This window comes from Microbispora siamensis (assembly GCF_016863095.1).
GTDB classification, from domain to species: Bacteria; Actinomycetota; Actinomycetes; order Streptosporangiales; family Streptosporangiaceae; genus Microbispora; species Microbispora siamensis.
In genome coordinates this window covers 112,649-168,681 of record NZ_BOOF01000025.1, presented here as the reverse complement: position 1 = coordinate 168,681, position 56,033 = coordinate 112,649, and the positions used below count along the sequence as shown (strand labels likewise).

Genomic DNA, 56,033 nt, shown 5'->3' with positions numbered 1-56,033 from the left:
GTGCAGCCGCAGCAGCATGAGCAACGAGCCGATGACGAGCGCCGCACCGAACGCCGCCAGCGTGAGCGCGTCCATCCGTCTGCTGCGCACCGCGAGCGCGCCCGCCCGCCGTTCCGAGACCGTCACCCGGGCCAGGGATCCGGCGAGGAAGCCGCACCCCATGATCGCACCGCCCGCGGGCACCGGCACACCCAGGCCGATCGCGCACAGCCCGGCGGCCGCACCCGCCGCCACCAGCAGGTACGGCCCCCAGGCCGTGCTCTCGCTCGTTCTCACTTTTCTCCCATGCCTGCCACTGCGGTTCTCGGCGCGTTCCTCACTGTCACCGCTCGTCGATCGGCACCCACTTCTGGTCGCGCTCGCCGATGTACTCGCTGTCCGGCCGGATCAGCCGGTTGTCGGCGTGCTGCTCGATCACGTGGGCGGTCCATCCGGACATCCGGCTGACCGAGAACACGGGCGTGAACAGGTCCGTGGGGATGCCGAGGTAGTGGTAGACGGTCGCCGCGTAGAAGTCCACGTTCGGGTACAGGTGCTTGTCCGCGAAGACGACCTCCTCCATCTCCCGCGACATCCGGTAGTAGGTGTCGTCGCCCGAGGCCTCGGCCAGCTCCTGCGACATCCGCCGCAGGTGGGTCGCCCGGGGGTCCTCGGTCTTGTAGACGCGGTGCCCGAATCCCATGATCTTCTCGCCCGCCGCCAGCTTGTCCCGTACGGCCTGCGCGACGCCGCGCGGGTCCAGCGCTTCCAGCGTACGCATGACCTGCTCGTTCGCCCCACCGTGGAGGGGGCCCTTGAGCGTGCCGATGGCGGCGACGATCGCCGAGTGCATGTCGGACAGCGTCGCGGCGCACACGCGGGCGGCGAAGGTGGAGGCGTTCATCGTGTGGTCGGCGTGCAGCACCAGGCAGGTGTCGAAGATCTCGACCTCGCGCGGCTCGGGGCGGCGGCCGGTGATCTGCAGCAGGAAGTTCGCGGCGGTGCTCAGCTCGGGATCGGGCTCCGGGATGTCCGCTCCCGTCCTGGCCGCGTGGTAGCGGGCGACGAGGATGGGCTGCTGGGCCGTGAGCCTGGCGGCCTTGCGGCGGTTGGCGTCGGCGGCGTTGGAATCCTTGTCCGGGTCGTCGGCCCCCGCCAACGAGACCAGGGTGCGCAGCGCCTCCATGGGCGCCTGCCTTCCGGCGATCTCGGAGACGTTGCTCTCGACGAGCGCGCCCAGGGTGCGGCCCTCGGCCAGTTCCGCGCCGTAGTCCGCGAGCTGTCGGCGGGTTGGCAGCGTGCCGCGCTGGAGCAGGTGGGCCACCTCTTCGAAGGTGGCGTGGCCGGCCAGGTCGTGGATGTCGTATCCCCGATAGAAGAGACGGCCGGCCTTCCCGTCGATGTCGCTCAGCGCTGTGGACGCGGCGACGACATCGGCGAGGCCTTTGGTGGGCTTGTCCGCCATATGGGTTTCCTCCGCTTATCTCCGCCCGAAGTCTACCCGTGAGCAGGTAAACCGCCCCTCAAAGGTCCAGACCAATTCCAGGATTGATTCTGCTCCTGGCAAAGGCGATTCCCCCTCGCCACGGGTGGGTAAGCCGCAGCTATAGGGAAAGTAACGGCGGGCTACCTGGGGAGGAACTGCCGTGGAGGGGCCGTTCATACGGATCGAGGACAGCGGCGAGGTGGTGCCGCTGCGCCCCGACGTCACCACGATCGGCCGGGGCCGAGGCGTGGACGTCCGGCTGACGGATCCGAGCGTGTCACGGCTGCACGCCGAATTCGTCCGTCGCGGGCCCTACCTGTACGTCGTGGACCTGGGCCTGTCCCGCAACGGCACACGGGTGAACGGCAGGCCGATCGCCAGGAGGGTGCTGGACGACGGCGACGTCGTCTCCTTCGGGGCCGCCCGGGCCCGGGTCGGCGGGATCCCGCGGGAGGACCTCGCCCCCGAGGTCGAGTTGCGCCGCGCCGCCGCGCCGGAGCTCACCAGGCGGGAGGTCGACGTCCTCACCTCGCTGTGCCGTCCCGCGCTGTCCGACGAGGCGTTCGTGGCGCCCGCGACGGCCCGGGAGATCGCCGACGACCTCGTGGTGACCGAGGCGGCGGTCAAGCAGCATCTGCTGCGGCTTTACCAGAAATTCCGCATCCCGGAGGGCACCAACCGGCGCACCCGGCTCGCCAACGAGGTCGTCGCCCTCGGCCTGGTGCGGCCCACGCCGGTCGTGCCGCCGCAGCGGGCGACCGGACCGGCCGAGCCCGAACCGCAGCCGCAGCCACGCACCAGCGCGGGCCGCCGGGCGTCCTGACCCAGCGGCACACCCGCCGCCGGGGGCGGAAGCCGTCCCACCCCCGGCGGCCAGTGGAGCGTTCCGAACGGCCCATGGCCGGCGTACGGCTGCGGGCCCGCCCTCGTGCGCCCGGCTGTGTGGGCTCTCGTCCTTTCGTGCCGAACAAAATCCGCGAAGGCCCCGTCGAAAGAGATGACAACCGATCTCCATAGGGGGCACCGATGCGTAAGGTTCTGGTTTCTCTGGCGGCGGCCGCGGCGGTGACGGTCGTCGGGGCGGGTCAGGCGATGGCGGCGGCTCCGGCCACGCTCCCCAAGGGCTTCCTGCTGGACGAGGCCAAGGTGGACGGCCCGCACAGGCCGTGGGAGCACATGAAGCTCACCGACAGCCTGCGCAAGCCCCTTGAGGTGAACCCCTGCGACCGCAGGACCGCCCGCGACGGCCGCAGCGCGAGCCGTACGTTCACCTACGTGGCCGAGACCGTCTACCGGAGCGAGCAGGTCGTGCTCTACCCGTCGGAGCAGGCGGCGAAGGCGGCGATGAAGTCCGTACGCGCCGACCTGGCCGCGTGCGGCACGGGAGGCCGGGGCCCGAACCGTCACGTGTACAGGTGGAAGAGCGCCGATGCCGGTGACGAGGCCCTCCGGATCGGCGGCTTCTTCTTCGAGAACAGCTCCCGCTCCGTCATCGTCCGCAAGGGGAGCGCGGTGGCGGTCTACGTCAGGACCGGCCTGGTGACCAAGAGCCTTCCGGTCTCCCAGTTCCGCCCGCTGATCAAGGACGCCCGGACGATGGCCGCCAAGCTCTGCGACCTCCCCGGCGTCTGCGCGTAGGCCGGGAAGGCCGAGAGGCCGGGGAAGCCGGCGTTCACCCGCCGCTGACGAACTCCGTGGTGTAGGTGGCGCCGAGGTCGATCGTGTCCTTCCTGCCCTTCACGTTGGGCGAGAAGGAGCCGAGGACCTCCAGCACGTTCCTGGCGCCGTCGGCGGGCATGACCCCGTCCTTCGTGAAGATGGTCTTGGTGTCGCCGATGGCCTTGACGTACAGCTTCGGGTCGTCCCCGGCGTACTCGGCGGGCATCTTCGCCGCGATCTCCTCGGCCGAGTGCTCGTTGATGAACCGCAGCGTCTTGACGAAGGCGCCGGCCAGCTTCCGTACGACGGGCTTGTTCGCCTTGACCCAGGCGCAGTCCATGTAGAGCGAGCTGGCCGGGTAGAGGCCGCCCAGGGCGGCCTTCGTCCCCTCCTCCGTCCGCATGTCGACGATCACCTTGGCCTTGCCCGTGGTGGTCAGCCGGGCCGCCGTGGGGTCGGTGGTCATGCCGCCGTCGATGCCGCCGTTGTCCAGGGCGGAGATGAAGGTGGGGCCGGCTCCGGCCTTCACCCGGGTGAAGTCCTCGACCCGAACCCCGTTCCGTACGGCCAGGGCCTGGGTCAGGAAGTCCGTCGAGGAGCCCGGGCTGGTGATGCCCAGGCGCCTGCCCTTGAAGTCGGCGGGCGAGGTGATCTCACCGGCCTTGCCCGCGGCCACCAGTTCGACCTCGCCGGGCACATCGGCGAACTGGACCACGCTCTGGATGCACTTGCCCTTGGTCTGCAGGTCGATGGTGTGGTCGTAGAACCCGACGACGCCCTGCACGTCGCCCGCCACGAGCACGTTCTCGGCCTGGGCGCCGGACGGTTCCGACAGCAGTTGGACGTCGAGTCCCTCGGCCTTGAAGTATCCGAGCTGCTCGGTGAGCTTGGCGGGCAGATAGATGACCTTGTCGATGCCGCCGACCATGATCTTCACGGTCGGCGTTCCGCCCGGCTGCCCCGCGCCGGCGCGCGAGTCGCGGCAGCCGGTGAGACAGAGCGCCAGTGCGAGGCCGGTGGCGGTGACGGTGACGAGGCGGGGCAACGCGTTCATGGGGGGCTCCGATCAGATCTGCGCGTCGGCGGCGGCGGAGGACGACGGGGGGCGCCAGGCGAGCAGCCGGCGTTCGAGGAGGGTGAGCAGCCACTCGGCGAGCAGGGCGACGACCGTGATGATGATCATCCCGGCGTAGATGCCCGCGGCGTCGAACGTGCCCTGGGCGTGGTTGATCAGCAGGCCGAGGCCCTTGTCCGCGCCGGTGTACTCGCCGACGATCGCTCCGATCAGCGCGAAGCCGAAGGCGACGTGCAGGCTCGCGAGGATCCACGACGTGGCGCTCGGCAGCACGATCGAGGTGAGGATCTGCCGGGGCTTCGCGCCGAGGATGCGGGCGTTGTCGACCAGCGTCCTGTCCACCTCGCGGGCGCCCTGGAAGGCGTTGAAGAACACCGCGAAGAACACCAGCACGACGGCCGTGGCGACCTTGGACGACATGCCCAGGCCGAACCAGATCACGAACAGCGAGGCGAGGACGATGCGCGGGATCGCGTTCGCGGCCTTGATGAACGGGGCGCACACCTCGGCGATGAACCGGCCCCGGCCGAGGAGCACGCCCAGCACGATCCCGGCGAGCGATCCGGCCGCGAATCCGAGGACGGCCTCCTCCAGCGTGACCCCGATCTGCTCCCAGATCGAACCGAACGCCGTTCCCTTGGTGAACCAGTCGACGAGCCGGCCCCAGATCGCGCTGGGCCGGGAGTAGTAGAACGGGTCGAGCCAGCCGGCCGTGGCGGCCTCCCAGCTGCCCAGCCACAGCACCACGAGCAGGACCCGGGTGACCGTGATCTTCGGCGCCGGGAACCGGCGGCGGCGGGCGGGGGCGGACGCCTGCGCGTCCTCGACCGGGGGCGGGGCGGCGGCCACGGTCTCAGGCGGCACGGCGGGCTCCTCTCGCCCGGGTGATCTCGACCTCTTCGCGCAGCGAGTCCCAGACCCGCCGGTAGACGCCGAGGAAGGCGTCCTCCAGCCGGATCTCCTCCACCCGGCGCGGCCGGGCGAGGTCGACGCGGACGACGTCCTTGACCGTCGCGGGCGCCGCCGTCATGACGACCACGGTGTCGGCGAGGGCGATGGCCTCGGTCAGGTCGTGGGTGACGAAGACGACCGCCGCGCCGGTGCCGGACCACAGTTCGAGCAGCAGGTCCTGCATGTGCTCCCGGGTCTGCACGTCGAGCGCGCCGAACGGCTCGTCCATCAGCAGGATCGACGGCTCGTTGATCAGCGTCTGGGCGAGCGCGACCCGCTTGCGCATGCCCCCGGAGAGCTGGTGCGGGTAGTACCGCTCGAAGCCCGCGAGCCCGACCCGCGCGACCCAGTCCGCGGCCTGCTCACGCGCGGCCCGCTTGGGCGCGCCCCGGTACCGCGGGCCCGCGGCGACGTTGTCGAGGACCGTACGCCACGGGAGCACGGCGTCCTGCTGGAACATGTACCCGAGCCGGTCGGGTATGCCGGTCACCGGGCGACCGTGGACCAGGACCTCGCCCTCGCCGGCCTGGGCCAGCCCGGAGATCATCGACAGGCTGGTGGACTTGCCGCATCCCGTCGGCCCGACCACGCTGACGAACTCCCCTTGGCGTACGGTGAAGGACATGTCGCGGGTCGCGGTGTGGGCCGCGCCGTCGCGAGAACGGAAACGTTTCGTCACACCCCGCAACTCGATCGCGGGTGGTGATTCGGCCACGAGTTCACCCCTTCAGGAAAACCGTTGTGCGAAAGCTCTCCGGGACCGTAGGCCGGGGTGAAGAGGCCGACCAGGCTTGTGCCACTTGTTCGGGTAATGCGCATACTTCGCGTTCTGCGCTTTCTGCTCACCCTTGTGTGACGAGACCCGGCGGGTATCGTGCTGGGCATGCCCTGGGCCGACCCTCCTAGGCCGCGTCCGCACCCCCGTTTCGCGACCCAAGCGCTGCTCGTGCAGGTCGCGGTCCTCCTGCTGATCATCGGTCTCGGCTTCGCGCTGGTGGCGTACCTGCTGCACGCGGAGCTCGAGCGCCAGTACGAGCAGCGCGCGCTCGCCGTGGCGCGCGCCGTCGCCGCCGACGACGTCGTGATACGCGCGGTGGCCGCCCACTCCCCCGGCCCGCAGGTGCAGCGGCGGGCCGAGGAGGTACGCCGCCGCACCGGAGTGCTGTTCGTGGTGGTGGCCGACGACCAGGGCATCAGGTACTCCCACCCGGACCCCGCGAGGATCGGGCACCGGGTGAGCACCGAGCCGGAGGCGCTCGCCGGCCGGGACGTCGTCACCTTCGAGCGCGGCACGCTCGGCCTGTCGGCGCGTGGCAAGGTGCCCGTGCTGGACGGCGCCGGACGGGTGGCCGGCCAGGTCAGCGTGGGGATCGCGGCCGGCGAGGTGTCCAGGAGGGTCGGCGACCTGCTGCGGGGCGCGGCCGGGTTCACCGGTCTCGCGCTGCTGCTCGGCCTGGCCGCCTCCGCCGGCCTCGCGCGCCGCCTCAAGCGGCAGACGCTGGGGCTGGAGCCCTCCGATCTCGCCGACCTGCTGCGGGAGCGCGAAGCCGTACTGCACGGCATCGACGAGGGCGTGCTGGCGGTGGACGCGGCCGGGCGGATCACGATCTGCAACGACGCCGCTGCGCGGCTCCTCGGCGGCATGCCGGATCCGGGCACCGCGGTCGGCGACGCGGGCCTGCCGGCCGGCGTGCGCACGCTCCTGGCCGAGCGCCGCACGGTCCGCGGGGTGCTCCTCGCCACCGAGGACAGGATGCTGGTCGCCACGGCCGGGCCGGTGCGGCGCGGGCAGCACGACCTCGGCCACGTGGTCACGCTGCGGGACCGCACCGACCTGGACGAGATGACCCGCGAGCTCGACGTGGTGCGCGCGCTGTCGGACGCGCTGCGCGCGCAGGCCCACGAGTACACCAACCGGCTGCACACGTTGTCCGGCCTGCTCAGCCTGGGGCATCGCGACGAGGCCGCGGCCTACCTCCGCGAGCTCGCCGACGATCCCCTCGCGACGGAGTACGGCGACGGCGGGCGGCTGCGCGACCCGTACGTCCGCGGGCTGCTGGCCGCGAAGACGGCGGTGGCCTCCGAGTGCGCGGTCGACCTGCGGCTCAGCCAGGACTCGTTCCTGCCCGGTCCGCTCACCTGCCCGCTCGACATGGTCACGGTCCTGGGCAACCTGGTGGACAACGCGATCAGCGCGGCGCGCTCCGGCGCCCGCAGGCCCGCCTGGGTCGAGGTGTCGCTGCTGGCCGAAGCCGGCATCCTGCACCTCGTCGTCGTCGACAGCGGCGACGGCGTCCCGCCACAGGCCTGCGACCGGCTGTTCGACCAGGACTTCACCACCAGCGCCGACGACGCCCGCCCGCACGGCGTCGGACTCGCGCTCGCCCGGCGCGTCGCCCGCAGGCACGGCGGCGACCTCGCCCTGACCAGGCCCTCCGGCGCCGACTGCGGGGCGGTCTTCGTCGCGCGGATCCCCGGCGCGGTCGAGCCCGCGCGTCACCTGTCCGGAGCCCCGTCCACCGGGTGCGTGGGGGCGCCGTGATCCGGGTTCTCGTCGTCGACGACGACTTCCGCGTCGCCAACCTCCACGCGCGCTATGTCGGGCGGGTGCCGGGGTTCGAGGTGGCGGGCATCGCCCACACCGCCGCCGAGGCCGTCGCGCTCGCCGGGCGGCTGCGACCCCACCTCGTGCTGCTCGACCAGTACCTTCCGGACGCGCCAGGCACCTCGATCGTCCCGGACCTCGGCGGGCATGTGATCATGCTCACCGCCGCCGCCGAGGCGGGGGTCGTCCGCGAAGCGCTGGGCCGTGGGGTGGTCAACTACCTGGTGAAGCCCTTCACCGAGGGTGACCTCGCCGAGCGGCTCCGCGCGTACGAGCGGTTCCACCGGCGGCTGGGCGGCGCCGCGTCGCTGAGCCAGGCCGAGATCGACCGCGCGGTCCGGATGCTGCACGAGGGCGACCGGGTCGACGCCGCGGTCAGGAAGGGCCGGTCGAGCCACACCGCGCAGCTCGTCATCGACGCCCTGCGCGCCGCCGGAGGACCGGTGACCTCAGCGGACCTCGCCGCCCGGCTCGGGCTGTCCCGGGCCACCGCCCAGCGTTACCTGTCCGACCTCGCCGCCGACGGTCGGCTGACCGTCGGGCTCAGGTACGGAACCACCGGCCGGCCCGAACACCTTTACCGGCTTCCTGAGCCGCCGGCGCAGTAGCCTGCCCCAGTCCGACGGGCTGGGCAGCGTGAGGAACGCCTCCGCCTGGAGCGCGGAGACGCCGATGCGCGGCAGGTCGCGGGTGTTCGGGTAGACCAGGAACCGCGGCTCCCACAACGGCCTGAACTTGGCGTTGAAGCGGTACAACGACTCGATCTGGAACCAGCGGGACAGGAAGACGAGGATGCCGCGCCAGGCCCGCAGCACGGGCCCCGCGCCCAGCCGCTCCCCCCGCGCCAGCGCGGAGCGGAACATCGCGAAGTTCAGCGACACCCTGGTCACGCCGAAGTCCGGCGCCGCCTGCAGCGCCCGGACGATCAGCAGTTCGTTCAGCCCCGGATCGGCCTCCCGGTCCCGGCGCATGAGGTCGAGCGAGATGCCGTCGCGCCCCCAGGGCACGAAGTGCAGGACGGCCCGGATGTCCCCGCCCGACTGGTCGTCACCCTGCGGCGCCGCCGCCCGGTGCGCCGTCACCACGAGGCAGTCGGCGTCGGCGGGGTCGCCGAACCGGCCGAGCGCCATGGAGAAACCGCGCTCGGTCTCGGTGCCGCGCCAGTGGTCGGCCGCGGTGCGGATGCGCTCGCGCTCCGCCTCGCTGAGGTCGCCGGCCCGCCGCACCTGGCAGGTGTAGCCGAGCCGCTCCACCCGCTTGACCATCTGGCGCACGTTGCGCATGGCACGGCCCTCCAGCGTGAACCCGGCCACCTCGACGACGGCCTCGTCGCCGATCTCCAGGGCGTCCAGGTCGCCCTCCCTGGTCCACACCTCGCCGGCGGTCTCGCTGCACCCGATGACGGCCGGGACCCACGCGTGCCGCCTGGCCTCCTCCAGGAAGCGCCTGATCGCGCCGGGCCACGCCTCGGGGTCGCCGATCGGGTCGCCGCTGGCCAGCATCACCCCGGCCACGACACGGTAGGCCACGGCGGCTTTGCCGCTGGGCGAGAAGATCACGCTCTTGTCCCGCCGGAGCGCGAAGTATCCGAGCGAGTCCTGCCGGCCGTACCGGTCGAGCAACCCGCGCAGGCGCTCCTCGTCGTCCTCGGTGAGCGCGGCGGCCGGTCGTTCCGGCCGCAGGGCGAGGTAGATCGTGGTCACGGCGGTGAGCACGCCGAGCCCGGCGAGCGAGAAGGACACCAGGTCGGCGACCCGGTCGGAGGTGTACTCCACCGGGCCGTCCAGGCCGACCAGGCCGAGCAGGACGTGCTGCATCCGGTCGCCGAAGCCCGGGTCGCCGACGACGGTCCTCGGGTGCGAGTCGACGATGATCCAGCCGAGCACCACGTCGAACGCGCCGAGCGCCAGCAGGTTCCACAGCGCCCGCCAGCGCGAGCGCGGGTCGGACAGGGCGTAGAACTCCCGCTTGTTGACCAGCAGCACCACGAACAGGATTAGCGACACCGACGCGGCGATCGGGTGCCGCCAGCGCAGCCCCTCCAGCGCGGTGCCCACCGGCAGCAGCACCACGACGGCACGCCAGGCCCGGACCTTGCGCCTCCTGAGAGCGTGGGCCAGCATGATCAGCAGGATTCCCACCACCAGCGACGCCGACAGGGCGAGCGAGGTGACGCTACCCGGCAGGACGCTCGCGATCTCGCTGATCCGGCTTTCCCGGAAACGCGGGAACACGCCTTTGACGATGTCCAGAATCCCGATCAGCAGGGCGGAATACGCTGCCGCTGCCGGAATCCATGGACGCGCTATTCCCCTCCGGGAGGTGTCTGTCCGACGGCTCACGGAAGCAGACCTTAAATGGTGAAATCCACTTCGGGGGCCAAGATTCCTATCCTTAACCGCGGCCTTACGTCTGTCGAGTACTTTTACATGGGCCGACGCCACGGGGGACGCAGGAAGAGGCCGGGGTTGGAACTGACAGCGACAAAAGTGCAGGTCCTGTTCGTCGTGCTCGCCCTCGGCGGGCTGGTCGCGACGGTCTGGCTGTGGCCCCGGCTGAGCGGGCCGTCCTGGCGCTCGATCGCCGCGCGGGTGGGCGTGCTGGTCGCGGACCAGACCCTGCTGCTGCTCGCGGTGGCCGTCGTGATCAACGCGTACTTCGGGTTCTTCGGCTCGTGGGGAGACCTGCTGGGCACGAACGCGGCCGGCGCGCCGCCGATCACGGCGGGTACGGCGGGGATGGCCGGTACGGCGGCCGGCGGAGCGGGCCTCGTCCGGATGCTCGGCAGCAGGCCGGTCGAGGTCACCAAGCCTAAGGCCGGCGTGCCCGCGGGGCGTCTGGAGCAGGTGACGATCACCGGGGCCAGGACCGGGCTGAGCTCACCGGCGTACGTGTACCTGCCGCCGCAGTATTTCGACAAGAAGTACGCCGGGCGGCGCTTCCCCGTGATTCTCGGGCTGACCGGCTATCCGGGCGACGCGGAGAACCTGGTCACCCGGCTCGACCTGCCCACGCTCACGGCGACCTCGATCCTCGCCCACGAGATCGGCCCGACCGTCCTGGTCCTCATGCGCCCCACCGTCGCACCGCCCAGGGACACCGAGTGCGTGGACGTGCCGGGCGGCCCGCAGGTCGAGACGTACTTCACCTCGGACGTCCCGCACGCGATGGCCGCGGCGTTCCGGGTCGGCACCGAAGCCGCGAACTGGGGCATTCTCGGCGGATCGACGGGGGGCTACTGCGCGCTCAAGCTGACCATGCGGCACCCCGAGGCGTTCTCGGCCGCGGTGTCCCTGTCCGGGTACTTCCACGCTCTCATGGACATGACGACGGGCGACCTGTTCGGCGGAAACCGGCGGCTCCAGGACGAGAACGACCTGATGTGGCGGCTGGCCAACCTGCCGGCCCCTCCGGTGTCGGTGCTGGTGACCAGCAGCCGTCAGGGCGAGTCGAACTACCAGGCGACCGAGCAGTTCCTGGCGGCCGTGAAGCCGCCCATGCGGGCGTCCTCGCTGATCCTGCCGAGCGGGGGCCACAACTTCGCCACCTGGAACAGGGAGCTTCCCCAGGCCCTGCCCTGGCTCGCCCAGCAACTGCACGCGCCCGCGCAGCCGCCGTCCCCGCCCGCGAGCGCCCAGGGTCCCGGCCGCCTCGCCCGCGAAGCGCCCCTGCACCCCGCCCGGCGGCCTCACCCCGGCCATCACGCTCCCACGCACAAGGTCGCGAAGAAGAAGAAGAAGAAGAAGTAGGCCGGCGGGGACGGACGTGACGGCGCCGCGCCTGTTCCCGGCCGGCGGCCGAGTGAGGGCGGTGGATCAGCGCCGCTCGGCGGCCTCGACGACGTTGGCCAGCAGCATGGCCCGGGTCATCGGCCCCACCCCACCGGGGTTGGGGGCGACGAAGCCCGCGACCTCGCGTACGTCGGGGGCCACGTCGCCGGTGAGCTTCCCGTCGACGCGGGAGACGCCCACGTCGAGCACGGCCGCGCCGGGCTTGACCATGTCGGCGGTCACGAGGTGGGGCACCCCGGCCGCGGCGACCACGACGTCCGCCCGGCGCACGTGGGACGCCAGGTCCTGGGTGCCGGTGTGGCAGAGCGTGACGGTGGCGTTCTCCGCGCGGCGGGTGAGCAGCAGGCCCAGCGGACGGCCCACGGTGATGCCTCGGCCGACCACGACGACCTCGGCGCCCTTGAGCGGCACGCCGTACTCCTGGAGGAGGACCACGATGCCGCGCGGGGTGCACGGCAGCGGGGCGTCGACCATGTGGACGAGCCTGCCCAGGTTGACCGGGTGGAGGCCGTCGGCGTCCTTGGCCGGGTCCATGCGCTCGATGAGCGCCTGGGTGTCCAGGTGGCGCGGCAGCGGCAACTGGACGATGTAGCCCGTGCAGGCCGGGTCGGCGTTGAGTTCGTCGACCGCGGCCTCCACGTCCGCCTGGGTGGCGCTTTCCGGAAGGTCCTTGCGGATGGAGGTGATGCCGACCTCCGCGCAGTCGCGGTGCTTGCCCGCGACGTAGATCTGGCTGCCCGGGTCGTCGCCGACGAGGATCGTGCCCAGGCCGGGGGTGATGCCCCGGGCCGCCAGGGCCTTCACCCGCTCCGCCAGCTCACTCTTGATCTTGGCGGCGGTCGCCTTGCCGTCCAGAAGCCGCGCGGTCATGGCTCTTCCTGTCCTTCCGGGTGGTCCTGCCGGATGCTCTACTGTCCCCCCTCGCGACGCTCGATGATCCGCCGGGTGAAGGGGATGAACTCCACGATCCGCCAGCCGAAGTAGGCGGCCAGCGCGGCGATGGGGAGCAACGCGATGGGGCTGTTCCACACGCCGTTCATCGTCGCGAAGGAGCTCATGATCGTATCAAGGGGCATGGAGGGACTCCGGGGGAGGATGGGGTGGGCGCTTCAGGCTAACCGCCCCACAGGGGTGATCGTGCCGTTTTCCCCCCATCCATCCCAACAGGCGCCCCTCCGTGCCGGTACGTCGGCCTTCTCGATCAGTGGAAGAAGTGCCGGGTGCCGGTGAAGTAGAGCGTGATGCCCGCCTCCTTGGCGGCCTCGATGACCAGCTCGTCGCGGATCGAGCCGCCCGGCTCGACGATCGCCTTCACCCCGGCCTCCGCCAGCACCTGCAGGCCGTCGGGGAACGGGAAGTACGCGTCGGAGGCGCCGACCGATCCGGCCGCGCGCTCGCCGGCCCGGGAGACCGCCAGCCGGGCCGAGTCGACCCGGTTGACCTGGCCCATGCCGACGCCGACGGTCGCGCCGCCGGAGGCGAGCAGGATCGCGTTCGACTTCACCGAACGGCAGGCCCGCCACGCGAAGGCCAGGTCGGCCAGCACCTCGGGCGAGGCCGCCTGGCCGGCCTTGAGCTCCCACGTGGACGGGTCGTCGCCGGGCGCGTCCACCCGGTCCACCGTCTGCACGAGCAGGCCGCCGTCGATGCGGCGGAACTCCGCGGCGTTCGACGGCCCCTGCGGGCAGGCGAGCAGGCGGATGTTCTTCTTCTCCCTGAGCACCTCGAGCGCGTCCGCCGCGAACGACGGCGCGACCACGACCTCCGTGAAGATCGGCGCGATCTGCTCGGCCAGCTCGCGGGTCACCTCGCGGTTGACCGCGATCACCCCGCCGTACGCGGACACCGGGTCGCACTCGTGCGCCTTGCGGTGCGCCTCGACCACGTCGGCGCCGACCGCGATGCCGCAGGGGTTGGCGTGCTTGATGATCGCCACGCACGGCTCGGCGAAGTCCCAGGTGGCCCGCCAGGCGGCGTCGGCGTCCACGTAGTTGTTGTAGGACATCTCCTTGCCGTGAAGCTGCTCGGCGTTGGCCAGGCCGTCCTTGCTTCCGGTGTAGAGGGCGGCTCCCTGGTGCGGGTTCTCGCCGTACCGCAGGGCGGCCTTGCGCTTCCACGCGGCGCCCATGAAGGACGGCCAGTCGCCCTCCGGCGCGTACACGTCGGCGAACCAGGACGCGACCGCGACGTCGTAGGCGGCGGTGTGCGCGTACGCCGTGGCGGCCAGCCTCCTGCGCTCGGTCAGCGTGAAGCCGCCCTCGGCGACCGCGGCGAGCACCTCGCCGTACGCCGCGGGGTCGACGACCACGGCCACCGTGCCGTGGTTCTTGGCGGCGGCGCGGATCATCGCGGGGCCGCCGATGTCGATCTGCTCGACGCACTCGGCGTCGGAGGCGCCGGAGGCGACCGTGGCGGCGAACGGATACAGGTTCACCACCGCGAGCTGGAACGGCTCGATCTCCAGCTCCTCCAGCTGCTTGACGTGGGAGGGGTTGGCGCCGTCGGCGAGCAGCCCGGCGTGGACCCGCGGGTGGAGGGTCTTGACCCGTCCGTCCAGGCACTCGGGGAATCCGGTGAGCGACTCCACCTTGGTGACCGGCACGCCGTAGGAGGCGATCGCGGCGGCGGTGCCACCGGTCGACACGATCTCCACGCCCGCGGCCTCGAGCCCCCGCGCCAGGTCTTCGAGACCCGTCTTGTCGTAAACGGTGATCAGCGCACGGCGGATGGCGATGCGGGTCACTTCGTGTTCCTTCCTGGTGTCGGGCCTTCTGCGGCCTGTCCTGCGACTCGTCCCGTCCCCAGGCGCACGGTCCGCCCGGTCAGGGTCCAGCCCTCGCGGGCCATGCGGCCCACCGTCTCGACGAGGAGGCGTCGCTCGACGGTCTTGATGCGCTCGTGCAGCGACTCCTCGTCGTCCCCCTCCCGTACGGGCACCGCCTCCTGGGCGATCACCGGGCCCGTGTCCACGCCGGCGTCCACGAGGTGGACCGTGCAGCCGGTGACGCGGACGCCGTAGGCGAGGGCGTCGCGCACGGCGTGCGCGCCGGGGAAGGCGGGCAGCAGCGCCGGATGGGTGTTGACGACGGGAAACGCGCCCAGCACCCGGGGGCCGAGGATCTTCATGAACCCGGCGGAGACCACCAGGTCGGGCTTGTGCTCGGCGATGCGCCCGGCCAGCCTCTCGTCCCACTCCTCCCGGGTGGGGTGGTCGCCCACCCTCTCGACGAACGTGGGGACGCCGGCGCGCTCGGCCCGGGCCAGGCCCTCGATGCCGGTGCGGTCGGCCCCGACGGCGGCGACGGTCGCGCCGAACGCGTCGTCTGCCGCCGCGTCCAGCAGTGCTTGCAGGTTGGTCCCCGATCCCGAGACGAGGACGACGAGCCGGAAGGACAGGGTGGAACTCCTTCGTGAGCTGCCTTCGTTTTGCAGGTGATTGCCGGGAGATGGTTCCTTAGAGAGTGGTCGAGCGTGGAGGGCCGTCCCTCGACGCAGCTAAAGCGTATCGGGCGCCGGCCATCACGACTGACGACGGGCTATGCGGAACGCGAGGCGAGGAGACCGTGACAACACCCCTACAGACGCCGACCCCTGCCACCGGAGGGCGCAGGGCTCTCGTGCTCGCCATCATGGCGCTGGTCTTCACGCTGTTGTTCCCGGCCGCCGGGCTGGCGCTGTCGATTTTCGCGATCGTCATCGCGATCCGCGACCTGCGCCTGCTCAACCGCGAACGGCGCGGGATCGGGATGGCCACCGGGGCCGTCGTGCTCTCGTCGCTCGCGTTCGTCCTGGGGATCGTGACCACGGGATTCCAGCTCTACTTCTCGGACGAGCTCAACGCGTACAACGAGTGCCGCAAGGGCGCGGGCACGGTGGCGGCCCAGCAGGAGTGCTCCGACCAGCTGATGCGGGCGTTCGAGCGCAAGATGGGCGTGGCCTGGCCGACCGGCGTCCCGGCCCCCGCCTGACCTACTGAGCGTCGCCGAGCTGGAGCGCCTGGAGCGCGAGCCAGGCGATGACGCGGTCCTCGGTGACGGAGACGGACAGGCCGGTCAGCTCCTCCACCCGCGCCATGCGCTGGCGCAGCGTGTGGCGGTGGATGCCGAGCTGCGAGGACGCCGCCTCCCAGCTGCTGTTCTCGCTCAGGAAGACCCGCAGCGAGCGGAGCAGGACCAGGGTGGCATCGTTGTCCAGCAGCGGCAGGAGCGGCGAGGTGAGCGCCGCGCGCGCGGCCGGGTCGAGGTGCTGAAGGATCAGTCGCTGGGTCGGCAGCCCGGCGAACTCGACCACGGGACGGGCGTCGGCCACGGCGACCGCGAGCGCCTGCTCGGCCTGCCTCCGGCTGAGCAGGCCGGAGACCGGCGGCTGCGGGCTGCCGATGCCACACCGCGCCGGAACGCCCTCCCGCTCGACCGCGTCGGACACCCGCGCGGTCCACCGGCCCAGCTCGTCCTCCGGCAGCAGCACGGTGACCAGCGACGACTCCGAGCTGACCAGTGGAGGCAGATCCAGCTCCGCGCACCACTCCAGCACGTTGTCCTCCAGCGGGACGGCGCGACCGCGAGCGCAGCAGCGCGACGGCGACGTTCCCGGCGAGCAGGTTCCACCGGGCCGACACCCGGGCGACGAGCGCCGGGTCGCCCGACATCAGCGCGTCCACCGCGTCGGCCCGGGCCAGGCCCCAGGTGTCGCCACCGCTCAACGGATTGAGGGCGAGGTCGAGCAGGAGTGCGGCGTGCTGCGCCAGCTCCCGGGTCAGCGTGATCCGGTCCGGGCGGGGCGCGACCACGAGGTGGGCCCGGGGCCGGACCGGGTCGCCCACGCCGTACACGGTCAGGGCGGGATGCCGGATGCGGGAACGCTGGCCGAGCGCCGCGGCCCGGGCGTCGTCGATGTGCACCCGTGCGGCGCCCACGGCCGCGTGGATCTTCCCGTGCCGGTCCATCAGCACGGCCCAGCTCTCGATGCGCGCGGCGAGCGTGGCCACGACCCCCTGCGCCCCGGCGCTCCGCGCCACCATCGTCATGCTGGACACGCCCTCGGCGATCAGCCGCGCCTCCGCGGCGCCGGTGCGCAGCAGGTCGGCGTTGACGTGGTAGGTGATGTCCTGGAACGCCACGGCGCTGGGGATCTCCAGCACGGCCAGGCCGTGTTCCCCTGCGCCTTCGACCAGCGCCGGCGGGACGGACGGGTGGCGCACCCCGATTCCGAAGCCGAGCGCGGCGACGCCCGCCTCGCTCAGCCTCGCGGCGTACGCCGCCAGATCGTCGGGCGTGTCCAGTTCCAGGCCGAGGGTGAGGAGCATCTCGCCGCCGCGCAGCCAGGGGGTCGGATCCGCCAGCTCGGATATGTGCGTCCAGCGGATGGGGCGGTCCAGACCCGTCGTCCCGGTCGGCACGCGCAGCCGGAACCGCTGCGCGACGTCGCCCGCCGTCTCCAGCATCCGGCGTCTCCCCTCTCGGATCGCGCGACATCCCGTCGCCGAACTGACGCAGTGTCACCGTGACACGACCGCGCCGGGGGCGCGAAGTATCGGATCGGCGCACCGAGCGCAGGTGAATGGACATTTGGCCAGCTGCCGCGGCATGGCCCGCGTTCCTAGCCTGGACCTGTTTCAGTAACACCGGGTGACGGCAGGGCTGTTCCCGGGCCGAGGAAGGGAGCAGTATGCGCGCCGCGGTATTCGAATCCGCCGACCGGCCCGTCCGGGTCGAGCAGGTGGAGCTCGCCCCTCCGGGGCCGGGCGAGGTCCGTGTGAGGATCGCCGCCGCCGGGGTCTGCGGCTCGGACCTGCACGTACGCCGTGGTGAATGGGACGTCCCGCTCCCCCTGGTGATGGGGCACGAGGGCTCCGGCGTGGTGACCGAGCTCGGCCCGGGGGTGACCAGCCTCGCGGAGGGCGACCACGTGGTCCTGTCCTGGGTCGCCCCGTGCGGGCGGTGCCGGTACTGCCGGTCCGGGCACGAGGCGCGCTGCCAGCTCGCGGCGACCGTGGTCGCCCCCGGAGGGGTCCTCCAGGACGGCACCAGCAGGCTGAGCCGGAACGGGGAGACCGTCTACCACTACCTCGGGGTCTCCTCCTTCGCCGAGGAGGCCGTGGTCCCGGCCTCGGGAGCCGTCAAGATCCGCGAGGACGCCCCGCTGGACACCGTGGCCCTGGTCGGTTGCGCGGTGGCCACCGGTGTCGGCGCGGTGACCAACACGGCCGCCGTCCTGCCCGGCAGCACGGTCGCGGTCATCGGCTGCGGCGGGGTCGGCCTCTCCGTCGTCCAGGGCGCCAAGCTCGCCGGAGCCGAACGGATCGTCGCGATCGACACCCGCGCCGAGAAGACGGCGCTCGCGATGACGCTCGGGGCCACCGATCAGCTCTCCGGCGCCGAGGCGACCGTTCCGGAGGCGCTGCGCGACCTCCTGCCGGACGGCGTCGACTACGCCTTCGACGCGGTCGGCCACCAGGCCACGCTGGAGTCGGCCATCCAGATGCTCGGCCTGGGCGGTGCGGCGGTGGCCGTGGGCCTGCCGCCCAAGGGCACGCTCGCGCGCTTCGACCCGCTCGTCCTGGCGGAGGCCGACCAGCGCATCCTCGGGTCCAACTACGGAAGCGTCCGCCCGGCGATCGACATCCCGGCGCTGGTCGACCGCTACATGGACGGCCACCTGCAGCTCGACCAGCTCGTCAGCAGGCGCACGACGCTCGACGAGGCCGGCCACGCCCTGGACGCCCTGGCCAGCGGCGAGGCGCTGCGCACCCTGCTCGTCCCCTGACCGGGCCCCCCTCCCCGAGACGCGTCTCCCCGTCGTCCCTGCCCGGGTCCGCCGCCGCGGATCCGGGCCCCCGCCACCCGTCCTCCCGCCTCTGGCCTCGGACCGCCAAGGCCCCGTTCGTACAAGGAAAACCCCGCATGACACAGACCACCGCCCCCCACCCGCAACACGGGCACGGGCTGCGGCGCGGGGCGATGTCGGGCGGCGAGGTCGTCGCCCAGGCCATCGCCAACATCGCCCCGAGCGCCGTCATCGCCTTCTCCGTGGCCGGAATCTTCGCCAGTGCCGGCAACGCGTCCTGGCTGTCGTTCACCCTCGCCACCGTGGTCATCCTCGCCGTCGGCTACTGCATCTCCCAGTTCGCCAAGCGCCGGGCCTCGGCCGGCTCGCTGTACAACTACGCCGCCCAGGGGCTCGGCCCGCTCGGCGCGTACGTCACCGGCATCACACTGATCATCGGCTGTTTCGGCATCGCGTCCGGCTCCCTCGCCGGCGCCGTCTACCACTTCAACGCCTTCCTGGCCGGGATCGGGCTGACGATCCACAACACGCTGTGGAACGTCGTGCTCGCGGTGGTGATCGGCGGCCTCGCCACGCTGTTCACCGTGTGGGGCATCCGGATGTCGGCGCGCATCTCGCTCATCCTGGAGATCATCTCCATCACGATCATCACGGCGATGCTGGTCATCGTGCTGTTCGCCGGGGACGGGCCGGTCTTCGACAGCAACCAGCTCACCCTCGACGGCGCCACGCCGCACGGCATCGCGGTGGGCATGGTGCTGGCGATCCTCGGGTTCGTCGGCTTCTCCAGCTCCGACGCACTCGGCCGCGAGGCGCGCAACCCGTTCAAGGCGATCCCCCGGGCCATCATGTGGAGCGCCGCGGGCGTCGGCCTCCTTTACATCTTCGCCTCCTACACGCAGGTCGCGGGCTACCGCGCGCTGGGCGACCTGGGCACCAGCGGCAACCCGCTGGACGAGCTCGCGGTGGCCGTCGGCATGCCAGGCTGGTTCCGCCCGGTGCTCAGCCTCGGCGTCACGGCGTCGTTCTTCGCCGTCGTGGTCGCCCCGATCAACGTGATCGGCCGCATCGTCTTCGTCATGGGCAAGGAGGGCGTGCTGCCCGCCTCCCTCGGCCGGACCCACCGGACCCAGCAGACCCCGCATCGGGCGATCCTCACGGTCGCGCCGATCGCCGTCGCGCTGACCGCGCTGCTCTTCGCGCTCGGCATGGACGGCATGGAGATCGTGGTCAACGTCGACACCTACGGCACGTACGGCTACATGGTGGCCTACGCCGTCGTCGCGCTCGCCGCGCCGATCTTCCTGCGCCGGGAGCGTGTGCGGATCCCGCTCATCTGGCCGTGCGTGATCGTCTCGGTGGTGGGCATGGCGTACGTCTTCTACGTCAACGTCGTGCCGTGGCCGGCCTGGCCGCTGAACTTCGTGGTCCTCGCCTTCCTCGTCACCGTCGCCGTGGCCCTCGTCTGGTACGGCTACCTCCGCACGGCCCGGCCGTCGGTCGTCCAGACCATCGGCACGACCGAGACCGACTTCGCCGAGATGGCCTGACGACCACGCCATGCCCGCTTGCCCCTGACGCGCGGGTCAGGGGTTAGCGTCGCGGGGCCGTGCGGGCTGTGCCGCACGAGCGGTCCCTTTCCGACACCGTGGGAGTTCCCCATGCCCCAAACCCCGCCCCGCGCCGCACGGGAGATCCGGCTCGCCGAGGTTCCGTCCGGTCTTCCCGGCCCCGAGCACCTGACCGTCGCCGAGGTCCCGCTGCCCGTGCCGGGGGCCGGTGAGGTCCTGGTGCGCAACCGCTGGTTCCAGGTCTTCCCCTCGCTGCGCACGCTGATCGCCGGAGGCGTGCCGGGCACGCCCTTCCCTCCGCTGCGGCCCGGGGACACGCTGTTCGGCCCGGCCGTCGGCGAGGTCGTCACGGCCCCCTTCGGCAAGGGCACGGACGACAGCGGTCTGCGGCCGGGCGACCTGGTCGCGCACTTCCGGGGCTGGCGTGAGTACGCCGTGGTCCCCATGTCCGCGCCGCTGGGCGACGCCCTGCCGGACCCGGCCGCGCACCTCGCGTCGGGCGCCACCGCGTACGCCGCCCTGACCCGGATCGCCCGCCTGTGCGCGGGCGAGACGGTGCTCGTCACCGGGGGCGCGGGAGGCGTCGGGTCGCTCGCCGGCCAGATCGCCCGGCTGCTGCGCGCGGGCCGCGTGATCGGCACCACCGGCTCGCCGGCGAAGGCCGAGCGCATGATCGCCGAGCTCGGCTACGACGCGGTGGTGCTCCGCGACGGGAGCCCGATCGGCGGGCGGTTGGCCGAGGCGGCGCCCGACGGCGTGGACGTGGTCGTGGACACCGTCGGCGGCGAGCAGCTTCAGGCCGCGGCCGCCGCGGCGCGGCCCGGCGCCCGCCTCGTCGTGGTCGGCACCCTGGCCACGCAGCTGTCGGCCGCGTCCGGCGGCACGACGGCTCCCGTGGAGCTGGACGCCTTCCAGCTCATCGCCAAGAACATCACTCTGCGCGGCTTCACCGGCGTCGACGACGAGATCCACGCGGAGTGGACGGAGCGCTTCGGCGCCTGGCTCCGCTCGGGCGCCATCGCCTTCCCGCACACGCGGATCGCGGGCATCGAAAACGCGCCGCGGGCGTTGCGTGAGTTGTTCGAGGGACGGCACGTGGGAACGGTCGTCATAGAGCTGTGTAGTTCGTGAAGCTGTGAGCACGGCCGGGAGGTCTCATGCGGATCGGCGACGCCGCGGCGGCGGCCGGGACCACGCCACGCGCGTTGCGCCTGTACGAGCAGCGCGGGTTGCTCCTGCCGCCGCCGCGCACGTCGTCGGGCCAACGGGAGTACGGCCCGCGGGACATCGCCCGCATCCGCCTGGTGCGCCAGTTGCTCGCTCTCGGCCTGACCATCGAGGACGTCGCCCGCTGCGCCGACCGCCTGGACCTTCTCGAGGGCGACACGCTGCCGCCGTACGGCAGCCCCGGCTGCTCCGGCGGCAGCGGGGTCGTGCAACGCCGGATCGCCACGCTGGACGCCGAGATCGCCCGCCTGACGGACCTGCGGGACCGCCTCGCGTCGGCCGTCGCCGAGCCGCCCGGGACGGATCAGTCGCGGTCCCAGGCGTAGGGGTCGACGTAGATGACATGGCCCCCGCGGTCATCGGTCTCGTCCACGATGTCCGTGCGCGGCTTCGGCGGGGGGCTCGGGGCGCGGCGCTTCGCGGCCGGTTTGCGCGGGACATCGGGGATCTGGGGGGTGGCCCCGGCCCGCCGCGCGCCCATGTCGTCGAAGGTCTCCGCCGCCGCCGCGGCGTGCTCGTCGGTCCAGTCGTCCCTGATGACCGGGATCGGCTGGGTGTCCGCCTCGGTGGCGTCCAGCCAGTGGCCCGGCAGGTGGGCGCCGCGGGCGGGCCGCACCCGTCCGGCCGCCTTGGCGATCACGGCGCCGGCCTTCCGCACCGGCTCGGGCGGGGTGGCCGGCCGCCGGGAGATCAGCCACCAGTTGGCGATGCCGGCCGAGATGCCGGCGGCCACGCCGACCTCGAGTGTGACCGACAGCGCCACCTCCCAGGGCGACGGCCCCACCGCGGCCAGGCCCGCACCGCCCAGCGGGCCGCCCGACAGCGCCGCGAGCGTTCCCGCGACGAGGCCGGAGGTGATCCCGCAGACGAACCCCCACAGCGGCGCGGCCTCGATCGACGGGGTCGGCGCGACGCGGGCCGTCACCACGCCGGCGACCGCCCCCGCCGCGAACGGCACCGCGATCACGCCCATGACCCAGGTGGGCGCGGCGCCTGACGACGGCAGGGCGCCAAGCAGCGGCAGCATGGGCACCGCGCTCAGCTTGACCCCGGTGGGCGCGACCAGCGTCCCGGCGCCCACCGCGAAACCGGGCCCCGAGATGTACGCCATGCCCCAGACGACGGCGTTGAAGAAGTAGAGGACCTCCAGGAGCAGGAGCAGCAGGCCGCCGACCACCCCGGGGCTGAGGACCTCCGACATCTGCTGGATCCTGGCGAAGTTGACCACCACGGCCCCGAGGACCAGCACGGCCCCGGCCACGAGCATCAGCGAGGTCGCGACGGCTGTGCCGGCCACGAGCGACCGCGGCCGCTCGGGCAGCAGGCGCAGCATCGACCGCCAGGGCCCGATCGTGCGGGCGGTGGCGACCGACCCGGTGACGAAGGCCAGCAGCAGGTGGCTGACCAGCGCCTCCCCCAGGAACGGCTGCATGATCTCGTTGCCGGAGACCAGGGCGATCACCCCGGCGAGCAGCGCGTACGGCGCGGCCAGCGAGATGCCGGCCTGGGCGATGAGCGCGAGCTGGGCACGGCGCCGGGCGTTCTCGAGGTCGCGCGGGGTGCCCTTGGGCAGCCGGGCCGGCATCCGCACCCGCAGGTCGGCGTCCCGCGCCATCCACAGGCCGGCCCGGTAGAGCAGCGCCCCCGGCAGGATCATCAGCCCGATGGGCAGCAGGCCCACCCGGCCGCCGGGGATCGCGAAACCGGCGTGGTGGGCGGCGAGCCAGAGCTGGCAGGCCGTACGGAAGACACCGGGCAGGCCCTCGCCGAACGGCCCGCGGGGCGCGGCCATCCAGCCGATGAGCGTGAGCGTGGTGAGCACGGCGAGGCCGACGCCGAGCGTCCCGACCGCGGCCAGCATGCCGGAGACGGGCAGCGGACGGCGGGTCTCCTCGTCGTCGCCGCCGCCCATGCGGCCGAGCACGGCGCGGGGAGCGGTCCTGAACTGATCGAGAAGGCCCGTCACGCTACCGCATCATCCCAGCCCCGCGGCCTCCCTCCACGTCGCCACGCCGAGGAGTACGCAATCCGGACGCATCGGCACGCGTACCGGCCGGGCCGGAAACGACCACGACCTTGCGCTCGCACCACCGCGGCGGTGGGAGGGCAAGGTCGCGGACGACAGTCGACGCGTGCGCGATCAGCGGCTGGACATGATCTCGCGCATCAGGCGGGCGGTCTCGCTGGGGGTGCGGCCGACGCGGACGCCGACCTTCTCCAGGGCCTCCTTCTTGGCCTGGGCGGTGCCGGCGGAGCCGGACACGATCGCGCCGGCGTGACCCATGGTCTTGCCCTCGGGCGCGGTGAACCCGGCGACGTAGGCGACGACCGGCTTGGTCACGTGCTCGTCGATGTAGGCCGCGGCGCGCTCCTCGGCGTCGCCGCCGATCTCGCCGATCATCACGATCGCGTCGGTCTCCGGGTCCTCCTGGAACGCCTGGAGGGCGTCGATGTGCGTCGTGCCGATGACCGGGTCGCCGCCGATGCCGACGCAGGTGGAGAAGCCGATGTCGCGCAGCTCGTACATGAGCTGGTAGGTCAGCGTGCCGGACTTCGACACCAGGCCGACGCGGCCCTTGGTGGTGATGTCGGCCGGGATGATGCCCGCGTTGGAGGCGCCGGGCGAGGCGATGCCGGGGCAGTTCGGGCCGATGATGCGAGTCTTGTTGCCCTTGGAGACGGCGTACGCCCAGAACTCGGTCGTGTCGTGGACCGGCACGCCCTCGGTGATGACCACGCACAGCGGGATCTCGGCGTCGATGGCCTCGCGGACGGCGGCCTTGGTGGCGGCCGGGGGCACGAAGACGACGGACACGTCGGCGCCCGTCTGCTCCATGGCCTCCTTGACCGTGCCGAAGACCGGCAGGCCCTCGTGGGTGATGCCGGCCTTGCGGGCGTTTACGCCGCCCACGACCTTGACGCCGGCGGCGAGCATGCGGCGGGTGTGCTTGGTGCCCTCACCACCGGTCATGCCCTGAACGATGATCTTGCTGTTCTCGGTGAGCCAGATAGCCATTACGCACCTACCGCGGCGAGCTCTGCGGCGCGCTTGGCCGCTTCGTCCATGGTGTCGACCAGCTCGACCCGCGGCAGCGCGGCGTCGGCCAGGATCTGCCGCCCCAGGGCGGCGTTGTTGCCGTCCAGGCGGACGACCAGCGGGTGGGTCACTTCCTCGCCCCGGCTCTCCAGGAGCTTGAAGGCCGAGACGATGCCGTTGGCGACCGCGTCACAGGCGGTGATGCCGCCGAAGACGTTCACGAAGACCGACTTCACCGACGGGTCGGACAGGATGATCTCCAGGCCGTTCGCCATGACCTCGGCCGACGCGCCGCCGCCGATGTCGAGGAAGTTGGCCGGCTTGGGCTGGCCGGGGAACTCCTCGCCCGCGTACGCCACGACGTCGAGCGTGGACATGACCAGGCCCGCGCCGTTGCCGATGATGCCGACGTTGCCGTCCAGCTTGACGTAGTTGAGGTGCTTCTCCTTGGCCCGGGCCTCCAGCGGGTCCTCCGCGGCCTTGTCGACGTACGCCGAGTGCTCCGCCTGGCGGAAGTTCGCGTTGTCGTCGAGGGTCACCTTGCCGTCGAGCGCCTTCACCTGGCCGTCCGCCGACAGGATCATCGGGTTGACCTCGACCAACGAGGCGTCCTCGTCGACGAAGACGGCCCAGAGCTTCTCGATCAGCTCGGCGGCGCCGTCCAGCGCCTGCTGCGGCAGGCCGCCGGCCACCGCGATCTCGCGGGCCTTGGCGCGGTCGACGCCCGTCAGCGGGCTGACCGGCACCTTCGCCACCTTCTCCGGCGCGGTGTGCGCGACCTCCTCGATGTCCATGCCGCCGGAGGCCGAGCAGATGGCGAGGAACGTGCGGTTGGCACGGTCGAGAAGGAAGGAGAAGTAGTACTCCTCCGCGATCTGGCTGGCCTCCTCGATCAGGACCTTGTGGACCGTGTGGCCCTTGATGTCCATGCCGAGGATCTGCGTCGCCTTCGCGTGCGCGTCGGCGGCGTCGTCGGCCACCTTCACGCCGCCGGCCTTGCCGCGCCCGCCGGTCTTGACCTGGGCCTTGACGACAACGCGTCCGGTGAGCTGCTCGGCAGCCGCCCGCGCCTCCTCCGCGGTGTGCGCGACGATTCCGCGCGGCACCGGGATGCCGTACTCCGCGAAGAGCTCCTTCGCCTGATGTTCGAACAGGTCCACGAGGGTCCGTCCCTTTTGATGTCCGAGGCCGGGCGCCGTCGTCCCGCCCGGCGTTTCCGCGCATGAAGCCTAGTCCCCGTACGAGCGTGGCCGCGTCGTCGGGTCCCACTGGAGCCTTGCCAACAACCCTTGGGTACGGCAAGGTTGGGCAAAATGCCTAAACGGTGGCTGGGACCGCCGAACGGACCCATTCCACGATCTCCTGCGTCGTGGATCCCGGCGTGAATATCCTCGCGACCCCCATCTTCGCCAGTTCGGGGATGTCGGCCTCGGGGATGATGCCCCCGCCGAACACGACGATGTCCTCGGCGCCCTCCTCGCGCAGGACCTCGAAGAGCCGGGCGAACAAGGTCATGTGGGCGCCGGACAGGATGGACAGCCCGATCGCCGCCGCGTCCTCCTGGATGGCCGTACGGACGATCTGCTCCGGCGTCTGGTGCAGCCCCGTGTAGATGACCTCCATGCCCGCGTCGCGCAGCGCCCGCGCCACCACCTTGACCCCGCGGTCGTGCCCGTCGAGCCCCGGCTTCGCGACGACGACCCGAATCCTGCCTGCCATGAAGACCTCCCTACGGTGCCCGCTGCCCGAAGCGTAACCGCCGCCCGTGGACCTTCCGTGGAACGGCCCCGCGTCAGCCGCCCGCCGGCCGTCCCCGCAGCAGCGCGCGCAGGCCGTCCACGAGCCCCTGCCTCTCCTGCGGGGTCATCGTGCGCACGGCCGCCGCCAGCGGGTCGTCGTCGCGCTCGGCATCGTCGCGGCCCGCGTTCACGGTCGCGGTGCGGCCCCTCTCGGTGATCCGGACGTACACACGCCGCCGGTCGCGCTGGTCGCGCATCCGCGCGACCAGCCCACGACTCTCGACGCGGTCGAGGAGTTCGGTGGTCGCGGCCCGCGACAGCCGCAGGCGTCCGGCCAGGTCGCCCACCGTGAGCGGCCCGTACGCCGCCAGATGACGCAGGACCGACAGCATGCGGGCGGTCACGTCACCCCCCGGCAGGAGGCGGCCGGACGTGCGCAGGCGCCGGTGGACGGCGGGGTAGAGCCGTGTGATCTCCTCGACCGCCGCCTTCTCCTCCATGACGTCCTTTCGCATCCGAACTTTTCGCGGCGAAATAATAATCAGCCCGCATACCGAGCCACTAGCTGAATACTCACAGGAAATCCTTATTTTCGTTACTTCTCTGTGATCATGAACCGCAAGGATTCCCAAGCTGCCCTCCTGATCTTGAGGGCACTTACGGGAGGAATCACCTTGAAGCGAGCACTCATGGCGCTGGCGTGCGCCGCGACGGCCGCGCTCGTGGCGCCCGCCATCGCCGCCCCCGCGCAGGCTCAGACCTCTACTCAGGCGCAGGCCCCCGCCGCCGACCCGGTGGCGGCGCTGCGCAAGCAGTACGTCGCCGGCCACGGCGTGCGGTTCGTCTCCTCGGGCACGCTGAGCGTGGCCGGCGTCACGGCCATCAAATTCACCGCGAACGGCGCAATGGCCTTCGGCCGGTCCGGCGTCGTCGCTTCGGACAGCACGCAGAAGCTCAAGTACAACGACCTGCTGAAGGAGGAGAACGAGGACCTGAAGGACGCGGAGAAGCCCCTCCACGCGATCGTCATCGGTAGCACGGGCTACCTCTCGGGCGGGGTCTTCGCGAGCGTGCTGCCCGAGGGCAAGACCTGGCTGCGGCTCCCCGCCCAGCGGCCGGGCTCCTCATCGAGCTTGGGCGAGTTCCTGAACCCCGCCGACTGGCGCAACCTCAAGGCGGTCCTCGCGACCACCAAGGCCAAGGGTCCGGGCGGCAGCGTCAACGGCGCGAAGACCACGCTCTACCGCGGCAGCATCTCGCTGGCGCAGCTCATGAAGGTCAGCCCGGGCATCAAGGAAAGCTTCGGCGGCCTGGGGGCCGACCCCGCCAAGACCGTCGTGTCCTGGAAGCTGTGGATCGGCTCCGACCAGCTCGTCCGCCGCTCCTCGGCCAGCGCGGACCTGAAGATGAAGGCCAAGGGCGACTCCGTCACCTTCACCCTGAGCGACGTCACCACGTTCGCCGGTTGGGGCGGGAAGGTCACGGTCAAGGCGCCGCCGAAGAGCCAGGTCGCGAACCTGTCCGACCTCGACGGCGACGTGCCGGAGACGCCGGGCACGGTCATCCTGCCCAACAACTGAACCGGGCGGGCGATCAGGCACTGAACCGCGCGGCCGAGCCCCCCGCGCGGCGCTGAACAGAGGCGGCCGGCCCCTGGGTGATCACACCCGGGGGCCGGCCGCTCCGTTTCAGTCCGTTTCCGGGCGTCCGGCGCGCCTGCTTCGCGGGCGCCGACGGCCCGGGGTCGTATGCCGTTTCGGGCGCACCGAAATTGTCATCGTTCCAAGTCGGGCGACTTCGGCGAAGATCGTGCATGCTGATCGATCTTGTCCCAATCTGGGCTGATGACTACGCAGTCCCAACGCTCGCCCCTGAGAACCGGGGCGCATCGCGGACTCCTGCCGGCGCTGGCGATGTTCGCCACCCTGCTGGCGGCCGTGCTCGCTCCCACGCCCGCGTCCGCGACCGGCACCGCCCTCACCACCACAGGCACCTCGGCGGCCATCTCCACGGCCGGGGCCGTCTCCACGAGCGTCGCCGCCACCGACGACGTCTTCGTGAGCGAGGCGGAGCCCACCAAGAACTTCGGCACCGCGACCTGGATGAGCGTGTGCGGCAGCGCCTGCGGCGGCACGGCCGCCGGGCAGCGCGTCGCCCTCGTCCGGTTCACGGTCGCCGGCATCCCCGCAGGCGCCGCAGGCGTCACCGTGACCCTCGCCGTGACCTCGGCGAGAACGACCGACACCACCATCGCGGTCCGTCCGGTGACCGGCGCCTGGACGGAGACCGGCACCACCTGGAACACCCGGCCGGCCATGGGCGAGGTGATCGACTCGCACAGCGGGTTCACCGCCGGCGGGACCGCCACGCTCGACGTCTCCTCGGTGGTCAAGGGCAACGGAACCTACGCCTTCGCGCTGACCGGCACCTCGGCGACCACGACCGTCCTGCACTCCTCTCGGGCGGGCGAGGCCCTGACCCCCACACTGAAGATCAGCTATACCGAGGGCACGGCGGGGCCGCTGCCGTTCACCATGCCCACGACGGCTCAGCTCCGGGCGTCGGCCCAAAAGGTGTTCGCCCACTACTTCACGCCCTACCCGGTCTCGCTCGACAACAAGGCCCCGGCGGACGACTACTACACCAGGAACTACCTCAATCCCGACGGCGAAAGCGGCAAGCACTCCGCCTACGGCGGGCTGCTGCGCGACCGGCCCCTCGGACGTGACCCGCTCACCGGCGACTGGGCGCTGGCCGACTTCACGACCGAGGTGCGGCAGGCCATCGCGGCCGGGCTGGACGGCTTCACCGTCGACATCCTGTCGTTGACGGGCACCCACTGGACCCGGGTTCAGAAGCTCATCCAGGCCGCCGAGGCCGTCGATCCCGCCTTCAAGATCGTGCTCATGCCCGACATGAACGGCCTCGCCTCGGCCGACAGCGCGGCCTTGGCCGACGCCGTGGCCACGCTGGCGGCCTCGAAGTCGGTCTACCGGCTCGGCGACAACCGGCTGGTCGTCGCGCCCTTCAAGGCGGAGGGACGCACCGCCGCCTGGTGGGCGGACTGGATGACGACCATGGAGACCGAGCACGGCATCAAGGTCGCCCTCGTCCCCTGCTTCCTCGACTTCAACAAGTATCGCGACGCCTTCAGCTCGATCAGCTACGGCTTCGCCAACTGGGGCGGCCGCAGCCCCGCCGCCAACAGCGGCCTGACGGCCAACATCGACCGCGCGCACGACATGGGCAAGATCTGGATGCAGCCGGTGTCCGTCCAGGACGAGCGGCCCAACCAGGGCATCTACGACGAGGCCGCCAACACGGAGAACCTCCGGGCCACCTGGAAAGGCGCGATCGACGGCGAGGCCGACTGGGTCCAGCTCGTCACCTGGAACGACTACTCGGAGAACACCCAGTTCGCCCCGTCGAGGAACGCCGGGTGGACCTACCTCGACATCAGCGCCTACTACCTGACCTGCTACAAGCTCGGCTGCCCCGCGATCACCAAGGACGTGGCATACCTGACGCACCGGGTGCACCCGGTCGCGGCCACCCCCTCCTACGGCGAGACGAAGCTGATGAAGCTCCGTACGGGCAGCACGCAGCCGCGGGACACGGTCGAGGTGCTGACCATGCTGACCGCGGCGGCCCAGGTCAGTGTGGACGTCGGCGGCACCGGGCAGACCTACGACGCGCCCGCCGGGGTCTACGCCAAGACGTTCGCCCTGCGGCCGGGCTCCGCCTCGGCCTCGGTCTCCCGCAATTCCACGAACGTGGCCACGGTGGTGTCGCCCTTCGCCATCACCGCGACGCCGTACGTGCAGGATCTGCACTACCGCGCGGCGTCGAGCGGCCGGCCCTGACGGCAGGACACCCGGAGTCCATGACGCGCCCTCGGCCCCCGGTGGTCTGCACGACCACCGGGGCCGGGGCCTTTAGGAAATCTGAATTTCGTGATTCCCGTAATTACCGGCCGCGAGAATCCCCGGGCTGCCCTCCTGAACCCGGAGGGCACGTACTCCCTTCTCGGGCACAGGCCCCCGCCGCCGACCCGGTGGCGGCGCCGGCCACGTCGTTCAGGATGGCGGGTCACCCGGTGGCCGGCCGCTCCGGACGCCCAGCCGGGACTAACTGTGGCCGGGTGTGGGCGATCCGGCCCCTCGTGACAGCGGGAGGACGGGGATGCGAAGGGTGATCGTGCCCGCAGTGGGGAAGCGGAACGTGACGTCGATGGGGGTCGCACCGAGCGGGCGGTGGATGTCGACGAGCTCCAGGTGCGGGCGGTCGTGGCCTTGCTGGAGGGAGACGGTCCCGTGAGCGGGAATCGTCACATTGACGGCCTGCCGGGGGGAGGACGGCCCTTGCCGGTAAACGACCCGCTCGGCGTGGACGGTGCTGACGCCGTCGAGCGTCTGCGGTCTGTCGCTGTTGTTGACCAGGGTCAGGTACAGCCCCAGGTCGTCGCCGGCCTTCTGCTCGTCCATGGGCGGGGCGAGGATGTGCACGTGCAGCAGCCGCACCGGGCCGATCTGCCCGTCGACCAGTCCGCCCCTGCTCCAGGTGCCGTGGGGCCTGGCCCGCTGCCGCGGGGAGTCGCACGCCTGTAGCGCCAACGCCAGGCAGGTCGCGAGCAGGATGCACAGCGCCACTACTCGCCGGTGATCCGTACGACGACGGTGAGATGACGTGATCATGCGGCGCTCCCTGGTCAGGCAGCTCAGAATGTGGCGCTTCGGGTCGGTCCTCCCGTCAGGCGGTCCGATGATCTGAACATGAGCCGACCGGAATCGCCGGCGCTCCGCGCCGCCGACGGTGATCCCGCCGAGTTCGCCGCTGAGCGCCCCCGCTTCGCGGGTCTCGCCCGGGCTCGGAGAAGGCCATCGCTCCACGCCAGTATGCGACCGGTCCGGCGGCGGTCACAAGACGGCAGAAATGCCGACGACCTGGGCTTTTACCTACTCTCCAACGCTTACTTGCTCTCCAACGCCCTTGCGACGGCATGGCGCCGCGTTTCCCGCCGCCTCGTACGCCCCAAGAGCATGGGCACCGGGAAGGACGGGCTTCAGAGCCTGCCGGTCAGAGCTTGTCGATCGGCGCGTAGGCGAGAAGAAGGGTCTTCTCGCCCTCGCTCCCGAAGTCGATCTTCACTCGCGTCTTCTCGGCCTGACCGTCCACCGCCACCACGGTGCCGAGCCCGAACGTGTCGTGGGTGACCCGGTCGCCCGGCGACAGGTTCGGGATCTGCCGGCCGCCGGGCTTCTGCGCGGGAGCCGTACGGGCGGCCGGGCGGGAGGTCGCGGCGGACCAGGCGGTCTTGCCCGGGTCGCCGCGCCACTCGACCAGGTCGCCCGGCACCTCGGACAGGAAGCGCGAGGCGGGGTTGAACGACGGCGCGCCCCAGGCCGAGCGGACCGCCGACCTGGACAGGTAGAGCCGCTCCTTGGCGCGGGTGATGCCGACGTACGCCAGCCTGCGCTCCTCCTCCAGTTCCTTCGGGTCGCTCAGCGAGCGCATGTGCGGGAAGACGCCGTCCTCCATGCCCGTGAGGAACACCACGGGGAACTCCAGGCCCTTGGCGGTGTGCAGGGTCATCAGCGTGACCACCCCGCCGTGGTCGTCCCCCTCCGGGATCTGGTCGGCGTCGGCGACCAGCGAGACCTGTTCGAGGAAGTCGACGAGCGTGCCCTCCGGGTTCGCCTCCTCGAACTCGGCGGCCACCGAGATCAGCTCGTTGAGGTTCTCCAGCCGACTCTCGTCCTGCGGGTCGCCCGAGGTCTCCAGCTCCGTCCGGTAGCCGGTGGCGCTCAGCACCTCCTCGGCCAGGTCGGACAGCGGAAGCTCCTTGGCGCGCAACTCGTCCAGTAACGTGACGAAGTCGCGGATCGCGTTCAGCGAGCGGGTGGCCACGCCCGGCGCCTCGTCGGCCCGGCGCAGCGCCTCCCAGAAGCCGATGCGCTCCCGGTTGGCGAACGCCTCGATCATCGCCTCGGCGCGGTCGCCGATGCCGCGCTTGGGCACGTTGAGGATGCGCCGCAGCGACACCGTGTCGTTCGGGTTGGCCAGGACCCGCAGGTAGGCGAGCAGGTCCTTGACCTCCTTGCGCTCGTAGAACCGCACCCCGCCCACGACCTTGTACGGCAGGCCGGTGCGGATGAAGATCTCCTCGAACACGCGGGAGGCGGCGTTCGTGCGGTAGAAGACCGCCACGTCGCCGGGGGTCACCCCGTGGTCGTCGCCGAGCCGGTCGACCTCCTGCGCGACGAACATGGCCTCGTCGTGCTCGTTGTCGGCCGCATAACCGATGATCTTCGGCCCCGCGCCCTGGTCGGACCACAGGTTCTTCGGCTTGCGGCCCTCATTGCGGGAGATGACCGCGTTGGCGGCGTTCAGGATCGTCTGCGTGGAGCGGTAGTTCTGCTCCAGCAGGATCGTCCGCGCGTCCGGATAGTCGCGCTCGAACTCCAGGATGTTGCGGATCGTCGCACCGCGGAAGGCGTAGATCGACTGGTCGGCGTCGCCGACGACCACGAGTTCGGAGGGCTCGACGCCCTCCCGCACCACGTCGCCGTCGGCGGTGCGCACCTCGGGCCGCCCGACCAGCTCGCGAATCAGCATGTACTGCGCGTGGTTGGTGTCCTGGTACTCGTCGACCATCACGTGCCGGAACCGCCGCCGGTAGTGCTCGGCCACGTCGGGGAAGAGCTGGAACAGCGTGACCGTCAGCATGATCAGGTCGTCGAAGTCCATCGCGCCGGCCTCGGTGAGCCGCCGCTGGTAGGTGCGGTACGCCTCGGCGAGCGTGCGTTCCAGATGGGTCGAGGCCCGGTCGGCCGCCGTCTCGTAGTCGATCAGCTCGTTCTTGAAGTTGCTGACCTGGGCCGAGAAGGAGCGCGGCGGGTAGCGCTTGGGGTCGAGGTCGAGCTCACGGCACACCATCGCCATGAGCCGCTGGGAGTCGGCCTGGTCGTAGATCGAGAAGCTGGAGGTGAAGCCCAGCCGCTTCGCCTCGCGCCGCAGGATCCGCACGCAGGCGCTGTGGAACGTCATGACCCACATGGCCCTGGACCGCGGCCCGATGAGCTTGTCGACCCGCTCCTTCATCTCGCGGGCGGCCTTGTTGGTGAAGGTGATCGCGAGGATCTCCCCCGGCTGGACGTCACGCTCCGCCAGCAGGTACGCGATGCGGTGCGTCAGCACCCTGGTCTTCCCGGAGCCGGCCCCGGCGACGATCAGCAGCGGACTGCCCTGGTGGGTGACGGCGTCCCGCTGCTGCGGGTTGAGGCCGTCGAGCAACGGATGAGTGGCGGCTCGGGTGGACACCTCCTTAGGTTATGACCGCGCGCCGACATCCGGAGCCCACTCGCCCGGCAAGTCCCGTTTAAGGTGATGTGCCGGACCATGAGGAGGCTGCTCGTGCTGGACGAGGCGGAAATCAAGAAGGTGCTGGTGGTCGTCGCGCACCCCGACGACATCGACTTCGGCGGCGCGGGCACGGTCGCCAGACTGACCGAGGCGGGCGCCGAGGTGGTGTACTGCCTGGTCACCGATGGTGACGCGGGCGGGTTCGACCGGGCGGTGGACAACGGCGGCATGGCCGCGCTGCGCCGGGCGGAGCAGACGGCGGCGGCCAAGTGCGTCGGGGTGACCGACCTGCGCTTCCTGGGCTACCAGGACGGCGTGGTCGAGCAGACGCTCGGCCTGCGGCGGGACATCACGCGGGTGATCCGCCAGGTGCGGCCCGACCTGGTCATCACCTCGACCCCGGAGCGCAACTACGAGCGGCTGGGCCCCAGCCACCCCGACCACCGCGCGGTCGGCGGCGCCACCCTCGACGCGGTCTACCCCGACGCGCGCAACCCGTACACCTTCCCCGAACTGCTCGCCGACGAGGGCCTGGAGGCCTGGACCGTCCGCGAGGTGTGGCTCACGGGCGGGATGACCGTCAACCACTACGTCGACGTCACCTCCACCGTCGATCGCAAGATCGCCGCGCTGCGCGCGCACGAGAGCCAGACCGCGCACGTCCCCGACCTGGACGCCATGGTCAAGGGCTGGCTCTCCGGTCACGCCGCCGCCGCGGGCCTCCCCGAGGGCTCGTACGCGGAGGCGTTCCAGCGGGTCGACACCGCCTGAACCGGACGCGCCCGGCCCTCCACCCCCGGGTGGAGATCGCCTGATCTCCACCCCGGTTTCCACCCGCGCTCCGATCCGGTGCGCGCCCGGTCTTCCTACCGTCGTGCGCATGGAAACCGCACAGATCGTCGTCGTCGCCCTGGCCGTACTCGCCCTCCTGATCTACCGGCAGATGAAGCCGAGGCCGGTCGCCAGGCCCGTGGGTCTGATCATCGCCGCCGTGATGGTCGTGGGCGGCCTCGGCGGCGGCGCGCTCGTCGATCCCCGCCACACGGCGCTGAGCCTCGCCGTGCTCGTCGCGGAACTCCTCGTGGCCGCCGGCCTCGGCGTGCTGCGGGCCATGACGACACGTGTGTGGCGCGACCAGCACGGCGTGGCGTGGTCGCAGGGCACCGTCACGACCCTGGTCGCCTGGGTGGGCTCCATCGCCGTCCGGATCGCGATGATCGCCCTGACCTCCCTCCTCGGCCTCGCCTCGTCGCAGACCTCCGTGCTCCTGTTCGTCGGCGTGACCCTCGGCGTCCAGTTCCTGGTCGTCGCCCGGCGGGCGAACGCCCTGCCCACCGTCCCCGTATCGGGTGTCCAGACGGCCCGCTAGCGCCGGGAGTGGCGCTAACGTCGGGACGTGCCCAGTCGTGACGGACATGTCCAGGCCGGCCCGGAGTCCCGCCGCAGGAACGCGATCGCCGCTGCGTGCCTGCGCCTGGCAGTGATCGCCATGCTGGTCGGCGGGCAGGCGACCAGCCCGCCGGGGTTCGGCCTGACCGGCGACCGGCTCGCCGTCACCGCGCTGACCGCCGCGATCGCCGTCGCACTGACCCTCATGGTCGCCGTCCGGCTCTGGCCGATCCTGCCGCGGCGCTGGAACGACGGGCCCGCGGAGGCCGTCCTCATCGGGCTCGCCCTCGTGGCGACCATCGCCCTCGACATGGTCTCGGACAGCGGCCCGGCCGTCGCCGTACTCATGTTCTGCGTCGGAGCCGCGGCCGTACGGCACCCGCTCAGCCGGTCGCTGCCGCTCCTGCTGCTGGCCCTGGCGGGCCTGGGGTCGAGCGTCACGGGCCTGCTGCCGCCGGTCGCCCCCGACGCGCAGGAGCGCGACGTCAGCCTGTGCGTCTCCGTCTGCGTCGTCTTCGCGGTCGCCTACGCCATCAGGCAGCGCAGGGCCGCCACGGCCGCCCAGGCGGGCGAGGCCGTGCTGGCCGAGCGCGCCAGGATCGCCAGGGAGATCCACGACATCCTGGCGCACTCCCTGTCCGCGCAGATCGTGCACCTCGAAGGCGCCCGGCTGCTGCTGCGCGCCGACCGGTCGCCGGAGGCGCTCGACCGGGTGGAACGCGCCCGCGAGCTGGCCAAGAAGGGCCTCGAAGAGGCGCGCAGGGCCGTGGCCGCGCTCCGCGACGACGCCCAGCCGCTGCCCGCCGCGCTGGACGCGCTCGCCGGGGAGTTCCGCGACGCGACCGGCAAGGAGTGCGCCGTCGTCGTCTCCGGGTTCGAACGCCGCCTGCCGCCCGAGACCGAGCTGGCGATGATCCGCACCGCCCAGGAGGCCGTCACCAACGTGCGGCGGCACGCCCCCGGCTCTCCCGCCACCGTACGGCTGAGCTTCGGCGACCGGGAGTGCGAGCTGGAGGTCGTCAACCCCCCGAGTGACGAGCCCGGGACGCCGGGGGGAGGATACGGTCTCGTGGGCATGCGCGAACGCGCCGAACTCCTGGGCGGCACCCTGGAGGCCGGCGAGACCGAGGACGGTTTCCGGGTCCGGCTGCGGGTGCCGGCATGACCGCCCGCGTGCTCGTGGTCGACGACCAGGCCGTGGTGCGCGACGGGCTCGTCCTGCTGCTCGGCCTGCTGCCGGACATCGAGGTGGTGGGGTCGGCGTCCGACGGCGAGGCCGCGCTCCGCCTGGTCGCGGGCGAACGGCCCGACGTCGTGCTCATGGACCTGCGCATGCCCCGGATGGACGGCGTGGAGGCCACCCGCAGGATCCGCGCCGAGTTCCCGGACACCCAGGTCGTCGTGCTCACGACGTACACCGACGACGAGTCGGTCTTCGCCGCGCTGCGGGCCGGGGCGCGCGGCTTCCTCACCAAGAGCGCCGACGCCGAGGAGATCGCCCGCGCCGTCACCACGGTGATGAACGGCGACGCCCAGCTCGACCCCGGCGTGCAGCGCCGCCTCCTGAACACCGTGACCGGCACGGGCGGCGGCACCGGCACCGCACCGCCCGGCGAAACGCCCGGCCCGGCCGCCGCGCCTGCTCACCGGTCGCGTTTCTCGCCGCGCCACGCCCGCGAGGCGGCCCGAGCACGCCGGACGCCGGGAGCGGGGACGCCGGATGCCGGGACATCGGCCGGCGCCGGGACGCCGCCCGGCGGGCTGACTCCGCGCGAGGCCGAGGTGCTGCGGCTCATCGCGCGCGGCCTGTCGAACGCCGAGATCGCCGCCGCCCTGTTCATCGGCGAGGCCACGGTCAAGACGCACATCAACAACCTCTTCGCCAAGGCCGGGGTGCGCGATCGGGCCCAGGCGGTCGCGTACGCCTACCGGACCGGTCTGGCCGACCCCCGCGAGGGCTGATCCAGGCCGCGGGCCACCCGGGCGGCGGCGTAGCCGAGGGAGTTCGTCGCCAGGTGGAGCAGCGCGGGTGCGAGCAGCCCGGCGCGGTGGCGCAGCCCGTGGAACACGAGCCCGGCGACCGCGGTGGACGCCACCGTTCCCGCCACCAGCCGTCCCGTCTCCAGCCGTCCCGTCTCCATCAGGCCGGTGCCCTCGTCCGGGTTCTCCCCGGCGGTCAGGCGGCCGAGTGCGGGGTTGGCCCTGGCCATGTCCAGGGCGGGCAGCACGTGCCACAGCCCGAACAGGGCGGCCGAGGCGGCGACCGCCGTACGGGCCGGAAGCGAGCGGCCGAGCAGGGCGGGCAGCACCCCGCGGAAGCCCGCCTCCTCCAGCAGCACGGTCCCGAACGGCACCTGCACCAGGGCCTCCTCCAGCACCCGGCGACGCGACAGCGCGAGTGCGCGCTCGTCGTGGAAGAGCGCGCGGGTGCGCGGGTGGGCCACTCCGGCGGCGTACACGGCCACGACGCCGGCGGCGAGCGCGCCGCCGGTCACGGCGCCGGCGCGGGCGCGGCGGAAGCCCAGCTCCTGCCAGGTCAGTCCCTCGCGCCGGGCGAGCGCCAGCAGCGCGCCGGTCGCGACCGCCGAGGTCAGCGGCGCCCATCGCCTGGCGACGCGGTTGTTGAGCACGTTCGCCGCCGCGAGCACCCCGAGAGCGCCCCCGAGCACGCCCGCCCGCCTCGTCCGGTTCGTCGTCACGCCCGCCATGCTCCCATCGCCGCCCGGCGAGCCCGGCCTCAGCAGGCCCCCACGCCCTCGGTGTAGCCGTGGGTAAAGTACTGCTGGCGCTGTCGCGGGGTGCCGTGGGCGTCCGGCGCCCACCAGGCGTCGGTGGGGTCGCCCGCCGCCTGGAGGTTGGTGAGCAGCTCCTCCTCGTCGCCCTGCTCGGCGCCCAGCACACCCACCCGGATCAGGCCGCTCAGCGCGGCCCCCGCGTAGCAGTCGGCCTGGAGCTCCCGCTGCACGTTGAAGCGGAAGTCCTCGACGAGCTGGGCCTGCACGGCGTGCCCCAGTTCGTGGGGGATCACGACGTAGACCGCCCCGTCGCCCATCTGGTCGTACATCGCCTTGAGCCAGGTCGCGTCGTAGGCGATGAAATGGCCGTACGGACAGTAGAAGGCGTTCTCGGGCACGGCCGACTGCCCGCCGCAGTCGGGGCCGTTGTTCCCCTGGTAGGCGACGAAGCGGGTGATCGGGCGGTAGGTGCCGCCGCTCTCCCGGAAGCGTTGCGACCAGAACCACTCGGTGAGGCACCGGGCCAGCTTGACGTCGCCGGGGAAGTCGTCGCCCGTGCCCTCGCACGGCGTTCCCCGGGACGCCGCGTCCCCCGGCTGCGCCCGGTCGGGCGGGGAGCCGGTGAGCGTGCCGCAGGAGGCGACCAGGAGCGCCAGGATCAGGAGCGCGGCCAGTGTACGGCGGGTCATTTCCATGTGGATACCCATTTGGACGGCAAAGATTTGCGCCGTCGCCGAACGCGAGGGCCTCACATCCCCCAGGTGTGGACGGGCTCGTTGGTGTGCATGTGCTGCAGGTAGCGGAGGGTCATGCGGCGCAGCGCCTCGTGGTCGCCGCCGAACGCGCGGGCCGTCCTGACCTGCCAGTCCGCCCCCGTACGGCCGGTCACGCAGCGCCGCTCGATGATGCCGAGCAGCCGGTCGCGCTGGACCGGGTCGACCTCCCACAGGTCGAGCCCGTGGTAGGCCATGGGCAGCAGCCTGCGCAGGATCAGCTCGGCGGCGGGCACCTCCCCCAGGCCCGGCCAGTAGAGGCGGGCGTCGAGGCCGTGCCGCGCGGCGTTGCGGAGGTTGTCCTCGGCCGCGGCGAAGGACATGCGCGTCCACACGGGCCGCTCGGCCGCCGGGAGTACGCGCATGAGCCCGTAGTAGAACGCGGCGTTGGCGGCGATGTCGGCCACCGTCGGCCCGGCGGGCAGCACCCGGTTCTCCACCCGCAGGTGGGGGACGCCGTCGGAGACGTCGTAGACGGGCCGGTTCCAGCGGTAGACGGTGCCGTTGTGCAGGCGCAGCTCGTGCAGCTCGGGCACGCCGCCCTCGTCGAGGATCCGCCTCGGGTCTTCCTCGTCGCACAGCGGCAGCAGCGCGGGGAAGTAGCGGACGTTCTCCTCGAACAGGTCGAAGACCGAGGTGATCCACCGCTCCCCGAACCAGACGCGCGGCCGCACGCCCTGGGCCTTCAGCTCCTCGGGCCTGGTGTCGGTGGCCTGCTCGAACAGGCTGATCCTGGTCTCGCGCCACAGCTCCTTGCCGAACAGGAACGGCGAGTTGGCCGCGACCGCGACCTGCGGACCGGCGATGACCTGGGCCGCGTTCCAGTGGTCGGCGAACGTCTCGGGGCTGACCTGCAGGTGGAGCTGCACGCTCGTGCACGCCGCCTCGGGGGTGATGCTGTCGGCGTAGGTGTCGAGCCGGTCCACCCCCTCGATCACGAGGTGCAGGTCCTCGCCCCTGGCGGCGAAAATCTGCTCGTTCAGCAGCTTGTAGCGGGGGTTGGCCGACAGCGTTCCCTCGCTGACGTCGCTCTCGCGCAGCGTCGGCAGGATGCCGACCAGCATGAGCTGCCCGCCGACGCGCGCCGCCCGCTCCTGCGCCCGGTTGAGGCGCAGCCGTACGGACTCCTCGAGCAGGCGGCTGCCCTCTCCGGACAGCACCTGCGGCGGGATGTTGATCTCGACGTTGAACTGGCCCAGCTCCGTCGCCCAGTCGGGCTCCGCGATGGCGGCCAGGACCTCGGCGTTCTTCATCGCCGGCTCGCCCCGGGAGTCGACCAGGTTCAGCTCGATCTCCAGGCCCATCTGGGGCCGGTCGAACCCGAACCGCGACTCCCGCAGCATCTCGGCCAGGACGTCCAGCGACAGCTTCACCTTGTCCCGGTAGCGACGGCGGTCCTCCCGGCTGAAGGAGACGGAGGGTACGTCACGGCCCATTAACTGAGCGTCGCACGCCGAGGGGCGATCGCACCAGACGGGTCCGCGCAGACGGGTTCAGACCAGACGTCTGGCGGTGGCCCAGCGCGACAGCTCGTGCCGGTTGGACAGCTGCAGCTTGCGCAGCACGCTCGACACGTGCGTCTCGACCGTCTTCACCGAGATGAACAGCTCCTTGGCGATCTCCTTGTAGGCGTAGCCCCGGGCGATCAGCCGCAGCACCTCGCGCTCCCGCTGGGTGAGCGAGTCGAGCTCCGGGTCGATGGGCGGGGCCTCCGTCGAGGCGAACGCGTCGAGCACGAACCCGGCCAGCCGCGGCGAGAACACCGCGTCGCCCTCGGACACCCTGATGATCGCGTCGGTCAGCTCGGCACCGCTGATCGTCTTGGTCACGTAGCCCCGGGCGCCGCCCCGGATGACCCCGATCACGTCCTCTGCCGCGTCCGACACCGACAGCGCGAGGAAGCGCACCTGGGAGCCCGAGCCGAGCACGCGCCGCAGCACCTCCTGGCCGCCGCCGCCCGGCATGTGCACGTCGAGCAGCACCACGTCGGGCTGCAGCTCGCCGATCGCCGTCACCGCCGACTCCACGTCCTCGGCCTCGCCGATCACCTGGATCGACGGCCCCAGCTCGGCCCGTACGCCGGACCGGAACAGCCGGTGGTCATCGACGATCAGCACGCGTACGGTCTTCATTGCTCCCTCTTCATGGTCAGCATGACCTCGGTTCCGTCGCCCGGCTCGGTCCTGACCCGGGCGCTTCCCCCGTTGCGCTCCATCCTGCCGATGATCGACTGGCGGATGCCCATCCGGTCCCCGGGGACGTCGTCGAGCACGAAGCCCTTGCCCCGGTCCCGGACGAACACCGTCACCTCGTCGGGCTCGACCTCGGCGTAGACGGAGACGACCGGAGCCCCACTGTATTTGCACGCGTTGACCATCGCCTGCCGGGCGGCCTGCAGCAGGGCCACCAGGCCCTCGTTCAGCTCGCAGTCGCCCACGCAGACCACCTCGATCTGCACGCCGTGGGCGTCCTCCTCCTCGGCCGCGACCCGCCGTACGGCCGCGGCGAGGGTGGCGTCGGCGTCCTGCTTGGGCTGGTAGAGCCAGTTGCGCAGCTCCCGCTCCTGCGACCGGGCGAGCCGGGCGACCTCCCGCGCGTCGTGGGCGTTGCGCTGGATGAGGGTCAGCGTGTGCAGCACCGAGTCGTGGACGTGGGCGGCCACCTCGGCCCGCTCCTCCTGCCTGATGCGCTCGGTGCGCTCCCGCTGGAGCTCCTTCACGAGCGAGGCCAGCCAGGGCGCGGCGATCATCAGCATGCCGCCGACGACGACCGCGGTGAACACGAGCCCGGTCCTGGCCTTGGCCAGCTCGCCGCTCGCGGCCAGGAAGCCGATCGCGCCCACGACGACGAGCAGCGCCCCGATGCCGGTGCGCACCCAGGTCGTGCTGACCTGCTTGACCGCGCCGGACATCCACCGCTGCCGCCGGCCCGGATCGGCCTGCTGCCACAGGATCAGCGCGCCGATGCCGCCGACCGCGATCGGCCACGTGCCGAACCCGCCGCTGGAGGCGCCCGTCATCCACGCGAAGCCCGCCAGCGCCAGCCACAGCACGCCGTACGCGGCGAGCTGGCCCCACTCGCGGGCCGGCTCGCGGCCCTTCACCTCCTCCTTGGGGGTGAACATCCACAGCGCGGCGTACGCCACGACGCCCAGCCCGTCGACGACGGTGAGCAGCACGAACGCGAGGCGCAGCACGACGGGGTCGAGCCGCAGCTGGGCGGCGGCACCCTGCGCGACGCCCGCGACCACCCGGCCAGAGGCGGGCCGGACCATCCGGGGATACGCCGCGGGGGCGTTAGGCATCTCAGACATCTCGGGAAGCATCGTCACACGTCACGAGCCATGAGCGCATCAGGGCATGCCCTGACGCCACCCCTGAGGGGTCGGGGACGAGTCAGGGGTTCCCCCGATGGCAGGGGTACGGCGGGCGAGGCCAGGATGGGACCATGACCGAGGCACCACCGACCCCCGCTCCCGACTCCGCCGGCATGCCCGAGCCCGAGAAGGCACTGAGCCGCTCCCGGGACGGGCGCATGATCACGGGCGTCTGCGCGGGCCTCGGCAGGTTCACGGGCATGGACCCCGTGCTCTTCCGGGTCGGCTTCGCCGTGCTGGTCCTCGCCTCCGGCATCGGCGTCATGCTGTACGTCGCGGCGTTCCTGCTGATGCGCCAGCCGGGCGGCGGCCCCGGTCACCTGGAGCAGTGGACCAGGCGGCTGTTCGACGCCGAGACCGTGCTCGCGCTGCTGGCCGCGGTCTTCGCGTTCGGACTGATCATCAACGTCGCCTCCGGGGGGATCAACCGCGGCACGATCGTGGTCGGCACGTTGCTGGCCATCGTGCTGATGGCCGCCCACGCGCGCGGCGTCGATCTGCTGACGATGGCCAAGTCGATGCCCGAGCGGGCGACCGGACGGCGCGGCATGACCCGGGCCACCCCGAATTTCGCGCCGTTCGCGCCCTTCACCGCGCCGCCCGCGAGGGAGCCGTACGGGGCGGATGCGCCGATGGCGGAGACACCGCTGCGGGAGACACCGGCGCCGCAGGCACCGGCGCCGGCGCCGCAGGGGGCCGCAGCGCAGGGGGCCGCAGTGCAGGGGGCCGCAGCGCAGGGGGCCGCGACGGACACGGCGGTCCCCGGCCCGGACGCCCCCGGCGCCCCCGCGGGCAGAGCCCCGGACGACACCGCGATCCAGGACACGATGGTCCAGGACGCGGCCGTGGACGAGACCGCGATCCACGACACGATCGTCCAGGACCCGGTGGCGACGACCCCGAAGGCCGTGGACGACACGCTCGTCCAGGAGGCCGTCGCCGGGGACGCGGCGGCCCCGGCGGGGCGGCCCGACGGCGACCCGCCGACCCGGCCCTTCGAGCCCGTCGGCCGGCTGGCCGCGGAGCCCGCCCCAGACCCGAACACCCTTGGCCCCAGCAACCCGGGGCCGGACGTCTACGGGGCGCCGGCCGGCTGGGCTCCCGGTGCGCCGGGGCCCTCCGGCTCCGCCGCTCCGGCCGGCGACGGCTACCGGCGGCTGTCCGACCTTGCCCGCGAGGCGCGGGCGGGCACGTACGGCCACGGCGGCGCCCAGGAGCACCGGCACGGCATGGGACACGGAGCCGGAGGGCACGGGTACGGGGCCGGAGAGCCCTTCGCCCCCCACGGCCCCTACACGAGGCGTGAGCCGTACCAGCCGTACGCCGCGCCCTACCCGCCGAGCCCCTACGCCCCGCCCACGCCGCCGCCCCCACGGCCGGCGAAGCCCAAGCGCCCCAGGTCGTTCATCGGCGGCCTCACCATCTGCCTCGCCCTGATCGTTGGAGGGATCATGGTCACCATGCAGCGGACCGGCTCCGGGTCGGTCGGCCTGCCGGTCGTCGGCGGGGCGGTCCTCGTCACGATCGGGGCGGGCCTGCTGGTCGCGGCCTGGTTCGGCCGGGGCGCCGCGCTGGTCGCCGCCGGGACGATCGTGGCCCTCGTGCTGGTGGGAAGCTCGACGGTGAACGGCATCCCCCGCAAGGTCGGCAGCTTCGTCTGGCACCCCGTCGGCTTCGTCCAGTCGCCCGGCGCCTACGAACTGGGCATCGGCGAAGGCAAGCTCGACCTGAGCGACGTGACGCTCAAGCCGGGCGGCCGGGTCAGGTTCGACGCCTCGGTGTCGATGGGACAGCTCACGGTGATCGTCCCGTCGACCGCCCGCGTGGAGGTGCACGGTTCCTCCAAACTGGGCGAGGTGAAGATCGACCAGAAGGTCGAGGACGGTACCGACGTCAGCTTCGACCGGGTCCTGGAGCCGGAGACGCCCGTCGAAGGCGACGCGCCGACGATCGAGCTGCACGTCAAGGCCGGTATCGGAGACGTGGAGGTGCGCCGTGCGGCCTGAGTCGCGACCCGAGCGCCCGCGCCGGGTGCACCGTACGGACTGGATGGCCCTGCTGTGCGGCCTGCTGTTCATCGGAATGGGGATCCGCTACCTGACCGGGCCCGATCCCGACGCCGTCATCATGGCGCCCATCCTCGTCGGGGGGCTGGGCTTCGCGGCCTTCGTCGCCATCCTCGCCAAGGCCATCCGCCGCTGATCCGCTGATCTGCTTCCGGCCGGTGCCGCGTCCGCGCGGCGCCGGCCGTTCGTCTTTTCCGGCTTTTTCGGGCCGAACCACCGCCAGGAGCATACTCAGTATGCATACTGAGTATTCATGTCAGTACGACACGGCCTGCTCGCCCTGCTGAGCCGGGGCCCGCGCTACGGCTACCAGCTCAGGGCCGAATTCGAGACGTCCACGGCGACGACCTGGCCACTGAACATCGGGCAGGTCTACACGACGCTGTCCCGCCTCGAACGCGACGGCCTGGTGTCCCGCGACGGCCAGGGCGACCAGGACGAGCAGGGCCGGGTCCGGCACGCCATCACCCAGGAAGGCCGCGACGAGCTCGACCGGTGGTTCGCCAAACCCGTCTCCCGAACCGACCGGCCCCGCGACGAGCTCGTCATCAAGCTCGCGATGGCCGTCACCACCCCGGGTGTGGACGCGGCGGCGGTCATCGCGGCCCAGCGATCCGCGACGATGCGCGGCCTGCAGGAGCTCACCCGTGCCAAGCGGAGCCTCGACGCGTCCGCGGAGGCCGCGCAGCGCCTCGTCCTCGACTCGATGATCTTCCATGCGGAAGCGGAGCAGCGCTGGCTCGAGCACTGCGAAGCCCTGCTCATCCGCCCGACCAAGGAGAATCCGTGACTGAACACCACCCCCCGGACCGGTTACCCGTTCCGGACGGCGAGCCGGTCGTGCGCTTGACCGATGTCGTACGCGTCCACGGCGAGGGGACGCGAGCCGTCCAGGCTCTGCGGGGCGTCAGTCTGGACGTCCACACGGGCGAACTGGTCGCGGTCATGGGCCCGTCCGGGTCCGGCAAGTCCACCCTGCTCAACCTCGCGGGCGGGCTCGACCGCCCGACGGAGGGGTCGGTGACGCTCGAAGGCCGCGAGCTGCGGGGTCTGTCACCGAAGCAACTGGCGGAGCTGCGCCGCAGGAGCGCCGGCTACGTCTTCCAGGACCTCAACCTCATCCCGTCGCTGACCGTCGCGGAGAACGTCGCGCTGCCGCGCGAGCTGGACGGCGTCCGTACGGCGAAGGCCAGGCGGGACGCCTTGGCGGTGCTGGAGGAGGTCGGGCTCGCCGACCTCGGCGACCGGTTCCCCGACGACCTGTCGGGCGGCCAGCGCCAGCGGGCCGCCATCGCCCGCGCGCTGGTCGGGGAACGGCGGCTGCTCCTGGCGGACGAGCCGACCGGCGCCCTCGACACCCGGGCGGGCGACGAGATCATCCAGGTGCTCCGGCAGCGGGCCGACGCGGGGGCCGCCGTGCTGCTGGTCACGCACGAGCCCCGCTACGCCGCCTGGGCCGACCGCGTCGTCTTCCTCAAGGACGGGCAGATCGTCGACTCGGCGGCCGCCGGGATGGAGACCGCCCGATGAAAGGTGTCAGGGCCGCGTTGCGGATCTCCCGCCGCAACGCCCGGCGGTCGAAGTGGCGCAGCGCACTGATCCTCGCGATGATCGGCCTTCCGGTCGCCCTCGTCTCCTTCGTGCTGAGCGCCGTCTTCGGCCCGGGGCCGATGCCCGACCATCAGCGCTACCCCCTCGGGCAGGCCGACGCACTGGTGACCGGTGCCCATGAGTGGGCGAGCCTCACCCAGGACGCGTGGGGACAGCAGATCTCCTGGGACGGGGCGCGGAAGCAGACGCCCTTCACGCAGGCGGAGATCACGGCGCTCCTCGACCCCGGCAGCCGGGTCATCCCGGTCGCCCAGGCGGATTTCCGATACCTCACTCCGGAGGGGTACTGGATGGGACAGATCCGTCAGGTCGATCTCCGTGATCCGATGTCCAGGGGCACCTTCCGGCTCACCGAGGGCAGGCTTCCCGCCGCCCCCGGCGAGGCCGTCGTGTCCGCCACGATGCTGGGCTCGGACACGGCTCCCGGCGTCACGCTCTTCGCCGGGGAGGAACGCCGGCCGCTCCGGGTCGTCGGCGTCGCCCTGTTCGACCTGACGGGGATCCCGCCCGACCTCACGGTTTTCCCCGGCAGCCTGCCCGACAGCGCGTTCGGGCGGTTGGATCCCACGCTGATGTCGCACGCCTGGCTCGTGGAGTCTCCGCGTCCGGTGACGTGGGCGGACGTGCGGCGGCTCAACGAACACGGCCTCGTGGTCGTCAGCCGGGCGGTGATCGACGGCATTCCGCCGGACGAGCCGTCGTGGGCCGGGCCCTCCCTCCCGCAGATCGCGCCGTGGGTCGGGATCATGCTGCTCGAGGTCGTCCTGCTGGCCGGGCCGGCCTTCGCCATGGGGCGGCTGCGCAGATCGCGCGAGTTCGCGCTCGTCGCCGTCCAGGGCGGCTCGCCCGCGCACCTGCGGACGATCGCGCTCGCCGACGGCCTGCTGTTCGGCGTCGCCGCCTCCGTCCTCGGTGCCGCCCTGGGCGTGGGCGCGGCCTGGCTCGCGCGGCCGCTGCTGGAGCAGCGGGCGGGCTACCTGCTCGGCCCGTTCGCCGCCCCCTGGGCGGCGGTCGCGACGGCCGCGGCGCTGGGCGTCGTCGCCGGATTGCTGGCCGCCCTCGCCCCGGCCGTCGCGGCGAGCCGTACGGACCCCGTCGCCGTGCTGTCGGGCAGGCGCGAGCGAGGCAGAGACCGTGCGGGCCGGCCGCTGCCCGGGATCGTGCTCGTCGTCGCGGGCACGGCGGCGACCATCGTGAGCGCCGGTCACGAGCTCGGTTGGATCGCGACCTCGGCCCTGGTCACCCAGCTCGGTCTGGTGGCCCTGACACCGGCGCTCATCGCGGCGGTCGCCAGGCTCGCCGCCCGGCTCCCCCTGCCGCTCCGGTTCGCCGCCAGGGACGCCGCACGCAACAGGGGCCGTACGGCGCCCGCCGTCGCCGCGGTGATGACCGCGGTCGTGGCGCTCACGGCCGTCGGCGTCACCTGGCAGACCCGGCTGGCCGAGGGGCCGGACTACGTGCCCGACCATCCACAGGCACCGGCCGGGACCCTGTCGATCAGCGGACAGGACCTCACTCCCGAGCTGTGGGATCGCGTCCGCTCCGCCGTACGCGGAGAGCTGCCCGCCCGCGTGCCGCTCGTCGAGGCGCGGATGCTCGCGACCAAGTCCGGAGTACCGGCGTACGCCTCGATGTCGATCGACGCACCGGCCAATGAGATGGAGTTGCCGGACGTGAGCATGTCCGGAGACCTCCTGGTGGGGAACGAGGACCTGCTCCGCTACGTGCTGAGGCGCGAGGACCCGCGGGCGGTGGCGGCGCTCCACGAGGGGAAGGCCGTCGTGCTCAACCCCGCCGTTATCCGGCAGGGGCAGGTGAGACTCGATCTGGCGGCCGGGCCCGGGCCGGACGACTCACAGTCGCTCACGCTGCCCGCCGTCGGGGTACGGGCCACCGGGGAGGGCTGGGCCCGCGCGGTCATCGCGCCCGAGGTGGCCGCCAAGAACGGGTACGGCACCGTCATCACCATGCTCGTGGTGGATCCCGCGGACTTCCGCGTCCCGAGGGCGACGGCAGACCGGATCGCCGCGGCGGTGGAGCGGATCAGCGGCAAGGCCACTGTGCGACTCGAAGTGCCGGTGGCTCCCGGCAACACGATGCTCCTGGTCGTCCTGGGCATCGCCGCGGCCGTGCTCGTGCTGGGGATGACGTTCGTCGCCACCATGCTGGCCGCCGCCGAGTCGCGTCCTGACCTGGAGACCATGTCGGCCGTGGGGGCGGCCCCACGGGTGAAACGCGCGGTCGTCGCCGGGCAGGCCCTGGTGATCGCGCTACTGGGCTCGGTCACGGGCGTGCTCGCCGGTCTCGCACCGGGCATCGCCACGGCCCGGCACCCCGCGGTTCACCAGGTGGTGATCCTGCGAAAGGACGGCGTGTCGGCGATCGTACAGGCGGGCTCCGGACCGGCGTTCGCGATTCCCTGGGCGCTCGTCGGCCTGCTCGTCGTGGTGCTTCCCCTGCTGGCCGCGCTCGGCGGCGCCGTGTTCACGCGGTCGCGCCTGCCGCTTCCCCGAAGGAGGGCGACCTGACGAGGGGGCTACGGAGCCGCCGTGACGGCGGCCTGCACGGCGGACAGGCAGCGTTCGACGACGGGCCGGGGGGCGAAGGCGTAGGTGCCGTCGCCGAACAACTCGAACGTCGTGAACCCGGCATAACCGCGGCGGGAGAAGGCGGCGAGGTAGTCGGGCAGCGGCAGCTCCCCGTCGCCCCACGCCAGGTGCCCGGCCGGGCGGCCGTCGATGAGGTGCACGTGGCGGACCCGGTCGCCGAGCGCGTCGAAGTAGTCGTCCACGCTCTCCCCGGCGACCGCCATGCCCACGGTGTCGAGCACGGCGGCGAGGTTCGGCGCGCCGACCTCGTCCAGCATCCGGGCCAGCGCCCGCGAGTCGTTGAGCAGGTTCGACTCCACCCGCTGGAGGGGTTCGAGCACGCAGGTCACCCCGAACCCCTCGGCGTACGAGGCGATCTCGGCGAGGGCGTCGGCGGACCTGCGCCAGGCCGCCTCCACCGGCTCGTCCTCGTATCCCCGGCCCGGCGTGAGCAGGAGCAACTCGGCGCCGAGCTCCGCGCACAGCTCGGCCGCCCGGCGGAACATCGCGATGCTGGAGGCGCGCAGCCGCGTGTCGGCCGAGGCGATGTTGACCGGGTAGGCCACCTGCTCGGGCGTGAGGCAGCGCACCCGCAGACCGCGGGAGGCGGCCCGGCGGCGTACGGCACGGGCCTCGGCGTCGCTCACCTGCGGCACGTGGAAGTGCGGGGCGATCCCCCACAGCTCCAGTTCCTCGCGGCCGAGGTCGGCGGCGTCGTCGAGGAACCGCTCGAACGGCAGGTGCTGGTAGGAGAAGTTCGATCCGGTGATGAGGGGCATGGGGCTCATTTTCCGACTCCGTCCGCGAGTCCTTTGACGATGTAACGCTGCCCGGCGAAGAACAGCAGCACGACCGGGAAGGCCGCGATCGCCATGCCGGCGAAGACGACGGGAAACTCGGTGCCGTGCTTGCTCATGAGGCTCATCAGGCCGACGGGGAGGGTCTGCACGCCCGCGCCGCTGGTGAAGACCATCGCGAACAGGTACTCGTTCCAGGCGAACAGGATGTGCAGCAGCACGGTCGAGGTGATGATCGGCTTGCACATGGGCAGGATGATCCGCCAGAAGGCGGTCCACCGGCCGCAGCCGTCCATCTCGGCCGCCTCGTCCACCTCACGCGGCAGGTCGAGCATGTACGCCCGGATGAGAAAGGTGGTGAACGGCACCCGGAAGGCCGTGTAGAGGATGAGCAGCGCCCAGAAGCTGTTGTACAGGCCCATGGCCTGGAACATCTTGACCAGCGGCACGAGCGCCACGCTCGGGGCGAGCATCAGCCCGCCGAGGATGACCCCGGTGGTCAGCTTGGAGAACGGGATGTTCACCCGGGTGAGGCCGTACGCCGCCCACGCGCTGACGAACACGGTCGCGATCGTCGAGGTCACGGTGACCAGCACGCTCGTGGTGAGGTAGTTGCTCACCCCGCGGTTCCAGGCCTTCTGGTAGCTGTCGAAGCTCCAGTGCGAGGGCAGTGAGAAGGGGTTCCCGAAGATCTCGCCGTTGGTCTTGAAGCCGTTGAGCACCATCCACAGCAGCGGATAGACCACCACGACCGCGAGGCAGAGCAGGAACGCCCACAGGAACACCCGGGTGATCACCCCCAGGAAGCCGATGCGATTCACCACGCCACCCTTCTCCTGCGCGCGACCCACAGTTGCGCCACGGCGATGCCGAGCGTGATCACGAAGATGACGGTCGCGATCGCGGCGGCGTAGCCGAAGTCGTTGCGGACGAAGCCGCTGCGGTAGAGCCAGGTCCCCAGCACCTGGGTCGAGTTGTCCGGCCCGCCGCTGGTCATCACCATGACCTCGTTGAACACCTGGAACGCCCCCGAGATCGTGACCATCGACATCACGCCGGTCATCTCTCGCACCAGGGGAACGGTCACGTGGAAGAAGCGGCGGACCGGGCCGGTGCCGTCGAGGGCCGCGGCCTGGTAGATCTCGCGGGGGATCCGCTGGATGGCGACGGCGAACAGCAGCGTGGAGTAGCCGAAGCCCTGCCACTGGCTCATCGCGACGATCGCCGGCATGGCCGTGCTCTCCTCGCCCAGCCACGAGTGGCTGAGACCGCCGAGGCCGACCGCCTGCAGCAGGTGGTTGAGCAGGCCGAGGTCGGGCTCGTAGATGAAGTAGAAGAGCAGGCCGGCGACGGTCAGCGAGATCGCGGAGGGAATGAAGTAGATGGCCCGCAGGACGCGCTGCCACCGCTCGCTGCGCACGCCTTCGATGAGCGCGGCCAGCACGAGCGCACCGAACACCTGGAACACGATCGACACCGCGGCGTACAGCACGTTGTTGCCGAGCGACCGCCAGAAGACCGGGTCCTCGACGAGCTTGGTGTAGTTGGCGAAGCCGACGTACTCCTGGCTGCCGCTGTAGATGTCCCACTTGAGCGTGCTGAACCCGAGGTTCTCGGCCAGCGGGAAGTAGACGAACACCCCGACCAGCACGAGGGCGGGAACGACCCACGCGAGCCCGAGCGCCCGTTTGCCGATGGTGCGCACCTGCTCTCCTCCGGCTACTTCGCCGACGCCGAGGCCTGGCGGACGCTCTCGAGCACCTGCTCGGGGGTCTTGCCGCCGGTGATCAGCGCCTCGCCGCCGGACAGCCAGGCGTCGGCGACGTCGGGCACGGTGACGGTGTCGAGCCAGGCGGCCAGCTTCGGCGCCTTGTTGACCAGGCCGACGCCCTCGTACACCGCCTTGCTGGAGGTCTCGGGCGTGACGGCCCCGATGACCGTGCTCGGCTGGCCGTACGGCGGGGACGACAGCGTCTTGGCGTTCTTCACGCTCGTCACGAACTTCATGAAGTCGACGGCGAGCGGGATGCGCGGGGAGGCCGCGTTGACCAGGTATCCCTCGGGCGCGCCCTCGATCACCGTGGGGTCGCCCTTCGCCCCCTGCGGCGCGGGCAGCGGGAAGATGCCGAAGTCGTCCGTGGGGAGCTTGCCCTTGGCGGTCTCGTTGTCGAACTCCAGGATCTCCTGGTAGTACATGGCCGCGTTGCCGTCGGCGAACTTCTCCTGCGCCGAGCTGTACAGCACGCCGTTGGTGCCGCTCTTGGTGTCGGTGCAGGTGTCGACGAGGGTCTTGAACCGGGTCAGCGCGGTGATGTAGCCCGGGTCGTCCAGCTTCGCCGTCGCGGGCTTGAGGTCGGCCTGCAGCGTGTCCCAGGGCACGTCGTAGGCGAACATCTGCTGCAGGTAGTGGAGTGCCGGCCAGCCGTCCTTGTTGCCGAACGCGATCGGCTCGTACCCCGCCTTGCGCAGCGGGCCGCAGGCGGCGATCAGGTCCTCGAACGTGGCGGGCACCTTGACCCCCGCCTTGGCGAACGCGGCCTTGTTGTAGCCCATGAACTTGCCGTTGCCGTACAGCGGGATCCCGTAGTACTTGCCGTCGTAGGCGAAGGCCGACAGCGCCCCCTCGCTGAAGGTCTTCCCCCACTCCGTGCCGGGCCCGATGACCTTGGTCAGGTCGGCCGCGCGGCCGCCGCGGACGAAGTTCTCCGCCCAGTTGCCGGTCCAGGTGAAGTAGACGTCCGGCAGGGCGTTCGACGCGGTCAGCGTCTTGGTCTTGTCCTTGATGCTCTGGTCGGTCTCCTGGATGAGCTGGATCTTCACCCCGGGGTGCTGCTTCTCGTACTCGGCGGCCAGGTCCTGGAAGTACGGCTCCAGCGGCTCTCCGGCGAACTTGGTGAGGATGCTCAGGGTGCCCGAGTAGTCGGGGGCGGCGGTCACGTCGGCCGCGGGAGCCTTGTCCGCCTGCCCGCCGCCGGTGCACCCGGCGAGGGCGAGCACCGACGTCCCGGCGAGTGCCGCGAACGTCGTCAGTGCGCGAGGGCGCATGGGCTTCCTTTCTCTCTGGTCTCTCTGGGGGAGGGAGGACCGCCGGTGCCCGAGGCACCTCGGATCCGCCGGGACGCGCCGCCGGCACGACCCGCTGGTGTGGGGTGACTGTACAGACCATCTGATACCGGTACCAGTCCTAGTTCCAAGAATTTTTTCCCGCAGGACGCGTACGGGACCGACGGCGGCCAGAAACAGCAGCTAGAGGCCGCACAAGTAGCGGAAAGAGGGGCGTGGTGTTGACGCCGCACGTTCACCTGTGCCAGCGTGACCCTCGCGTGATACCGGTATCAGGCAGCAGGGGCGCCGCCGGTCCGCAGGTGATCCCGAAAGGACGCGACAATGCTCGGATTCAACGAGCCGGAATTCCTCTCCCAGTTGGCGAGCGCGGTGGCGCTGCGCCCGCAGATCGAGGAACTGGTCGATCGGCTCGTGGACGGGGGATTCGACAACCTCTACCTCGTCGGCGCCGGCGGCACCTATGCCCAGATGTGGCCGTACGAGCGCCTGGCGCGCCAGCGGTCCACCCTCGACGTGCGCGCGGTGATCGCGGCAGAACTGGTCGCCGCCGACGAGAAGGCGCTCGGCGAGCGCTCGGTGGCGATCTTCACGTCGGTCTCGGGCACGACCGACGACGTCGTCCGGGCCATCGAGTTCTGCAAGTCGAAGGGCGCCCACACCATCGGCTTCACCGGCTACCCCGACTCGCCGATCGCCCAAAACGTCGACCTCGCGCTGCTGACCGAGCCCAAGACGTGGCCGTTCGACATGCAGATGCTGCTCTTCATGGGCCGGCTGCTGTCGCGGCGAGGCGAGTTCGACGGCTACGAGAAGTTCGCCGCCGAGTTCGACGACATCCCGCGGATCCTCCTGGAGGTCTCCAAGCAGGCCGAGCCGGTCGCCGAGGCGTTCGCCGACGCCCACAAGGACAGCGACTACTACTTCCTCATCGGCGGCGGGAACCTGTGGGGGTTCACCTACCTCTACTCCATGTGCATCCTCGAGGAGATGCAGTGGCTGCGCACCACGCGGGTGCACAGCGCCGAGTTCTTCCACGGCTCGCTCGAACTGGTCGAGGAGAACACCAGCGTGATCGTCTTCCAGGGAGAGGACGAGGCGCGGGCGCTCACGGACCGCGCCGAGGCCTTCGCCAAGCGGATCTCCAAGGACGTCACCGTCTTCGACACGAAGGACTACCCGCTCGACGGCATCAGCCCGGAGTTCCGCGGCCTGCTCGCGCCGCTGGTCCTCGACACCGTCATGAGCCGCGTCAGCAAGCACCTGGAGCGCGTGCGCGACCACTCGCTCGACCTGCGCCGCTACTACCGCGTCATGGACTACTGATCCGCCGTTCCCCCCTTCCGGGCCCCAGGTCGTGTCCCGTGATCTTTTTCGCCTACTGCGGTCGCCCAGATGGCGCCTCGCTGCGTTCTCGCCCCACCCACGAAAATTCCTCGCAGGCTCGGAATTTCCGCGGGGCCCGGGAAAGACGCCCATAGCTCCGCTATGGGCTCCTCCTCGGCCTTGCGACGCATCCATCTGGCCGATCCTCGCTACGGCAAAAGATCACGGGACACTCCCTCGCGCGTGACTGCGCGGGGGCTCGTCCACAGGAGAGTCCTTTGAGAGTCCTCGGCTTCGGCGACAACATCGTCGACCGGTTCGTCGACCGCGGCGTGGAGTACCCGGGCGGCAACAGCGTCAACGTGGCCGTCTACGCCCGCCGCCTCGGCCTGGACGCGGCCTACCTGGGCGTGTTCGGCGACGACGAGCTCGGCGACTTCCTGCGCGCCTCGATCGCCGCCCAGGGAGTCGCGATCGACCACTGCGTCGTGCGGACCGGCGAGAGCGGCGTCTCCACCCTGCGCGTGGACGACGGCGACCGCGTCTTCCTCGGCTGGAACGGCGGCGGCGTCACGCTGCGGGAGCCGCTCGTCCTCGGTGACGACCTGCTGCGGTACGCCGCCTCCTTCGACCTGGTGCACTCCAGCGTGTACTCCCGAAGCGAGAGCGAGCTGCCCAAGCTGGCCGGGCTCGGCCCGCTGGTGAGCTTCGACCTGTCCAGCGAGGACGAGTTCCGCGCTCCCGGCTACCTCGACCGGGTCTGCCCGCACGCCGACCTGGTGCTGCTGTCGTGCTCACACCTCGACGAGGCCGCCACGCGGGACCTGCTGGCCGAGGCCGTACGGCGCGGCGCGCGGCTCGCGCTTGCCACGCGCGGCGTGGAGGGGGCGATCGCGCACGACGGCAGGGTCACGGTCGCGACCGCCGCGCGCCGGGTGGAGGACCCCGGACTGATGGTCGACACGATGGGCTGCGGCGACGCCTTCCTCGCCGGGTTCGCCGTCTCCCTGCTGCGCGGCGGCTGGACCACCGGCACGTCCCCGGACCGCGACGCCGTCGAGCGCGCGCTCCACGACGGCGCGCGGTCGGCCTACGAGCAATGCCTGGTGGAGGGCGCGTTCGGCCACGGACGGCCCGTTCTCACTAAGCTTCCGTAGGATCGAGAGGGAGGAACGCCAGCCATGCCAGCTGAGCCGAGCCAGGCCGCCGGGCGGGTGACGATCTCCGAGGTGGCGGCCGAGGCGGGCGTCGGAAGGGCGACCGCCGCCCGCACGCTCGGCGGGTATGGACACGTCAGCCCGGAGCTGCGCCAACGCGTGCTCGCGGCGGCCGAGAAGCTCGGCTACCGTGCCAACGCGCTCGCCCGCAGCATGTCGACGGGCGTGAGCCACACCATCGGGGTGATCGTCGCCGACATCGGCAACCCCTTCTTCGCCGGACTGGTCGGCGGCGTCTGCGACGCCTCCCGGGCCCGCGGCTTCGACACGATCGTGCTGAGCACCTACGAGGACCTCGACGAGGAGGTCGCCGCCACCAACGTGCTGATCGACAAGCGCGTCGACGGCATGATCATCGCGTCCGCCGCGGTCAGCGGCCGGGAGGTCGGCCACGTCAAGGAGGCGCTGAAGCGCGGCGTCCCCGTCGTCCTGGTCGACCGGGCCATCCCGGCGCTCGACCTCGACGCGGTCGTCATCGACAACCGCGACGCGGCGCGTGAGGCGGTCGAGCGGCTGATCGCGGCGGGGCACCGGCGGATCGGCTTCGTGTGGGGCCCGTCCATGACGCAGCCGCCGGCGACCCGCCGCGAGCTGCTGGCGGCGGCGGCCCGCAACCTGTGGACCGACGGCGAGCGCCTGCGCGGCTACCTCGACGCGCTCGACGACGCGCGGATCCCCTTCGATCCCGAGCTGGTGATGGTCGGGCGCAAGGTCGAGGAGCGGGCGACCGAGGAGGTCGCGCGCATGCTCGCCCTGCCGAACCGCATCACCGCGCTGTTCTGCACCGAGACCGAGGCGATGACGGGGGCCCTGCGCGCCCTGCGGGCGGCCCGGCTGTCCTACCCGCGCGACGTCTCCCTGATCGGGTTCGACGACAGCGCCTGGGCCGCGGTCATGGACCCGCCGCTGACGATGATCGAGCAGCCCGTGCACGGGCTCGGCGCGAAGGCGGCCGAGGTGCTTCTCGACATCGTGCAGGGGGCCGAGGCCGGCCGGGAGACGCACACGCTCCGCTCGCGCCTCATCGTGCGGTCGTCGGTCGGCCCCCCGCCGGGCGCCTGAGATGGCCGAGAGGGGATGTCAGCGGGGAAGCAGTTCGTAGGAGCGCTGCTGAGGCAGGCCGGCGAGCCGCCGCTGGCCCTCCGTCAGCAGCGCGGCGATCGGACCGGGCTCGCGCAGCCGGGTGAGCCGGTCGCGGTTGTACTTGCGCAGCCGCGCCGCGCGGCGCTTGGCCGCCGCCGCCTTGAACGCGGCGACGTGCTCGCGGTCGGCCTTGCGCGCGCCGCTCAGCTCGTAGCCGTACGCGGTGAGCCGCTCGCCGAGCACCTCCTCGCACAGCGAGATCTCCCAGGGCTCCAGCCGGGAGGCCCACTTGCCCGAGTGGGCGGTGGTCACCTCCTCGTGCGTGTTGCTGTGCCACACCTTGTGCTTGGGCACGGCCAGCTCGGCCATGTGGCGCGGCTCGCACATCGCCGGGTCGTACTCCTCGCCGAGGAACACGCACAGCTTCTTCAGCTCGGTCTCCGGGTCGGCGGTGAGGTCCTCGTACCGCAGCTCGTAGAAGCTGTCGGCCGGCAGCTTGCGCGCGTGCCGGCGGCCGAAGTCGACGGCCTCGGCCCAGTTGGCCATGGCGTGCACGGCGTCCGCCTTGTACCAGGGCATCTGCTTGAGCGAGGCCACGCAGTCGCGGCCGTCCCTGACGAGGTGGACGAACTGCGCGTCGGGGAACATCCGCATGAGCATCTCGACGTGCCGGTAGTAGCTGGGCCGCTTGTCGCCCCAGCGCGGCTTGCCGAAGCGCTCGGCGTAGCACTTGAAGACCAT

The 56,033-nt window shown here is 71.8% G+C and carries 52 protein-coding genes and 2 pseudogenes (2 of these 54 running past the window's edge); 25 read left to right on the top strand and 29 right to left on the bottom strand.

All coding sequences use genetic code 11. The features are described from left to right. On the bottom strand, positions 1-276 hold the 5' portion of the coding sequence (locus Msi02_RS21855; RefSeq protein WP_204050005.1) for a DUF3017 domain-containing protein. It extends 9 nt beyond the left edge of the window; 276 of the gene's 285 nt are visible here — the first part of the coding sequence; its start codon is at positions 274-276; the stop codon falls past the left edge of the window. A 46-nt stretch (positions 277-322) separates the two neighbouring features. Then, entirely contained in the window at positions 323-1,444 is a 1,122-nt protein-coding gene (locus Msi02_RS21850; RefSeq protein WP_204050004.1) for a citrate/2-methylcitrate synthase, read from the bottom strand. A 181-nt stretch (positions 1,445-1,625) separates the two neighbouring features. On the opposite strand from Msi02_RS21850, the gene Msi02_RS21845 reads away from it, so the two are divergent. Next, entirely contained in the window at positions 1,626-2,288 is a 663-nt protein-coding gene (locus tag Msi02_RS21845) for an FHA domain-containing protein (RefSeq protein WP_079315999.1), read from the top strand. A gap of 203 nt (positions 2,289-2,491) precedes the next feature. Beyond that, a complete protein-coding gene (locus Msi02_RS21840) occupies positions 2,492-3,103 on the top strand; it encodes a hypothetical protein (RefSeq protein WP_204050003.1) in 612 nt (203 codons plus the stop codon). Between the two features lie 34 nt (positions 3,104-3,137). Here Msi02_RS21840 and Msi02_RS21835 read toward each other — a convergent pair whose 3' ends face one another. The 3 genes from Msi02_RS21835 to Msi02_RS21825 are packed head-to-tail and all read right to left on the bottom strand — an operon-like array spanning position 3,138 to position 5,829. After that, entirely contained in the window at positions 3,138-4,178 is a 1,041-nt protein-coding gene (locus tag Msi02_RS21835; protein WP_079316001.1) for an ABC transporter substrate-binding protein, read from the bottom strand. A 12-nt stretch (positions 4,179-4,190) separates the two neighbouring features. Continuing rightward, positions 4,191-5,063, bottom strand: a complete 873-nt coding sequence (locus Msi02_RS21830) for an ABC transporter permease (RefSeq protein ID WP_079316002.1) — start codon at positions 5,061-5,063, stop codon at positions 4,191-4,193. Beyond that, the gene (locus Msi02_RS21825) at positions 5,053-5,829 is read right to left on the bottom strand and encodes an ABC transporter ATP-binding protein (protein WP_239108591.1); all 777 of its coding nucleotides are present in this window, start codon (positions 5,827-5,829) and stop codon (positions 5,053-5,055) included. Before Msi02_RS21825 ends, Msi02_RS21830 begins: the two co-directional genes overlap by 11 nt. 204 nt (positions 5,830-6,033) lie before the next feature. Here Msi02_RS21825 and Msi02_RS21820 point away from each other — a divergent pair, with 204 nt between their 5' ends. Next, positions 6,034-7,692, top strand: a complete 1,659-nt coding sequence (locus tag Msi02_RS21820; protein ID WP_204050002.1) for a sensor histidine kinase — start codon at positions 6,034-6,036, stop codon at positions 7,690-7,692. Next, positions 7,689-8,363 (top strand): response regulator, encoded by a 675-nt coding sequence (locus Msi02_RS43370; RefSeq protein ID WP_079316019.1) that lies wholly within the window; start codon positions 7,689-7,691, stop codon positions 8,361-8,363. Before Msi02_RS21820 ends, Msi02_RS43370 begins: the two co-directional genes overlap by 4 nt. 102 nt (positions 8,364-8,465) lie before the next feature. On the opposite strand, the pseudogene Msi02_RS21815 reads toward Msi02_RS43370, so the two are convergent. Beyond that, positions 8,466-10,097 (bottom strand): annotated as a pseudogene (locus Msi02_RS21815) (phosphatidylglycerol lysyltransferase domain-containing protein); the annotation flags it as partial. A gap of 126 nt (positions 10,098-10,223) precedes the next feature. On the opposite strand from Msi02_RS21815, the gene Msi02_RS21810 reads away from it, so the two are divergent. Beyond that, on the top strand, positions 10,224-11,504 hold the full coding sequence (locus Msi02_RS21810) for an alpha/beta hydrolase (protein ID WP_204050000.1): 1,281 nt from the start codon (positions 10,224-10,226) through the stop codon (positions 11,502-11,504). 66 nt (positions 11,505-11,570) lie between these two features. Here Msi02_RS21810 and Msi02_RS21805 read toward each other — a convergent pair whose 3' ends face one another. The 4 genes from Msi02_RS21805 to purN all read right to left on the bottom strand — a co-directional run bounded on the left by Msi02_RS21805 (position 11,571) and on the right by purN (position 14,942). Beyond that, complete coding sequence (locus Msi02_RS21805; protein ID WP_204049999.1) at positions 11,571-12,416, bottom strand: bifunctional methylenetetrahydrofolate dehydrogenase/methenyltetrahydrofolate cyclohydrolase; 846 nt, start codon at positions 12,414-12,416, stop codon at positions 11,571-11,573. Between the two features lie 38 nt (positions 12,417-12,454). Further along, positions 12,455-12,622 carry a hypothetical protein gene (locus tag Msi02_RS21800; protein ID WP_179155248.1) on the bottom strand — a complete coding sequence of 56 codons (168 nt, stop codon included), beginning with the start codon at positions 12,620-12,622 and terminating at the stop codon, positions 12,455-12,457. 125 nt (positions 12,623-12,747) lie between these two features. Continuing rightward, positions 12,748-14,289, bottom strand: coding sequence for a bifunctional phosphoribosylaminoimidazolecarboxamide formyltransferase/IMP cyclohydrolase (purH, locus tag Msi02_RS21795; protein WP_204049998.1), 1,542 nt, complete (start codon positions 14,287-14,289; stop codon positions 12,748-12,750). Next, positions 14,286-14,942 (bottom strand): phosphoribosylglycinamide formyltransferase, encoded by a 657-nt coding sequence (purN, locus tag Msi02_RS21790; RefSeq protein ID WP_079316007.1) that lies wholly within the window; start codon positions 14,940-14,942, stop codon positions 14,286-14,288. The genes purH and purN overlap by 4 nt, the downstream gene beginning before the upstream one ends. A gap of 167 nt (positions 14,943-15,109) precedes the next feature. Here purN and Msi02_RS21785 point away from each other — a divergent pair, with 167 nt between their 5' ends. After that, entirely contained in the window at positions 15,110-15,514 is a 405-nt protein-coding gene (locus Msi02_RS21785) for a hypothetical protein (protein WP_143737420.1), read from the top strand. A 1-nt stretch (position 15,515) separates the two neighbouring features. On the opposite strand, the gene Msi02_RS21780 is transcribed toward Msi02_RS21785, so the two are convergent. Further along, positions 15,516-16,079: a PucR family transcriptional regulator gene (locus Msi02_RS21780; protein ID WP_204049997.1), complete on the bottom strand. Its 564-nt coding sequence runs from the start codon at positions 16,077-16,079 to the stop codon at positions 15,516-15,518. A 317-nt stretch (positions 16,080-16,396) separates the two neighbouring features. Between Msi02_RS21780 and Msi02_RS21775 the strand changes: the two genes are divergently transcribed. Next, the gene (locus Msi02_RS21775) at positions 16,397-16,645 is read left to right on the top strand and encodes a hypothetical protein (RefSeq protein WP_204049996.1); all 249 of its coding nucleotides are present in this window, start codon (positions 16,397-16,399) and stop codon (positions 16,643-16,645) included. Positions 16,646-16,686: 41 nt separating this feature from the next. Here Msi02_RS21775 and Msi02_RS21770 read toward each other — a convergent pair. Beyond that, positions 16,687-16,989 (bottom strand): annotated as a pseudogene (locus Msi02_RS21770) (PucR family transcriptional regulator ligand-binding domain-containing protein); the annotation flags it as partial. Between the two features lie 224 nt (positions 16,990-17,213). On the opposite strand from Msi02_RS21770, the gene Msi02_RS21765 reads away from it, so the two are divergent. The 4 genes from Msi02_RS21765 (at position 17,214) to Msi02_RS21750 (ending at position 21,456) form a co-directional block, all read left to right on the top strand. After that, positions 17,214-18,311, top strand: coding sequence for an alcohol dehydrogenase catalytic domain-containing protein (locus Msi02_RS21765; protein WP_204049995.1), 1,098 nt, complete (start codon positions 17,214-17,216; stop codon positions 18,309-18,311). 137 nt (positions 18,312-18,448) lie between these two features. Further along, positions 18,449-19,882 (top strand): APC family permease, encoded by a 1,434-nt coding sequence (locus tag Msi02_RS21760; protein WP_204049994.1) that lies wholly within the window; start codon positions 18,449-18,451, stop codon positions 19,880-19,882. A gap of 111 nt (positions 19,883-19,993) precedes the next feature. Next, on the top strand, positions 19,994-21,034 hold the full coding sequence (locus Msi02_RS21755) for an MDR family NADP-dependent oxidoreductase (RefSeq protein ID WP_204049993.1): 1,041 nt from the start codon (positions 19,994-19,996) through the stop codon (positions 21,032-21,034). 26 nt (positions 21,035-21,060) lie between these two features. Beyond that, the gene (locus Msi02_RS21750; protein ID WP_079318283.1) at positions 21,061-21,456 is read left to right on the top strand and encodes a MerR family transcriptional regulator; all 396 of its coding nucleotides are present in this window, start codon (positions 21,061-21,063) and stop codon (positions 21,454-21,456) included. Here Msi02_RS21750 and Msi02_RS21745 read toward each other — a convergent pair. From Msi02_RS21745 to Msi02_RS21725, 5 genes are all read right to left on the bottom strand, one after another. Then, on the bottom strand, positions 21,435-23,096 hold the full coding sequence (locus Msi02_RS21745; RefSeq protein ID WP_204049992.1) for a cell division protein PerM: 1,662 nt from the start codon (positions 23,094-23,096) through the stop codon (positions 21,435-21,437). The two genes, Msi02_RS21750 and Msi02_RS21745, sit on opposite strands and share 22 nt — an antisense overlap. A 174-nt stretch (positions 23,097-23,270) precedes the next feature. Further along, a complete protein-coding gene (gene sucD / locus Msi02_RS21740) occupies positions 23,271-24,146 on the bottom strand; it encodes a succinate--CoA ligase subunit alpha (RefSeq protein WP_079318281.1) in 876 nt (291 codons plus the stop codon). Further along, positions 24,146-25,327 carry an ADP-forming succinate--CoA ligase subunit beta gene (sucC, locus tag Msi02_RS21735; RefSeq protein WP_079318279.1) on the bottom strand — a complete coding sequence of 394 codons (1,182 nt, stop codon included), beginning with the start codon at positions 25,325-25,327 and terminating at the stop codon, positions 24,146-24,148. Before sucC ends, sucD begins: the two co-directional genes overlap by 1 nt. 157 nt (positions 25,328-25,484) lie before the next feature. Further along, positions 25,485-25,886, bottom strand: coding sequence for a coenzyme B12-dependent isobutyryl CoA mutase small subunit (gene icmB, locus Msi02_RS21730; RefSeq protein WP_076433118.1), 402 nt, complete (start codon positions 25,884-25,886; stop codon positions 25,485-25,487). A gap of 73 nt (positions 25,887-25,959) precedes the next feature. Further along, entirely contained in the window at positions 25,960-26,421 is a 462-nt protein-coding gene (locus Msi02_RS21725) for a MarR family winged helix-turn-helix transcriptional regulator (RefSeq protein WP_204049991.1), read from the bottom strand. A gap of 159 nt (positions 26,422-26,580) precedes the next feature. Between Msi02_RS21725 and Msi02_RS21720 the strand changes: the two genes are divergently transcribed. Together Msi02_RS21720 and Msi02_RS21715 are read left to right on the top strand one after the other, a co-directional pair. Next, entirely contained in the window at positions 26,581-27,486 is a 906-nt protein-coding gene (locus tag Msi02_RS21720) for a hypothetical protein (RefSeq protein ID WP_204049990.1), read from the top strand. A 264-nt stretch (positions 27,487-27,750) separates the two neighbouring features. Beyond that, complete coding sequence (locus Msi02_RS21715; RefSeq protein ID WP_239108590.1) at positions 27,751-29,769, top strand: glycoside hydrolase family 71 protein; 2,019 nt, start codon at positions 27,751-27,753, stop codon at positions 29,767-29,769. 264 nt (positions 29,770-30,033) lie between these two features. Here Msi02_RS21715 and Msi02_RS21710 read toward each other — a convergent pair whose 3' ends face one another. Then, positions 30,034-30,600, bottom strand: coding sequence for a copper chaperone PCu(A)C (locus Msi02_RS21710; protein ID WP_204049989.1), 567 nt, complete (start codon positions 30,598-30,600; stop codon positions 30,034-30,036). 382 nt (positions 30,601-30,982) lie between these two features. After that, on the bottom strand, positions 30,983-33,226 hold the full coding sequence (gene pcrA / locus Msi02_RS21705; RefSeq protein WP_079318269.1) for a DNA helicase PcrA: 2,244 nt from the start codon (positions 33,224-33,226) through the stop codon (positions 30,983-30,985). A 78-nt stretch (positions 33,227-33,304) separates the two neighbouring features. On the opposite strand from pcrA, the gene Msi02_RS21700 reads away from it, so the two are divergent. The 4 genes from Msi02_RS21700 to Msi02_RS44010 all read left to right on the top strand — a co-directional run bounded on the left by Msi02_RS21700 (position 33,305) and on the right by Msi02_RS44010 (position 36,619). Continuing rightward, entirely contained in the window at positions 33,305-34,039 is a 735-nt protein-coding gene (locus Msi02_RS21700) for a PIG-L deacetylase family protein (RefSeq protein WP_204049988.1), read from the top strand. Positions 34,040-34,148: 109 nt separating this feature from the next. Then, complete coding sequence (locus tag Msi02_RS21695) at positions 34,149-34,637, top strand: hypothetical protein (protein ID WP_204049987.1); 489 nt, start codon at positions 34,149-34,151, stop codon at positions 34,635-34,637. Positions 34,638-34,664: 27 nt separating this feature from the next. Next, positions 34,665-35,822 (top strand): sensor histidine kinase, encoded by a 1,158-nt coding sequence (locus tag Msi02_RS21690; RefSeq protein ID WP_204049986.1) that lies wholly within the window; start codon positions 34,665-34,667, stop codon positions 35,820-35,822. After that, positions 35,819-36,619, top strand: a complete 801-nt coding sequence (locus tag Msi02_RS44010) for a response regulator transcription factor (RefSeq protein ID WP_204049985.1) — start codon at positions 35,819-35,821, stop codon at positions 36,617-36,619. Before Msi02_RS21690 ends, Msi02_RS44010 begins: the two co-directional genes overlap by 4 nt. Here the strand turns inward: Msi02_RS44010 and Msi02_RS21680 are convergent. Genes Msi02_RS21680 through Msi02_RS21660 form a run of 5 tightly spaced genes read right to left on the bottom strand, consistent with a single transcriptional unit; the run spans position 36,583 to position 41,469 of the window. Then, complete coding sequence (locus Msi02_RS21680; RefSeq protein WP_239108589.1) at positions 36,583-37,356, bottom strand: CPBP family glutamic-type intramembrane protease; 774 nt, start codon at positions 37,354-37,356, stop codon at positions 36,583-36,585. The genes Msi02_RS44010 and Msi02_RS21680 overlap by 37 nt on opposite strands. A 38-nt stretch (positions 37,357-37,394) precedes the next feature. Next, entirely contained in the window at positions 37,395-38,081 is a 687-nt protein-coding gene (locus tag Msi02_RS21675) for a neutral zinc metallopeptidase (RefSeq protein WP_204049984.1), read from the bottom strand. A gap of 59 nt (positions 38,082-38,140) precedes the next feature. Further along, positions 38,141-39,601 carry a glutamate-cysteine ligase family protein gene (locus Msi02_RS21670; RefSeq protein ID WP_204049983.1) on the bottom strand — a complete coding sequence of 487 codons (1,461 nt, stop codon included), beginning with the start codon at positions 39,599-39,601 and terminating at the stop codon, positions 38,141-38,143. A 57-nt stretch (positions 39,602-39,658) separates the two neighbouring features. Further along, a complete protein-coding gene (locus tag Msi02_RS21665; RefSeq protein WP_076432599.1) occupies positions 39,659-40,297 on the bottom strand; it encodes a response regulator in 639 nt (212 codons plus the stop codon). Next, positions 40,294-41,469 (bottom strand): ATP-binding protein, encoded by a 1,176-nt coding sequence (locus tag Msi02_RS21660; RefSeq protein WP_373308290.1) that lies wholly within the window; start codon positions 41,467-41,469, stop codon positions 40,294-40,296. Before Msi02_RS21660 ends, Msi02_RS21665 begins: the two co-directional genes overlap by 4 nt. Before the next feature lie 143 nt (positions 41,470-41,612). Here Msi02_RS21660 and Msi02_RS21655 point away from each other — a divergent pair, with 143 nt between their 5' ends. The 5 genes from Msi02_RS21655 (at position 41,613) to Msi02_RS21635 (ending at position 47,746) form a co-directional block, all read left to right on the top strand. Continuing rightward, entirely contained in the window at positions 41,613-43,547 is a 1,935-nt protein-coding gene (locus Msi02_RS21655) for a PspC domain-containing protein (RefSeq protein ID WP_204049981.1), read from the top strand. Next, positions 43,537-43,743 carry a hypothetical protein gene (locus tag Msi02_RS21650; RefSeq protein ID WP_079318253.1) on the top strand — a complete coding sequence of 69 codons (207 nt, stop codon included), beginning with the start codon at positions 43,537-43,539 and terminating at the stop codon, positions 43,741-43,743. Before Msi02_RS21655 ends, Msi02_RS21650 begins: the two co-directional genes overlap by 11 nt. Positions 43,744-43,860: 117 nt before the next feature. Beyond that, positions 43,861-44,397: a PadR family transcriptional regulator gene (locus Msi02_RS21645; RefSeq protein WP_204049980.1), complete on the top strand. Its 537-nt coding sequence runs from the start codon at positions 43,861-43,863 to the stop codon at positions 44,395-44,397. After that, entirely contained in the window at positions 44,394-45,137 is a 744-nt protein-coding gene (locus Msi02_RS21640; RefSeq protein ID WP_308441821.1) for an ABC transporter ATP-binding protein, read from the top strand. The genes Msi02_RS21645 and Msi02_RS21640 overlap by 4 nt, the downstream gene beginning before the upstream one ends. After that, positions 45,134-47,746: an FtsX-like permease family protein gene (locus Msi02_RS21635; protein ID WP_204049979.1), complete on the top strand. Its 2,613-nt coding sequence runs from the start codon at positions 45,134-45,136 to the stop codon at positions 47,744-47,746. The genes Msi02_RS21640 and Msi02_RS21635 overlap by 4 nt, the downstream gene beginning before the upstream one ends. 8 nt (positions 47,747-47,754) lie before the next feature. On the opposite strand, the gene Msi02_RS21630 is transcribed toward Msi02_RS21635, so the two are convergent. Genes Msi02_RS21630 through Msi02_RS21615 form a run of 4 tightly spaced genes read right to left on the bottom strand, consistent with a single transcriptional unit; the run spans position 47,755 to position 51,648 of the window. Then, complete coding sequence (locus Msi02_RS21630) at positions 47,755-48,594, bottom strand: TIM barrel protein (RefSeq protein WP_204049978.1); 840 nt, start codon at positions 48,592-48,594, stop codon at positions 47,755-47,757. Next, complete coding sequence (locus tag Msi02_RS21625; RefSeq protein ID WP_204049977.1) at positions 48,591-49,427, bottom strand: carbohydrate ABC transporter permease; 837 nt, start codon at positions 49,425-49,427, stop codon at positions 48,591-48,593. Before Msi02_RS21625 ends, Msi02_RS21630 begins: the two co-directional genes overlap by 4 nt. Beyond that, positions 49,421-50,308, bottom strand: coding sequence for a carbohydrate ABC transporter permease (locus tag Msi02_RS21620; protein WP_204049976.1), 888 nt, complete (start codon positions 50,306-50,308; stop codon positions 49,421-49,423). Before Msi02_RS21620 ends, Msi02_RS21625 begins: the two co-directional genes overlap by 7 nt. A 14-nt stretch (positions 50,309-50,322) precedes the next feature. Continuing rightward, positions 50,323-51,648 carry an ABC transporter substrate-binding protein gene (locus tag Msi02_RS21615; protein WP_204049975.1) on the bottom strand — a complete coding sequence of 442 codons (1,326 nt, stop codon included), beginning with the start codon at positions 51,646-51,648 and terminating at the stop codon, positions 50,323-50,325. Between the two features lie 342 nt (positions 51,649-51,990). Here Msi02_RS21615 and Msi02_RS21610 point away from each other — a divergent pair, with 342 nt between their 5' ends. From Msi02_RS21610 to Msi02_RS21600, 3 genes are all read left to right on the top strand, one after another. Further along, entirely contained in the window at positions 51,991-52,992 is a 1,002-nt protein-coding gene (locus tag Msi02_RS21610; protein WP_204049974.1) for an SIS domain-containing protein, read from the top strand. A 278-nt stretch (positions 52,993-53,270) separates the two neighbouring features. Next, positions 53,271-54,149 (top strand): PfkB family carbohydrate kinase, encoded by an 879-nt coding sequence (locus Msi02_RS21605; protein WP_204049973.1) that lies wholly within the window; start codon positions 53,271-53,273, stop codon positions 54,147-54,149. Positions 54,150-54,173: 24 nt separating this feature from the next. Further along, positions 54,174-55,271, top strand: a complete 1,098-nt coding sequence (locus Msi02_RS21600; RefSeq protein ID WP_204049972.1) for a LacI family DNA-binding transcriptional regulator — start codon at positions 54,174-54,176, stop codon at positions 55,269-55,271. Positions 55,272-55,289: 18 nt separating this feature from the next. Here the strand turns inward: Msi02_RS21600 and Msi02_RS21595 are convergent, their stop codons facing one another. After that, a protein-coding gene (locus tag Msi02_RS21595; RefSeq protein ID WP_079318221.1) for a sulfotransferase family protein crosses the window boundary here: on the bottom strand, positions 55,290-56,033 show its 3' portion. It continues 297 nt past the right edge of the window; 744 of the gene's 1,041 nt are visible here — the last part of the coding sequence; its start codon lies beyond the right edge, outside the window; it ends in the stop codon at positions 55,290-55,292.

What these genes read in the sequence shown, in the direction of transcription:
- Msi02_RS21610 (WP_204049974.1), top strand. Translation starts at nt 51,991, where the DNA reads ATGCTCGGATTCAACGAGCCGGAATTCCTCTCCCAGTTGGCGAGCGCG.
- Msi02_RS21630 (WP_204049978.1), bottom strand. Translation starts at nt 48,594, where the DNA reads ATGAGCCCCATGCCCCTCATCACCGGATCGAACTTCTCCTACCAGCAC.
- Msi02_RS21850 (WP_204050004.1), bottom strand. Translation starts at nt 1,444, where the DNA reads ATGGCGGACAAGCCCACCAAAGGCCTCGCCGATGTCGTCGCCGCGTCC.
- Msi02_RS21635 (WP_204049979.1), top strand. Translation starts at nt 45,134, where the DNA reads ATGAAAGGTGTCAGGGCCGCGTTGCGGATCTCCCGCCGCAACGCCCGG.
- Msi02_RS21775 (WP_204049996.1), top strand. Translation starts at nt 16,397, where the DNA reads ATGCGGGAACGCTGGCCGAGCGCCGCGGCCCGGGCGTCGTCGATGTGC.
- Msi02_RS21750 (WP_079318283.1), top strand. Translation starts at nt 21,061, where the DNA reads ATGCGGATCGGCGACGCCGCGGCGGCGGCCGGGACCACGCCACGCGCG.
- Msi02_RS21710 (WP_204049989.1), bottom strand. Translation starts at nt 30,600, where the DNA reads ATGATCACGTCATCTCACCGTCGTCGTACGGATCACCGGCGAGTAGTG.
- Msi02_RS21665 (WP_076432599.1), bottom strand. Translation starts at nt 40,297, where the DNA reads ATGAAGACCGTACGCGTGCTGATCGTCGATGACCACCGGCTGTTCCGG.
- Msi02_RS21670 (WP_204049983.1), bottom strand. Translation starts at nt 39,601, where the DNA reads ATGGGCCGTGACGTACCCTCCGTCTCCTTCAGCCGGGAGGACCGCCGT.
- Msi02_RS21715 (WP_239108590.1), top strand. Translation starts at nt 27,751, where the DNA reads ATGACTACGCAGTCCCAACGCTCGCCCCTGAGAACCGGGGCGCATCGC.
- Msi02_RS21655 (WP_204049981.1), top strand. Translation starts at nt 41,613, where the DNA reads ATGACCGAGGCACCACCGACCCCCGCTCCCGACTCCGCCGGCATGCCC.
- Msi02_RS21800 (WP_179155248.1), bottom strand. Translation starts at nt 12,622, where the DNA reads ATGCCCCTTGATACGATCATGAGCTCCTTCGCGACGATGAACGGCGTG.
- Msi02_RS21820 (WP_204050002.1), top strand. Translation starts at nt 6,034, where the DNA reads ATGCCCTGGGCCGACCCTCCTAGGCCGCGTCCGCACCCCCGTTTCGCG.
- Msi02_RS21755 (WP_204049993.1), top strand. Translation starts at nt 19,994, where the DNA reads ATGCCCCAAACCCCGCCCCGCGCCGCACGGGAGATCCGGCTCGCCGAG.
- Msi02_RS21700 (WP_204049988.1), top strand. Translation starts at nt 33,305, where the DNA reads ATGAGGAGGCTGCTCGTGCTGGACGAGGCGGAAATCAAGAAGGTGCTG.
- Msi02_RS21675 (WP_204049984.1), bottom strand. Translation starts at nt 38,081, where the DNA reads ATGACCCGCCGTACACTGGCCGCGCTCCTGATCCTGGCGCTCCTGGTC.
- Msi02_RS21600 (WP_204049972.1), top strand. Translation starts at nt 54,174, where the DNA reads ATGCCAGCTGAGCCGAGCCAGGCCGCCGGGCGGGTGACGATCTCCGAG.
- Msi02_RS21835 (WP_079316001.1), bottom strand. Translation starts at nt 4,178, where the DNA reads ATGAACGCGTTGCCCCGCCTCGTCACCGTCACCGCCACCGGCCTCGCA.
- Msi02_RS44010 (WP_204049985.1), top strand. Translation starts at nt 35,819, where the DNA reads ATGACCGCCCGCGTGCTCGTGGTCGACGACCAGGCCGTGGTGCGCGAC.
- Msi02_RS21645 (WP_204049980.1), top strand. Translation starts at nt 43,861, where the DNA reads ATGTCAGTACGACACGGCCTGCTCGCCCTGCTGAGCCGGGGCCCGCGC.
- Msi02_RS21725 (WP_204049991.1), bottom strand. Translation starts at nt 26,421, where the DNA reads ATGCGAAAGGACGTCATGGAGGAGAAGGCGGCGGTCGAGGAGATCACA.
- Msi02_RS21760 (WP_204049994.1), top strand. Translation starts at nt 18,449, where the DNA reads ATGACACAGACCACCGCCCCCCACCCGCAACACGGGCACGGGCTGCGG.
- sucD (WP_079318281.1), bottom strand. Translation starts at nt 24,146, where the DNA reads ATGGCTATCTGGCTCACCGAGAACAGCAAGATCATCGTTCAGGGCATG.
- Msi02_RS21660 (WP_373308290.1), bottom strand. Translation starts at nt 41,469, where the DNA reads ATGCCTAACGCCCCCGCGGCGTATCCCCGGATGGTCCGGCCCGCCTCT.
- icmB (WP_076433118.1), bottom strand. Translation starts at nt 25,886, where the DNA reads ATGGCAGGCAGGATTCGGGTCGTCGTCGCGAAGCCGGGGCTCGACGGG.
- Msi02_RS21805 (WP_204049999.1), bottom strand. Translation starts at nt 12,416, where the DNA reads ATGACCGCGCGGCTTCTGGACGGCAAGGCGACCGCCGCCAAGATCAAG.
- Msi02_RS21615 (WP_204049975.1), bottom strand. Translation starts at nt 51,648, where the DNA reads ATGCGCCCTCGCGCACTGACGACGTTCGCGGCACTCGCCGGGACGTCG.
- Msi02_RS21695 (WP_204049987.1), top strand. Translation starts at nt 34,149, where the DNA reads ATGGAAACCGCACAGATCGTCGTCGTCGCCCTGGCCGTACTCGCCCTC.
- Msi02_RS21840 (WP_204050003.1), top strand. Translation starts at nt 2,492, where the DNA reads ATGCGTAAGGTTCTGGTTTCTCTGGCGGCGGCCGCGGCGGTGACGGTC.
- Msi02_RS21765 (WP_204049995.1), top strand. Translation starts at nt 17,214, where the DNA reads ATGCGCGCCGCGGTATTCGAATCCGCCGACCGGCCCGTCCGGGTCGAG.